58 protein-coding genes, 2 tRNA genes, 3 pseudogenes and 1 riboswitch (2 of these 64 running past the window's edge) are annotated in these 57671 nt (G+C 39.7%); of the genes and pseudogenes, 15 read left to right on the top strand and 48 right to left on the bottom strand.

From position 1 onward, the window contains the following. The 18 genes from L4F93_RS09815 to L4F93_RS09730 form a co-directional block, all read right to left on the bottom strand. Nucleotides 1-486, bottom strand: partial view of a TIGR03747 family integrating conjugative element membrane protein gene (locus L4F93_RS09815; RefSeq protein ID WP_250349911.1) — the 5' portion only. The gene continues 204 nt to the left of window position 1, outside the view; 486 of the gene's 690 nt are visible here — the first part of the coding sequence; it begins with the start codon at nt 484-486; the stop codon falls past the left edge of the window. Continuing rightward, nucleotides 483-821: a hemophilus-specific protein gene (locus L4F93_RS09810; protein ID WP_250349910.1), complete on the bottom strand. Its 339-nt coding sequence runs from the start codon at nt 819-821 to the stop codon at nt 483-485. The genes L4F93_RS09815 and L4F93_RS09810 overlap by 4 nt, the downstream gene beginning before the upstream one ends. Beyond that, complete coding sequence (gene traD, locus L4F93_RS09805; RefSeq protein WP_250349909.1) at nt 818-3049, bottom strand: type IV conjugative transfer system coupling protein TraD; 2232 nt, start codon at nt 3047-3049, stop codon at nt 818-820. The genes L4F93_RS09810 and traD overlap by 4 nt, the downstream gene beginning before the upstream one ends. Beyond that, a complete protein-coding gene (locus L4F93_RS09800) occupies nt 3049-3561 on the bottom strand; it encodes an integrating conjugative element protein (protein ID WP_250349908.1) in 513 nt (170 codons plus the stop codon). Before L4F93_RS09800 ends, traD begins: the two co-directional genes overlap by 1 nt. Beyond that, complete coding sequence (locus L4F93_RS09795) at nt 3562-3825, bottom strand: hypothetical protein (RefSeq protein WP_250349907.1); 264 nt, start codon at nt 3823-3825, stop codon at nt 3562-3564. Between the two features lie 30 nt (nt 3826-3855). Continuing rightward, nucleotides 3856-4566 (bottom strand): lytic transglycosylase domain-containing protein, encoded by a 711-nt coding sequence (locus L4F93_RS09790; RefSeq protein ID WP_250349906.1) that lies wholly within the window; start codon nt 4564-4566, stop codon nt 3856-3858. Then, on the bottom strand, nt 4545-5300 hold the full coding sequence (locus L4F93_RS09785; RefSeq protein WP_250349905.1) for a TIGR03759 family integrating conjugative element protein: 756 nt from the start codon (nt 5298-5300) through the stop codon (nt 4545-4547). The genes L4F93_RS09790 and L4F93_RS09785 overlap by 22 nt, the downstream gene beginning before the upstream one ends. Next, on the bottom strand, nt 5293-5934 hold the full coding sequence (pilL2, locus tag L4F93_RS09780; RefSeq protein WP_250349904.1) for a PFGI-1 class ICE element type IV pilus protein PilL2: 642 nt from the start codon (nt 5932-5934) through the stop codon (nt 5293-5295). The genes L4F93_RS09785 and pilL2 overlap by 8 nt, the downstream gene beginning before the upstream one ends. 200 nt (nt 5935-6134) lie before the next feature. After that, entirely contained in the window at nt 6135-6371 is a 237-nt protein-coding gene (locus L4F93_RS09775; RefSeq protein ID WP_250349903.1) for a hypothetical protein, read from the bottom strand. 101 nt (nt 6372-6472) lie between these two features. After that, nucleotides 6473-6829: a hypothetical protein gene (locus L4F93_RS09770; protein WP_250349902.1), complete on the bottom strand. Its 357-nt coding sequence runs from the start codon at nt 6827-6829 to the stop codon at nt 6473-6475. A gap of 83 nt (nt 6830-6912) precedes the next feature. Continuing rightward, nucleotides 6913-7587, bottom strand: coding sequence for a hypothetical protein (locus L4F93_RS09765; protein WP_250349901.1), 675 nt, complete (start codon nt 7585-7587; stop codon nt 6913-6915). 122 nt (nt 7588-7709) lie between these two features. Next, on the bottom strand, nt 7710-8357 hold the full coding sequence (locus tag L4F93_RS09760; RefSeq protein WP_250349900.1) for a DUF3560 domain-containing protein: 648 nt from the start codon (nt 8355-8357) through the stop codon (nt 7710-7712). Between the two features lie 112 nt (nt 8358-8469). Beyond that, entirely contained in the window at nt 8470-8607 is a 138-nt protein-coding gene (locus L4F93_RS09755) for a hypothetical protein (protein WP_250349899.1), read from the bottom strand. Nucleotides 8608-8617: 10 nt separating this feature from the next. Next, nucleotides 8618-8878: a hypothetical protein gene (locus tag L4F93_RS09750; RefSeq protein WP_250349898.1), complete on the bottom strand. Its 261-nt coding sequence runs from the start codon at nt 8876-8878 to the stop codon at nt 8618-8620. 98 nt (nt 8879-8976) lie between these two features. Next, nucleotides 8977-9375 carry a heme utilization protein gene (locus L4F93_RS09745; protein ID WP_250349897.1) on the bottom strand — a complete coding sequence of 133 codons (399 nt, stop codon included), beginning with the start codon at nt 9373-9375 and terminating at the stop codon, nt 8977-8979. 79 nt (nt 9376-9454) lie between these two features. Then, entirely contained in the window at nt 9455-9919 is a 465-nt protein-coding gene (locus tag L4F93_RS09740; RefSeq protein ID WP_250349896.1) for an STY4534 family ICE replication protein, read from the bottom strand. A gap of 753 nt (nt 9920-10672) precedes the next feature. Beyond that, complete coding sequence (locus L4F93_RS09735) at nt 10673-12703, bottom strand: DNA topoisomerase III (RefSeq protein ID WP_250349895.1); 2031 nt, start codon at nt 12701-12703, stop codon at nt 10673-10675. Nucleotide 12704: 1 nt separating this feature from the next. Continuing rightward, a complete protein-coding gene (locus L4F93_RS09730; RefSeq protein WP_250349894.1) occupies nt 12705-12992 on the bottom strand; it encodes a hypothetical protein in 288 nt (95 codons plus the stop codon). 94 nt (nt 12993-13086) lie between these two features. On the opposite strand from L4F93_RS09730, the gene L4F93_RS09725 reads away from it, so the two are divergent. Next, nucleotides 13087-13812 carry a hypothetical protein gene (locus tag L4F93_RS09725; protein ID WP_250349893.1) on the top strand — a complete coding sequence of 242 codons (726 nt, stop codon included), beginning with the start codon at nt 13087-13089 and terminating at the stop codon, nt 13810-13812. A 61-nt stretch (nt 13813-13873) separates the two neighbouring features. Here the strand turns inward: L4F93_RS09725 and L4F93_RS09720 are convergent, their stop codons facing one another. The 12 genes from L4F93_RS09720 to dld form a co-directional block, all read right to left on the bottom strand. After that, nucleotides 13874-14353: a hypothetical protein gene (locus L4F93_RS09720; protein ID WP_250349892.1), complete on the bottom strand. Its 480-nt coding sequence runs from the start codon at nt 14351-14353 to the stop codon at nt 13874-13876. 27 nt (nt 14354-14380) lie between these two features. Further along, nucleotides 14381-14890 carry a single-stranded DNA-binding protein gene (ssb, locus tag L4F93_RS09715; protein ID WP_250349891.1) on the bottom strand — a complete coding sequence of 170 codons (510 nt, stop codon included), beginning with the start codon at nt 14888-14890 and terminating at the stop codon, nt 14381-14383. 200 nt (nt 14891-15090) lie between these two features. Beyond that, on the bottom strand, nt 15091-15432 hold the full coding sequence (locus tag L4F93_RS09710; RefSeq protein ID WP_035689393.1) for a hypothetical protein: 342 nt from the start codon (nt 15430-15432) through the stop codon (nt 15091-15093). 178 nt (nt 15433-15610) lie between these two features. Beyond that, nucleotides 15611-16132, bottom strand: coding sequence for a DUF3158 family protein (locus L4F93_RS09705; protein WP_250349890.1), 522 nt, complete (start codon nt 16130-16132; stop codon nt 15611-15613). A 34-nt stretch (nt 16133-16166) separates the two neighbouring features. Beyond that, entirely contained in the window at nt 16167-16919 is a 753-nt protein-coding gene (locus tag L4F93_RS09700; RefSeq protein WP_250350091.1) for a PFL_4669 family integrating conjugative element protein, read from the bottom strand. Between the two features lie 323 nt (nt 16920-17242). Continuing rightward, nucleotides 17243-18469, bottom strand: a complete 1227-nt coding sequence (locus tag L4F93_RS09695; protein WP_250350090.1) for an STY4528 family pathogenicity island replication protein — start codon at nt 18467-18469, stop codon at nt 17243-17245. 163 nt (nt 18470-18632) lie between these two features. Further along, a complete protein-coding gene (locus L4F93_RS09690; RefSeq protein ID WP_065189233.1) occupies nt 18633-19184 on the bottom strand; it encodes a DUF2857 domain-containing protein in 552 nt (183 codons plus the stop codon). Between the two features lie 10 nt (nt 19185-19194). Beyond that, on the bottom strand, nt 19195-20901 hold the full coding sequence (locus L4F93_RS09685; protein WP_250350089.1) for a ParB family protein: 1707 nt from the start codon (nt 20899-20901) through the stop codon (nt 19195-19197). Continuing rightward, the gene (dnaB, locus tag L4F93_RS09680) at nt 20891-22267 is read right to left on the bottom strand and encodes a replicative DNA helicase (RefSeq protein ID WP_250349885.1); all 1377 of its coding nucleotides are present in this window, start codon (nt 22265-22267) and stop codon (nt 20891-20893) included. Before dnaB ends, L4F93_RS09685 begins: the two co-directional genes overlap by 11 nt. Next, complete coding sequence (locus L4F93_RS09675; protein WP_250350088.1) at nt 22260-23099, bottom strand: ParA family protein; 840 nt, start codon at nt 23097-23099, stop codon at nt 22260-22262. The genes dnaB and L4F93_RS09675 overlap by 8 nt, the downstream gene beginning before the upstream one ends. 85 nt (nt 23100-23184) lie before the next feature. After that, nucleotides 23185-23260: transfer RNA gene (locus L4F93_RS09670), tRNA-Asn, on the bottom strand. Continuing rightward, nucleotides 23251-24969, bottom strand: a complete 1719-nt coding sequence (dld, locus tag L4F93_RS09665) for a D-lactate dehydrogenase (protein WP_250350087.1) — start codon at nt 24967-24969, stop codon at nt 23251-23253. Before dld ends, L4F93_RS09670 begins: the two co-directional genes overlap by 10 nt. 409 nt (nt 24970-25378) lie before the next feature. Here dld and L4F93_RS09660 point away from each other — a divergent pair, with 409 nt between their 5' ends. The 8 genes from L4F93_RS09660 (at nt 25379) to L4F93_RS09625 (ending at nt 33861) form a co-directional block, all read left to right on the top strand. Then, nucleotides 25379-26137, top strand: a complete 759-nt coding sequence (locus L4F93_RS09660; protein ID WP_250350086.1) for a hypothetical protein — start codon at nt 25379-25381, stop codon at nt 26135-26137. Beyond that, nucleotides 26137-26685: a septation protein A gene (locus L4F93_RS09655; protein ID WP_250350085.1), complete on the top strand. Its 549-nt coding sequence runs from the start codon at nt 26137-26139 to the stop codon at nt 26683-26685. Before L4F93_RS09660 ends, L4F93_RS09655 begins: the two co-directional genes overlap by 1 nt. An 8-nt stretch (nt 26686-26693) precedes the next feature. Beyond that, nucleotides 26694-27152, top strand: coding sequence for an acyl-CoA thioester hydrolase YciA (gene yciA / locus L4F93_RS09650; RefSeq protein ID WP_250350084.1), 459 nt, complete (start codon nt 26694-26696; stop codon nt 27150-27152). Between the two features lie 17 nt (nt 27153-27169). Beyond that, entirely contained in the window at nt 27170-27466 is a 297-nt protein-coding gene (locus L4F93_RS09645) for a YciI family protein (RefSeq protein ID WP_250350083.1), read from the top strand. A 103-nt stretch (nt 27467-27569) separates the two neighbouring features. Next, on the top strand, nt 27570-30176 hold the full coding sequence (acnB, locus tag L4F93_RS09640) for a bifunctional aconitate hydratase 2/2-methylisocitrate dehydratase (RefSeq protein ID WP_250350082.1): 2607 nt from the start codon (nt 27570-27572) through the stop codon (nt 30174-30176). A gap of 214 nt (nt 30177-30390) precedes the next feature. After that, a riboswitch (TPP riboswitch) is annotated at nt 30391-30480 on the top strand. Nucleotides 30481-30582: 102 nt separating this feature from the next. Then, the gene (locus L4F93_RS09635) at nt 30583-31635 is read left to right on the top strand and encodes an ABC transporter substrate-binding protein (protein WP_250350081.1); all 1053 of its coding nucleotides are present in this window, start codon (nt 30583-30585) and stop codon (nt 31633-31635) included. Nucleotides 31636-31713: 78 nt separating this feature from the next. Then, nucleotides 31714-32802 carry a metallophosphoesterase gene (locus L4F93_RS09630; protein ID WP_250350080.1) on the top strand — a complete coding sequence of 363 codons (1089 nt, stop codon included), beginning with the start codon at nt 31714-31716 and terminating at the stop codon, nt 32800-32802. A 9-nt stretch (nt 32803-32811) separates the two neighbouring features. Beyond that, entirely contained in the window at nt 32812-33861 is a 1050-nt protein-coding gene (locus tag L4F93_RS09625; protein WP_250350079.1) for an ABC transporter substrate-binding protein, read from the top strand. A gap of 46 nt (nt 33862-33907) precedes the next feature. Here the strand turns inward: L4F93_RS09625 and metC are convergent, their stop codons facing one another. Then, nucleotides 33908-35101, bottom strand: coding sequence for a cystathionine beta-lyase (gene metC, locus L4F93_RS09620; protein ID WP_250350078.1), 1194 nt, complete (start codon nt 35099-35101; stop codon nt 33908-33910). 157 nt (nt 35102-35258) lie between these two features. Here metC and L4F93_RS09615 point away from each other — a divergent pair, with 157 nt between their 5' ends. The 4 genes from L4F93_RS09615 to L4F93_RS09600 all read left to right on the top strand — a co-directional run bounded on the left by L4F93_RS09615 (nt 35259) and on the right by L4F93_RS09600 (nt 40568). Continuing rightward, a complete protein-coding gene (locus tag L4F93_RS09615) occupies nt 35259-35861 on the top strand; it encodes a peroxiredoxin C (RefSeq protein WP_250350077.1) in 603 nt (200 codons plus the stop codon). Between the two features lie 405 nt (nt 35862-36266). Beyond that, nucleotides 36267-37268 (top strand): HTH-type transcriptional repressor PurR, encoded by a 1002-nt coding sequence (purR, locus tag L4F93_RS09610; RefSeq protein ID WP_250350076.1) that lies wholly within the window; start codon nt 36267-36269, stop codon nt 37266-37268. 219 nt (nt 37269-37487) lie between these two features. Continuing rightward, nucleotides 37488-40127: a phosphoenolpyruvate carboxylase gene (gene ppc, locus L4F93_RS09605; RefSeq protein ID WP_250350075.1), complete on the top strand. Its 2640-nt coding sequence runs from the start codon at nt 37488-37490 to the stop codon at nt 40125-40127. Nucleotides 40128-40244: 117 nt separating this feature from the next. Beyond that, complete coding sequence (locus L4F93_RS09600; protein ID WP_250350074.1) at nt 40245-40568, top strand: HI1450 family dsDNA-mimic protein; 324 nt, start codon at nt 40245-40247, stop codon at nt 40566-40568. Between the two features lie 105 nt (nt 40569-40673). On the opposite strand, the gene L4F93_RS09595 is transcribed toward L4F93_RS09600, so the two are convergent. Continuing rightward, on the bottom strand, nt 40674-42062 hold the full coding sequence (locus L4F93_RS09595; protein ID WP_250350073.1) for a glucose/sorbosone family PQQ-dependent dehydrogenase: 1389 nt from the start codon (nt 42060-42062) through the stop codon (nt 40674-40676). Here L4F93_RS09595 and L4F93_RS09590 point away from each other — a divergent pair. Continuing rightward, nucleotides 42047-42247 (top strand): hypothetical protein, encoded by a 201-nt coding sequence (locus L4F93_RS09590; RefSeq protein ID WP_250350072.1) that lies wholly within the window; start codon nt 42047-42049, stop codon nt 42245-42247. The two genes, L4F93_RS09595 and L4F93_RS09590, sit on opposite strands and share 16 nt — an antisense overlap. A 48-nt stretch (nt 42248-42295) precedes the next feature. Here the strand turns inward: L4F93_RS09590 and L4F93_RS09585 are convergent, their stop codons facing one another. The 8 genes and pseudogenes from L4F93_RS09585 to L4F93_RS09550 form a co-directional block, all read right to left on the bottom strand. Further along, nucleotides 42296-43597 (bottom strand): L-cysteine desulfidase family protein, encoded by a 1302-nt coding sequence (locus L4F93_RS09585; protein WP_250351679.1) that lies wholly within the window; start codon nt 43595-43597, stop codon nt 42296-42298. A 9-nt stretch (nt 43598-43606) separates the two neighbouring features. Further along, nucleotides 43607-44878, bottom strand: coding sequence for an amino acid permease (locus L4F93_RS09580; protein WP_250350071.1), 1272 nt, complete (start codon nt 44876-44878; stop codon nt 43607-43609). 28 nt (nt 44879-44906) lie between these two features. Beyond that, nucleotides 44907-45563, bottom strand: coding sequence for a helix-turn-helix transcriptional regulator (locus tag L4F93_RS09575; protein WP_250350070.1), 657 nt, complete (start codon nt 45561-45563; stop codon nt 44907-44909). 192 nt (nt 45564-45755) lie between these two features. After that, a complete protein-coding gene (gene pgi, locus L4F93_RS09570; protein WP_250350069.1) occupies nt 45756-47402 on the bottom strand; it encodes a glucose-6-phosphate isomerase in 1647 nt (548 codons plus the stop codon). A 33-nt stretch (nt 47403-47435) separates the two neighbouring features. Beyond that, complete coding sequence (gene alr, locus L4F93_RS09565) at nt 47436-48521, bottom strand: alanine racemase (RefSeq protein WP_250350068.1); 1086 nt, start codon at nt 48519-48521, stop codon at nt 47436-47438. 5 nt (nt 48522-48526) lie between these two features. Continuing rightward, nucleotides 48527-49930: a replicative DNA helicase gene (locus L4F93_RS09560; RefSeq protein WP_250350067.1), complete on the bottom strand. Its 1404-nt coding sequence runs from the start codon at nt 49928-49930 to the stop codon at nt 48527-48529. 184 nt (nt 49931-50114) lie between these two features. Further along, entirely contained in the window at nt 50115-50576 is a 462-nt protein-coding gene (locus L4F93_RS09555) for a glycine zipper 2TM domain-containing protein (RefSeq protein ID WP_250350066.1), read from the bottom strand. A gap of 42 nt (nt 50577-50618) precedes the next feature. After that, nucleotides 50619-51194: pseudogene (locus L4F93_RS09550) on the bottom strand (VOC family protein). Nucleotides 51195-51283: 89 nt separating this feature from the next. On the opposite strand from L4F93_RS09550, the gene argS reads away from it, so the two are divergent. Continuing rightward, a complete protein-coding gene (gene argS, locus L4F93_RS09545; RefSeq protein ID WP_250350065.1) occupies nt 51284-53017 on the top strand; it encodes an arginine--tRNA ligase in 1734 nt (577 codons plus the stop codon). A 192-nt stretch (nt 53018-53209) separates the two neighbouring features. Here argS and L4F93_RS12405 read toward each other — a convergent pair. From L4F93_RS12405 to lptF, 8 genes and pseudogenes are all read right to left on the bottom strand, one after another. Then, nucleotides 53210-53572: pseudogene (locus L4F93_RS12405) on the bottom strand (DnaB-like helicase C-terminal domain-containing protein). A gap of 187 nt (nt 53573-53759) precedes the next feature. Continuing rightward, nucleotides 53760-54011: a DnaB helicase C-terminal domain-containing protein gene (locus L4F93_RS12400; RefSeq protein ID WP_254714685.1), complete on the bottom strand. Its 252-nt coding sequence runs from the start codon at nt 54009-54011 to the stop codon at nt 53760-53762. A gap of 54 nt (nt 54012-54065) precedes the next feature. Then, entirely contained in the window at nt 54066-54470 is a 405-nt protein-coding gene (locus L4F93_RS09535) for a DnaB-like helicase N-terminal domain-containing protein (protein WP_250350064.1), read from the bottom strand. 61 nt (nt 54471-54531) lie between these two features. Further along, a pseudogene (locus tag L4F93_RS09530) lies at nt 54532-55206 on the bottom strand (ParA family protein). A 67-nt stretch (nt 55207-55273) separates the two neighbouring features. Further along, nucleotides 55274-55360 (bottom strand) — tRNA-Leu (locus L4F93_RS09525). 242 nt (nt 55361-55602) lie between these two features. After that, the gene (locus tag L4F93_RS09520) at nt 55603-56520 is read right to left on the bottom strand and encodes a mechanosensitive ion channel family protein (RefSeq protein WP_250350063.1); all 918 of its coding nucleotides are present in this window, start codon (nt 56518-56520) and stop codon (nt 55603-55605) included. Between the two features lie 69 nt (nt 56521-56589). Continuing rightward, nucleotides 56590-57657: an LPS export ABC transporter permease LptG gene (gene lptG, locus L4F93_RS09515; RefSeq protein WP_250350062.1), complete on the bottom strand. Its 1068-nt coding sequence runs from the start codon at nt 57655-57657 to the stop codon at nt 56590-56592. A gap of 12 nt (nt 57658-57669) precedes the next feature. Next, nucleotides 57670-57671, bottom strand: partial view of an LPS export ABC transporter permease LptF gene (gene lptF, locus L4F93_RS09510; RefSeq protein WP_250350061.1) — a 2-nt sliver only. 1096 nt of this gene lie beyond the right edge of the window; a 2-nt sliver of its 1098-nt coding sequence is all that appears in the window; the start codon falls outside the window, past its right edge — the gene reads right to left on this strand; only part of the stop codon is in view: it crosses the right edge, with 2 bases visible at nt 57670-57671.

Raw genomic sequence — 57671 nt, 5'->3', positions numbered from 1 at the left:
ATCACGCATCATTAATCCCTCCGTAAAACCTGCAAAGGCGGCTAATAGAAACAACGGACTGGTAAAAATAATCACAATCAACCGCACAACAAAGGTAATCGACACATAAATAATGGACTCTAAATAGGCTCGCGTATAATGGTAAATCAAGTATTCCCAATCACTGTGTTTGTTGGGTGACTGTAACCAAGGCTGAAACCCAGTTTTCACAAATAGCCAATCATGCAAAGTGAGGGTAATAGTATTGGCAAGCTCACTCGGCGAATAACCAAAGAGGCTGCGTGTTGCACTTTCTGAAATCCAGCCTAATTCTTGAATCATCATCGCTTGGCTATGCAGATGACCTTGTTCAGGCCAAATAAACGCAATACCTAACCATTCAAAGAGAATGCTTAATAACAGGGAGATTAACAATGCAGCCAATAAGGCTGAAACTGTATGACAAGGTCCTTTTTTCTTGCTTGAACTTGAGGTTTGTTCACTCACTGAAGTGCGTCCTTATGCGATAACTGACAGTGAATAAGGGCGTAGCCTTGCTCATTTTTTGTTGACACCAAATAAAAGCAGGTTCGTTGTGTTGCTATATCTTCTTCGCGTAAAGGAACATCACTGGCTGTCCACAGTGAGATGCCCTCATCAGCATACTTTGTGGCAAATTGATGCACGGAATCTTGACTTTCAACCCACTTATTCAAATAAGGCTCAAGATAAACAAGCAACGCTTCTGAATTAGGTAACCCACAAGAGACTGCAAAATCAGCGTCAAAATTAATGGTACAATTTGGTAAATCTAATACATTAGTTTCTTTTTCAAACGTCATTCTTCTTCTCCTAAGTCTTCTTCAGTCTCTACTTGACTGACAGGTTCGCCGTCATCCTCTTCTGGCATATCAATATCGCTCCCCCAATCCACCTCTACCTTGGCAATACGTTCTTCTGCAATCATCTCTTCAAATGAACTCGCAATATCTTTTGAGGGGGTATATTCCTTAAAAGCAGGCTCCCACCAATTTGCTGCCACATGGTAATGCTTTTGCATTTTCTCCAAAAGTTCTTGCATCGAAGCGGGGATCACATCGTCTTTATCAATGGCAGGCAGTGGCATTCGCACTTTATATAACGTACTCCCGTTCATCAAAATAAATGCCTGTCCCTTAGGGAGGTTGGTGACATTCGCCACATCTAATAACGGCACTTCTTTTTGTGAAATCCGCTCTCCTGTATTGGAAGTGAAGGCTTTGTCATCATCAGGATTGCTTGAGTCGGTCACACTTGAGGTAACCATACTCTGTAAAATCGTCACCCGATGCAGTTGATCGGTAAGCAATTTTGCGGTTTCAGGCGATTTAACCCGAAACATAATCAAAGTATTAAAGTTCCCAATAGTTTGCTCGGCTTTGGCACGATTGCCCAAACGGGCTTCAATATCGGCAATGGTTTGGGTATAGGCGGTCACTTGCATACCTGCCCCACGTCCTTTATTGATAAGGGGGATAAATTCATCGCCCATCAGCTCATTAAACTCATCGCAATGTAAATTGATTTTTACGGGTTTATTTGAACCGCCAAATGCCTCAGGTAATCCTTCATTCACACCGTGCTTATAAATATGTCCAGCCATTGAAACGAGATCGGCAAACATACTATTACCTACCGCTGCTGCAACCGTGGCATCAGAAAGTGCATCAAGCCCAACATACACAATGCCTCGTTTACGGATCACTTCTTCCCAATCAAAAATCGGTCGTTCATCATTCACATCCGTATAGTCTGGCGATAATAACTCTTCGATTTTCCCCGTGGTCAATTTTTCCAAGAGCGGTAATAATGACGCCACAATTTTATCAAAATAGGTTTTATCATAACGTACAGCCGTCGCCAATCCCTCCAGAACAGGATCGAAGATTTTATTTTCCAAAATATATTGATTGATCACCCAAATCAGTGGGCGGTCTTTCATACCAAAGGATAAATTTTTTACATCAACGCCTGCGGCAATGCTTAATAGCTGTGGCCAAAGTGCAGGATCACGGGCATCAAAATAGGTTTTAGCATAATTAAGAAACAGGGAATCAATATTTTGTACAAAACGAGAGATTTGCGAATAATTTGGACGCTCCCCCATTTCAACTAAAGCTCTTGCAACAATATTAACAAAACGCCAAGCAAATTCTTTAAAGGCGGCAGAATTACCCGCCCCACTTAACTGCCCTGAAATCCTCCCTGCAACCTCTGAAACACGCCCAAAGCGTCCAATAGGATTATAGCGTGCTGAACGTTCAGGATAGCCCAAATGGAACATATAAAATTCCTTATCACGTCCAGCCCGTTTCGCTTCGGCATACATCCGTTTTAACATATCGGGATCACCTTTGGGATCAAAAAAGATGACCACTTCGCGCTCTGCTTGCGTTTTCCCTCGATGAATATCTTGCGTAACAAGGACCTCAGCAAAACGGGTTTTCCCTACCCCCGTCGTGCCAAAAACAGCCGTATGTCCACCGCGTGAATTTAACGGCTGCATCACATCAACTTCATTGAGTTCTATGCCATGAATTGCAGGAATCCCTTCAACAGGCGGCAGGGGTCTCACGGGATTAAAGCGAGAGTCAGAAGTTGTGAGTTTAGTAATAAAATTATCGTGATGTTTTTCATATTCTCTTGCTCGATTAAAAAATTTAGAAGAGCGGAGGTATTTTTTTCCCTCTGCCGAAAAGCAATCATACAATCGCTGAGTATGTTCAGGTTGCCATTCAAATCCGCGACCAAGAAATAAAAATTTCTGGCTAACAGGAATTTGACGACTGGTTAACGCATAATAAGGTAGACGCTTTAAATTCCGATGATAACGCACAATACGCCACCCTTGTCGAAAGCGAAAATAACTGATCCCGCCAAAGCCCGCAGCAAGTCCATAGCCAATCATAGGATTTAAGGCAAGAGACCAAGGCGCTACTGCACAAATATAGGCACAAGCAGCATGAGCCGCAGCGGGATAAAATTCCACAGGGGGACGCAGTAGCCCTTCTAATAAATACTTCGATGCCATTATTGTGATACCCCTGTTTCAGTGATTAGTGCAGGATAATGACTCAGCTTCAAACGACGACTTAAATCGTCCGCACTGGTTGGTAATAATGGCACATTTGGGGCAAGCTCACGTAGCGCGGTCAATTCCTCAAGGGTTGCTACATTCACCACTAACCCCACCGCTTGATTGGCTAATAATACGTTATAATGTTGTTTAAGCCATTGACGAGATAAGTTATCTACTCCCACTAAAAACAGCGGTGACATCCCAGTAAGATCAAGTGCTATCGGGCCGACTTTACCCGGGGTTAAACGATGGGAAACCACAGGGAGCATATCGGCCTCACTAATGGTATCAGGGATGGCATTCGGAAAATTGGAGGTATTTCCGTCCACCTCAGGCTGAATTCCTTCATAAAAACGTACCGCACTTTCACCACCTAAATCGGCAATGACGGGCAGTTCTGCCGAAACGGTATTTGTGTAGAAAACAAACATCGTACCTAAAATAAGCGAACGAAATAGGTTCATTTATTTTCTCCTTAAAAAACACACATAGACGAAATAACCTATCACCGAAAAATTCAAACTAATGAGTAGCGTAACCCAATAAATCTGATTGAATAGGGCTTGATAGGCTAAAGGGTAACCTTGCAATCTAGCTAATTGAGCTATCGTTGTCTCAAAATGGTCAGGTGAGAAAAAATAGAGCCATACACAACCATAAACGACGAGAAAACAAACCCCAACGCTGAAAATAAATTTGATAATGGCAGCAATTTTTTTATTCATCATATTTCAAATCTCGTAAATTTCTCTTATCGTTTATTTTGGCTCAACCCAAACAAGCGGTGTACCTTGTGGTTCAACCCAAAAAATGGCTTGATTTTGCACCGCACTTTTAGGGGATACCCAAGCATAGTTTTGTTCGTTTAAATGGATTCGGTTATTGGCAATGTGTTTATGCAGTCGATAACGCTGGCCTTGATACGCAAGAAATTGCGCAACCGACATCCCTTTACGCATACCATTGCGACGCATATTGCGAATATCTTCGGCATTCGCACGCCCTAACAAGGCTCGATGCAATCCCTCTAAACCAATGTTATGGGCAAGATAGAGATGTTCATCAGTCGGTTTAATGCCACGTAAGGCAAACTGTTCCAAATGCCAACGGGCTAATAACGCAGTGGCATAGGTATTTGTGCGGTGATGACGACGTGGATCGGATTTTGTGCCACGATTGGAGGGCGTAATTAATCGCATTCCAAGCATTTTCCCTCGCGTACTCTGTGCTAACCAATTCCACGTTTTTTGTGTAAACTGCCCAACGCCTAATGCGCCTGTTGGAGAACGTTTTCCATACCAACCATCTTCCATCTTCACCAAACCTCTTAACATCGCCTCACTCACTTGATAATGTCGTGCCGCATTATGGATATCTTGATCGATGTCTTGACCAAAACTAAACGCCTGTGCCGAAACCGTACAGGTACACAACACAAAAATCCCCACTAATAAACGAGTGATTGCCATTGTCCGTCCTGTTGAATTTGAAATGCGGCGGGCATTTTGCCTTTCGCATACTGCAACCAATACCCCGTATCGTGATTTAGGGTAATTAACCGTTTTTTCACCTTAATCGGATCAATCTGATGTTTCTTCGCCCACGCTTGAATCGCTTTATTATTCCCGCCGACGATATAAATATCGACAGGGGTGCTATTGCCTACATGGGAAAGAATACGGCTCACATCCGCCTCACATTTTGCACAGTTGTCTAAACGGGTAAAATAAATCACCCGTCCAGCCGATTGTGAAATATGCGGTTCAACCTCAAACGGCAATTCATTAGGATAAAGTTTGGCAAAGGCTTTATCATAGGCACGCTGAAATGCAAGCTCCCGTTCAACACGTTCATACATCTTACGGGCTAAGAGTTCAGCATATCGGGTACGTTCTTCCTCGGTTTTTGCTTCAATGCCCAAGGTCGTTAAGGGGTCAAGATTCGGCGACCATATTCCCCGCTCCCCTTTTTGTAATTCAAGGTAACGTTGCCATTCTTCAGTGGTCAATCCCCATTCCTGGGCTTTCTGTTGTAATTCGGATTGGGTGAGGGGATGTGTATCTAGCTGCTTTTCAAGGGTTGTCGTGTGGCTTGACGTTGCTGAAAGTAACGATGAAGAATGCGTTAAGGAATCCGCATTTCCCTGAAACGAAATGCCTATCCCCAATATGGACAATGAAACCCACTGAGCCAATTTATTCATTGATCACCTCAGTTTCTGTCGTGGTTGAAATGATTTCGACACGTTTGGTTTCCACATCAATAGGCTTATCACGCGGTGTAAAACACACCGTACGATTAAACGCATTTAACGTCATTGCGTAGGCAGGACCTGCCAACATTTGGAGGGCTTCACGAAGTTTGATTGGTCCAAATTGACGATGAACTTTAGGGAGCGGTAACGAAAAGAGCGACGCTGTTTGATTAAAATGAGAACCTGCACAAAGACGCAATCCTGTGCCTGACAAGGTGCGTGTTAAACCTTGTTCAACGGTTACCACATTAAGGTTTTTTTTCTTTGGCAACATATTTACCGTCACCATCTGTTCCAGTAAATACTTCTGTCCCTCTTCTGGTGAAGTGTTCACAAGCGTATAACGACCCTGACGGATTATTTGTGTTTTAGATTCATCTAAGCTTTGATAAATATCTGGCACAATAACTTGCTCAAATTTCACTGAAGGCGGAGAGGTATTTTGTCCAATAACCACTTCTGGCTCGGGGAAGCCCTGTGTTTCAGTAGCCGTTGATAAACCTTGTTGAGGGTGTTGAACACAACCGAGCATTGTCACACTCACACACCCTATAATTAAAAGTGAAAAATAAGATTTTTTCATTGTTCTTCTCCAAAGCTAAATTGATGAATTATCGCTTTACTATGGAGAAGATAAGATGGAAGTGGAATAATTTTTTATTCTGGCAATAGAAATAAATAAACGCATAGCATTCTTGCTATTAAGTCATACATTTAGAGAATAAATGGCAATAAGAAACCCGTTTATTACACAATAAACGGGTTATGGTTAGTGAGTTAATTTTACTTACATAGAACAGGATTACCTTCAGTATCAACTTTTACCGTTAAAACTTCATTTTTTATCCTTAAGTAAGTAACATCATCAATACAAATTTCTTGTATTGGCGAACGAGAAAAAATAGCCTCTCCAGTCACGTTCTCATATATCAACATAACGATTAGTGAAAGTAAAATAACGGCTGAAATAAAAAATAACCCTATCAATAAATTAGGTAAATATTCCTTTTCATTGTTCATAAGTTCACCTCAATTTTTATTCAAAATTTCAAGGAAAACCTCCCATAGGGAAAGTTTCCCTTATGGGATATAGTACGACGAACATTCGCCATACTTGGACGTTAATGTAATGTGGATTTGATTTCTTCCACTTTTGCCATAAACGCATTAAGCGTGTTAATCGCTTCACCATCAATACAAAAATGGCTGTCGAAACCATTTACAAAGGTGAATACCTTAACTCGCTCATCGCCCTCCTCTAAACTAATCTGTTCAAAAAAGAGACTTTCGAGTCGTCCAATAACGAGGCTTTGGTAAATATTGCCAAGATGAGGAATTTCCTCACAACCTCGAGCCACTTCCCAAACCTCGCTATCTTCAATTGTGGCATTAAAGTGATAAAGAATGCCCTCCCAGTCTGCTAAATTTTGGCTAACAGAATGGAGATAGAGTTCAGGCATAATATTATTGCAGTACATATGTGTTTCTCCTAAATAATCAATCAGAGAGAAACACACCCTAAAGGGAAGTATTTCCCTCTAGGGTTAAGATAGTGTAATAATTAGTTTACCTGCACAGATAAAGCCACTTGTCCTTTTTCTTGTTCAATGAGCATTAAGGCATCATTGAGCAAACGATGAACTTGCTTTTTCCATTGCTGTAACAACTCCCACGGATTTTGTGGTACTTCAGCAAAACCACGTTGTTTCACAAGGTCAATAATACACTGGGCTTTATGCATAATACTTTCAAGCTCAATGACTAAACTGTTAACCAAATAGGTTTTACCTGGCGAAATAAAAGAGAAATTACGCATTTGTGCATTGATTTGTTCCATTGCCTCTAACGCCTGCTCTGAAATTAGTTGAAAATCCCAGTGCGTTGGTTTGAGTTCAAATGGACGCCCAAAGGCTAAAAGTGCGTGACTGCCATTTAACAATTGTTGACATTGTTGAATAAAGGCTGGGTTTTGCATTGTTTTTTGAAAACAAGCATGTTCTGGCTCAAACGCCTGAATACACGCAAAATCCATACTCATTGATTCATCACATTCAATCTCACGTTGACATTGTGATAATTGACGATAAAACCCTTTCACTGAGGACAGATGCGTCAACTCACTGACACGATCGCAGAGTTTATAGGTTAAATAGATGAATCGTTGCTGAATATTTTTTACGGTTTCATCGTAAATTTGAGCCGCTTCCAAAACTTGGTTTACCGTTAATGTTGTCATGGTGTTTCTCCTTAATTGATAAAAAAATGAAAGGGAAACGCCCCATAAGGGAATGTTTCCCCTATGGGTAGATAAAGTGCGGTCAATTTTCACCGCACTTTTAACGTTAAAGATAAATGTGCTTAATCCCAAAGCAATGTCGCTAACTCCACTTTTTTCGCCAATTCATTGACTTTTTTCTTGGCGTAAGTGAGGGAATAACTATGTTCGCGTTTTTCTGGATTGTCTTTCAAATCTTGATGGTTTTCCTTAGCTTTAGCCAATTCAACCTGAAAATACGCAAGACTTTCTGGCATAGATAAATCAATGACTTCTGCACGCTCTCGCCAATAAGGGATTTTATCCTCATAACACTCGGCTTTTTGCATTTCTTCGACCGCTTTATCCATACGTTTGGCATTTCGCTCAATTAAGGCACGATGTCGTCTTTCGCTATGATGTCCCACTTTAATGGGTTCACCGAGGCTTAAAAACTCACGTCCTTCATTTGCAGCGTCACAATACTGTTCGCTACGCGTTTGAGCATTGTCTGCCACCGTTTGATAGTGTGCAGCTTTTTTAAGTGCATAGGTCTGACGGTTTAATCCATCACAACGCACGAAAGAATAAAAATAGAAGTCATCTTGTTGTTTCACAAGGTTGTAGATTTCTACTTTCGTTTCTTTCCCATATTTACTGGTTAGCATGACAATATCCCCTCGTTGATGAGGTTCAGGGCATTTCGCCAAAAAGACATTTGGAACAAATTTTGCATACGTGTTAAGTGACATAAGATATTCTCCTAATAAAACAGGGAATATCTGCCCCACAAGGGAAAATATTCCCCTATGGGTATAAGTCGGAATCGACCTATTCAAAAATAGGTTGATTTAATGTGAAGAGTTAACGGGGTTTGGCTTGTTTATCTGCTTTCACGTTTTTTCCAGAAATCAGATCCCAATTCGCCCAATATACCAAAGCGGTAAAAGTACCTGCTGCCAGGACTAAAACACTTGATACACCTAATAACCACCAGTTCATACAAGCCTCCTTAGCGATGTTGCTTCGTGCGTTTGACTGGTTTATGTGCCTTTTTTGACATTATATCTGCCACATAATTGAGAAGCAAACCTAATAACCAAAAGGTAATACCAACAGTTAAGAGTACAAAAGCCTCTATTTCATCAATATTATCTTTAGCTAAGACAAAACCAATCAATCCAACGCCAGCGATGGTTCCCGCTTTACGAAAATCCTCCGCAATATATTGCAACGTTTTCGCTGGAATTTTGTTAAAAAATTTGTGAATCATATCGTTCACCGCCTTTCATAAAATTAAGGGAACGACACCACAAGGGACATCATCCCCTATGTGGGTTTGAGTGAGTGTTAAAACAGACCAATCAATGATTAATCATCGCGATAAATATCACCTGAAACCGTATTGACCGCTCCCTGTATCCGTTGTGCTTGCACATCACCATTCACGGTTTTAACACTACCAGACACATCGCCGTGTATAGACACATCACCATTGACCGTTTCAATGTGTTCGACATTACCTGTTACCGCAATATCGGTGACATTGCCTGCATCAATATGATTCACATTACCGAAGACTTCAATATGTAAAACGGGTGCTTTTTCAAGCACAATCACCTGACCATCAATGATAAGCTGTGGTGCTTGAATTGACACTTGCCCATTCTCTATTGAGATGGTTTGTGATGAGGCAATCATATTTTTCACATTGCCGTGAGCAATCTGAGTGAAGACAGGTTTCCCGTTAACATAAATACCTTGTTTCATTGTATTCTCCTGCTAAAAAGAAAATGAGGATAAAGAAAAAGACTGACAAATGTGCCAGTCTTTCCGTTGAGTATAATGATTAAGCTTGTGGTGCTGATAATTCTACGTTGGCATTTTCAACATGTTCTGTTTTTGCTTCAGTAGAACTAGAATATTTGAGTTCACCATCAACTTTAACCATTTTTATGTTAATCAAGCGACCTTTCAATGCCACGCCTGTATCACCTTTCTTGTGATTTTTACCGTCTTTTTGATAGGTAAAGGTATCAAACCAAAGGTCTGACATCACAAAGGCGACCAAGACTTTTTTGTTAGCATTTACAGCATCTTGACAACGTTTAACCAGATTTTCCGTATCTTTCCCAACAACATTACAGTTGAAAAAACGGTATTCAGGTTTAGAAGACTCTCCTACTAATGCAGCAATATCGCAAGAGTAGAAAGGCGTTCCTTTTTTCGGCTCAACTAAACGGATATTGTTCAAGTAGCCTAAACCTTGAGTATGAAGGTTAAAGAAATTTTTTTGTGTAGATGAGTTAGACATAATGTTTCTCCTAAAGTAAAAATAAAAAAAGCGGAGAAACATCCTTACCCAACACGGGAAAAATGTTCCCCGCCAGGGTTAAACAGATGAGGCAGCATTCCTGTTTTCACAGCGTCATCTTTCAGAATGCTGATGACATTTCGGCTGGTATTAACACAACTACCACTGCGGGCTAGTCCGTTGCTCTTTCAAGTGTTTGGCAACTTCTAAGGGCTACAACGTAGCGACTTAATACCCACATTAAACCGCAAAATCGTCTCTCTCGTATAGAAAGAATTAAATATTAATAGAAAAGAATTTTGATCCAAAAGTAAATAAGCCATAAATGAACAATTCACTTATGGCTTATTTACTTTTTAAGATAACAATTTGAAAAAATTGTGTGAATGACAGACCAATATAAATGGATGATTGAAATCTTCCCATCTTCGTTACAATGTTTGATTTCCTATCGCATTTACCTGATTACATTGTGGTCTTTAATCAGTATAACGGAGGCATCTCAATCGATACAAAGGGCACCCAATTTTTCACCAGTGGGCTCTGGCTAGGATAAAGAAGCAACGTATTGCTAAGTCGTCATACCACTTAATAAAATGCGATGATGACTTAGCAATCACGCGATTGTCGATAAAAAGATAAAATACACACTCCCAATATCACTGAACCCTCTTTCAGAGTGCTAAGGGTATTTCGGCACAACATTGATGACCGACAATGTTAAAACGGCTTACTTTTGCCTGCCATACTACCTTATTTGACGGACTGACGCAAATTTGCAAATTGTTGAGAAAGGTTAATCGATGTCGCTTTTCTGGCAGAGGATTTTTTCTTGGCGTTTGATTCAATATATTTACATTGTGGATAGCCCGTACAACCCCAGAAGTCCCCATTTTTCCCTTTCATTTTTCGAAGTCCCTTACCGCATTGTGGACATTTTTTAATGTCTATATTGCCCATTTTGATACCTTGATGCCCACAGGTTTGAATAAGATGACGAATAAACTGTTCTTGCTTTTGCATAAATCCTTGCAAGCTCATTTGGTTCTCGGCAATTTGGTTTAAGGCTTGTTCCCACAATGCCGTTAAACCAGGATCTTTTAATACCGTCGGTAAATTATCAATCAACATGGCACCTGCCTCTGTCGCCACAATGGATTTCCCCTTTTTCTTGATATAACCACGATCATAAAGGGTTTTCATAATACTGGCTCGAGTGGCTTCTGTCCCCAGTCCTTCTGTTTCGCGTAACTGTTTCTTTAGCCGTTCATCGGTAACAAAGCGGGCGACATTCACCATTGCCGTGAGCAATGTGCCTTCTGTATAGTGTGCAGGTGGTGTGGTTTTAAGCGATTTTACTTCCGTATTCATCACCTTTAACATTTGCCCACTATTCAGTATTGGCAAACCTTGTTTCTCTCCCTGTGCTTCTTTAGAAGCACGAAACAACGCTTTCCAACCCAAAACCACAATCACTTGACCTTTGGCAATGAATTGATGCTCTCCACAAGATAGCTGAATCTGGGTTTTGTCCACTTCAAAGTGCGGTAGAAATTGAGCGAGATAACGACGTCGAATTAAATCGTACACCTTAAATTCATTTTCATCCATTTTAGTAATATCAACAGGCTGTGTTGTGGGAATAATCCCATGGTGAGCGGTAATTTTTTTATCATTCCAAGCACGGGATTTTTGGCTCAAATTAAGCTGTGTTCGTAAAGGCTGTAACTTAGGATCTGACTGCATTAGGCTACTGATGACCTGAGGCACTTCAAGTAATTGTGCTTCAGGTAGATAACCGCAATCCGTACGCGGATAGGTGGTTGCTTTATGTTTTTCATAAAGGGATTGTGCAATATCAAGCACTTGTTGCGTTCCTAAATCATAGAGACGATTACATTCTGCCTGTAAATCACTTAATGCAAAAAGTAACGGCGGACTTTCTTTTTCCCGCTTTGTTTCTACATTCTTCACTTGCACTTGACCCGCCTGACGAATCTGTTGCTCTGCCTGCTGAACAACCTTTATCTCTAAACAACGCCCCTCTTCATCACAATATTTTTCAGGAACTAAAAGACTCGCCTCGAAAGACTGCGTATTGGCTCCACAGACTTGCACCATCAAGGCATAATGCGAGGTCGGGACAAAATGAGCAATTTCCTTATCTCGATTCACTACGAGAGCCAATGTAGGACTTTGCACTCGCCCCACCGAAAGCGGCGGACCTTGATAACCTTGTTGCTGTGCCAAAAGGGTAAACATTCGACTACAATTCATTCCAATTAACCAATCTGCCCGACTACGAGCAAGCCCCGCATAATAAAGTGGCAAGGTTTCTTCATTAGTTTTAAGGTGGCTGAGGGCTTTACGTACACTAATTTCATCAAGTGCGGTGATCCATAGCCGCTGAATATGTCCACGATAGCCCGCAATGTCCAATAACTCACGGGCAATCGTTTCCCCTTCTCGATCAATATCAGTTGAAATCACCACCGTGCGTGCTTTTTTCAGCAATGCCATCACGGTTTTATATTCTTTTTTTGCATCAGGTTTAGGGGAAACTTGCCATTGGGAAGGGATAATTGGGAGGGTATCTAATCGCCACGCTTTAAGTGCAGGATCGTATTGTTCTGGCGAAAATTGTTCGACTAAATGCCCTCTTGCCCAAGTCACAACGATTGTGCCGTCAGCTGTAGATAAATATCCTTCCCCTTTTTGGGTTGCCCCCAAGACTTTTGCAATATCCCGTCCTTGACTGGGTTTTTCGCATAGAAATAATTTCATTTCACTTACCTTGAAATAATGTTTTTAACTCAGGGCGATTCGTCTCAGCAATTGTTAAAATTGCTGAAACAATTTCTTGACAGAAAGAGCAAGATTGAATGTAATGACAATCATCAGGTTTTTTAATGAAATGAGACTGGAGAATATCCTCCCAATCATCGGGATAAACGCCCCCATGGATACTTATCAGATAATGTTTAATCTCTTCAATTTCAGCTTGAAGTACCCAATTTTCAAGTTCAAGCTGTAATTCGTGCAACACTTGATGACGAGTTCGAGGAAAATCCATTATGCTCTCCGTTATTCAATGATAATTTAGGGAATATTTAATCAATAACGATTTTTGCGCACAATTTCTTATTCTTTAAAATGTGGAAATAAATATGAAATGGAAAAAAGTTAGAATCGATTTTACAGAAACTGTTAAATGCAAATTTTGCAATAGGATAATTAACTCAGGTAAAGGAATCTTGATTCAAAATGAACACGGTGATTTCGCATTTTCTGGACCAACATGTGCTAAGAAAAAATCTAACATCACAAATTATGATGAGAATGTAATTGATATAACGAAAGGATGCATATTACAAGATATACCTCATTCCGAAAAATTAATACCACAACAAAAAATATTTAATGAAAACATTGCCACAGAATACGAAAACCTTACCCCAGAAGAAGATACACAAGTAGATAACTATCTCGATGAAAATGCAATAAGTGCTTATTTAACCTTACGCTTTGAAAAATTATCCCATCTAAAGTCCATTTTCACCTCCAAAAAACTAGATGATATTTATCATTCATATATCACTAATGGTAAAATTTCTAAACAAGATGAGAATTACATAAAACAAGCCATGTATGGAAATCAATATCCTCTTTTGACATATCAAAATTTACAATCCGTCTATGCAGCTGAATATTGGTTATTATCATTTATCAAATATAATTCTGATTCAGATTTAACCTTTATCAATAATGTGTTAGGTCAACTACGTAAAAAATTAACATTATCTAATAAACAAATTATTGCTATTAATAAATGGTTTATCCATTCTGAAGGTAAAACTGTAAAATTAAAGAAAAATAGTTTCATGAATAAATAATCTTTACAAAAAAGCCCAATCATCAAGATTGGGCAACACTGAGGTTTTTGAGCAAATAAACCTATTTAACCGCTTTTAAAATATCTGCTTTGATTTGATTAGCAAAGTCTTGAGAACCTTTCACCCTCCAAGAAATAAGGGTATTTCTGCCCTCTTTTTCTAAGATAACTTCAGCATAATATCGACCTTCTTTGCCAAAGGAATCTGCCATTCGATAATAAACGCCTGGCGTTTTTTCATGGACATAGCCGCCTTCGGCAATTGCGCTTTTCTTCCATGCACAGTTCTTATTTGATTCAGGATCGCATTTTAACATTTCTTCCATTGTTTCAAACCCCACATTACGCTTAATGCGTACGTATAGGGTATCAATATCTCGTTTGGAGGTTAAGGTATCCGAGAATTGTTGTTTATCCGCATTGAGCGTACGATTAATTTCTCCCGCCCAATCCCCTACTTTTTGGTTAATTGCAGAAAGTTCAGCACAACCTGAGATAATGCCCAATATAAAAAGTGCAGTTGTAATTTTTAATGTTTTCATTATATCAGCTCCAAATTATTAGCAAACTCAAAACGGAATATCATCGTCTAAAGGCATGTCATTAATATCTGACTGTGGTGCTTGCGTTGATTGTGGAGTGTTTCTTGGAGCTTGATGCACAGGCTGTGTAGGTTGCGCATATTGATTACGACCTTGTTGTGCCGCTCCAACTTGCGTTGCCTGCCCTGCTTGATAGCGCTCAGGACGGCTATCTAACATTTGAAGTACATCTCCTTGGATTTCTGTGGTGTATCGATCTTGCCCATTTTGGTCTTGCCATTTACGGGTTCTTAATCGCCCCTCGACATAAACTTTCGAGCCTTTGCGTAAATATTCTCCCACAATCTCAGCTTGACGACGATAAAACACAATCCGATGCCACTCGGTTAATTCACGTTTTTCACTTGTATTCTTATCTATCCAACTTTCACTAGTTGCCACACTTATATTGGAAACCGCTTCGCCATTCGGCATTGTTCTTACTTCAGGATCTGCACCAAGGTTACCCACGATAATCACTTTATTAATCCCTGCCATAATGTTGTCCTCACAAATGATTGATAATTGACGTTATCTGTATTAAACGTGATTTTAGTCAGGAATAAAGGGGGTAATTCAATTTCAATTTTAAATAATTATTGAGCTGCTATGGTTTACTTTAATTGTGAATGAAATTTCTATCTTTGACATAACAACCTCCATTATAAATAGCGTGTCAAATTAATTACCTAACTACTCTATTTTTTATCTACCAGATAAAAACCGATATAAGTACCATCTAGTATTTCATCTTTACACTTATCATTGCTTCTATTTAACTTTATTTCAATTGGTAAATTAAATTGCTCAACTAGGGAAAGAAATCTATTCTGGCTTAAATAAAATGCAAAAACCTGTTTTCCATTTGAAAAATCATATATATCTGCACTATCCCCATAGTGGGAACTTAAGTAAGTATAAAGTGCCAAATTACGGCTTTCACCTAACAATAAGTCTTGTTGTATACTTTTTGAATCTTCCCACGATGTAATGCTGTACGTTATATCAATAAAATGATTAAAATCTATTTGATGCTCCATTACTAATACTCCTCTATTAATCAGTGATTGTTATCTATAACCTATCCAAAGGTAATGCCATTTTTCGTTAAGGTAAGGGGCTTGTCCCCTTACCTTTAAAAGGCCTTTTATATCCAGCGAGTACAAACCTTGAAAATCCAATGAGTACAAACTCAAAATCCAACCATTACAAACTTTTTTAATTAGGCGACATTTCACCTTGAGTGATATCTTCAACTTCGGTTAATTTATCAATGGTTGCGGATAATTGTCGCATCATCGAATTTAATACCGACATTTGCATATTTAACACCAAGCGTTCTTTTTCCATCTGAGCAATACGTTTTTTAATGCCATCAGATACCGAACTATCTTCAACAAGTCCTTTCCAAATCAACCCGCCTTTTTCAGCGGATTGATTCGCTTGTCCAATCGTGATACGCCAACGTAAAAAATGCCCACCTGAAGAAGAGGCTTTATCTTGTATTAAACGAAACCCTAAGGCTTTTGTAATCTCATTGCTTCTTAATTTTTTGACAATATCTTGATGTTGGCTGATTAAATGCTCTCTCACTTGATAAAGAGAGAGCTGTAATTGCTCACAATCCTCTACACTATTTACTTCGCTAAAAAATTGTTTCATTACTGAATTCAGTGGAGTTTGTACCGCGAGATCCCGATACATATTTTTAGGAATTAATTCATTTTTCATCTTTATCATTACCTAAACCTTGTGCCATTCTTATGATGTTTTTTTATTCTGAGCCACTCTCAACAAACTCATCTTGTTCTGGTTCAGCTTCAGATGACGAGGCATTTTTTATGACTGGAGCAAAATTTGCACGTTTTTCACCCGATAAAATTTCAGGGGATAATTCATACTTCATCCGTTTTATCGCGGCTTTATAACGTGCATTATTTTCGATTGCATCACGACGGGTAATCCCAGAATGGCGATAATTTTCAACTAAACCAAAACATTGACGTATGAGTTTTGCCCCAGCTTCAATCCAATCTGAGGCCTCGCTACGCGTCATTAAGGCAATATGAGAGGCAGCCATTACCGCACAAGCGAGTTCATCAAATTTTAGAAAAAGGTAAATTAATTGATAGCCAAGTTGAGAATTAAAGGTCAATGCATAACGTGCGGGCTCTACTGATACTGAATTTTCCATATGGAATGCCGCAGGGATTTGTTCACTATAAAGGTAATTTACCTTATCAACCAATTGCTGCATTTCCTGACGATAACCCAGCACCTTGGTTTCAAACCGTAGTAAATAATCATCCGCATAAGGATCATCATTCGTTGCCGCACGTTGAATTTGACTCAATAAGCTCAGGCAATTCGGCATACTGATGATCCCTGCACGGGTAATTTTGCCTTGTTCATTTCGTACAGCTGCACGCCCCACCCATAATTTAGAGGCATGATGAGTATTGATGGTAATTTCAGGTGCACTGCGTAGTGGCCCTGGTCGTTGATTTTGAAGATCGGTGGTTGTCATATAAATACTCCTTATTCTATGGTTAATTTTTGTACTTTGGAGGGAGACCCTCCAGTGATTAATTTTTATACTTTGAAGAACCCTTCTTCACTGATTGTTTTTTGTACTTTGTCCAGCCCCTACACAGTGGCTATTTTTTATACTTTGTGTAGCCCCTACACAGTGGCTATTTTTTATACTTTGTGTAGCCCCTACACAGTGGCTATTTTTTGTACTTTGTCCAGCCCCTGGACAGTGATTATTTTTTGTACTTTGTCCAGCCCCTGGTCAGTGATTATTTTTTATACTTTGAAAAGTCCCTTTTCAGTGGTTGTTTTTTGTACTTAATTCAACAACTGTGCTTTAAATTTCCGTATCATTTCCGCTCTCGCTTGCCGTTGTTCAAGGGATGGCACAGGCGATGATATTTGTCTTTGTTTTGGCACAATCGCTTGTGGTTGTGATTGATTCACCACTGGCGTATGGCATTGGCTTAAGTGTTGTTCAAGCAAATATGGGGTAAATTGCCCCAAATGGGCTTTTCTTACTAAACTGAGTAAATATCCTTGTGGTTTCTTAATGGTTCCCTTTGCAAGGCGTTCGTGTGCTTCAAACAAAATGGCTTGGCATAGCCCCAAGTCTAGCCCTTCCATTGCTTTGGCTACAGCCCGTTTTTCAAAGTCGTTTAAGTTGAGCGTCCAATCAATTTCCTCTGGCGTACCTGTACAGTATTTATTTATAAATACAGTACTGTACTTGTACGTAGTATTTGCTGAGTTCCTTAATGGAACTGAGCCTAAAATCAATGAGTTAGCCTGTTTTTCTTGGCAGAGTTCCCTATTGGAACTTGGGCTATTTTGACTGAGTTCCTTAATGGAACTCGGTAAATTGGTCATTTTTTCACTGAGTTCCTCACTTGCTTGACCAAGTTCCCTATTGGAACTCAGCAAATTCTGCTGCACAGTATCTAAATTTAAATGAGAAAAATCAGCCTCTTTTTCATTTCCAAGACGAGAACAATAATCTTGATAACGAGCTTGCATCCAATCAATATGCGAAACATAATGCCACTGGGTTTTATCTGACAGAATATTATCGACAATATGCGTTGCAACCCCTCTCACTACAACGTCTTTATGTTTTGTGGATGAATGGAGCAAATGCAAGTAATCTTCGTTAAGTTGAATCGCATCTAATATGGGAATAGGCTCATCGTGCAGTAAATAGACATTCCCTTTTACTTGCCCTAATTCATTACGCACGGTTTCACAAAGGGTCAACCACCTTGTCAGGCGTAGCAGTAATAAGGTTTGGCTGACGGTTTTACGCGATAGGCTCGCATTCAAGTAAGGCTTATCTGAAAGCAGTTTTCCCAATACCTCGTAAGACGGAAATAATCCCCCTTGAAACTCTCTCGCTTTATGCTTGATAAGCTGCCAAGCAAATTTGGCTCGCGGGGTTAAATAAGGATCATAAAGTAGCCGTGTTGGCACGGTTTCGTGCTGATTTCCAAAAAAGAGTAATCCCTGCTCTGTTTTGGGCGATGTGGTGATTTGCTCAAAAATTGTCATGTTTAATTCTCCAAAACCTGTAGTGAATTATTCCGATTGTTTTGGGTCTGTATTTCGCTATAATGCTTTTGCTTTCTTAACAAAGCCACTTATAAGGGAATGCTCCATATAGCAATCCCGATCCCCCAAGAAGAGCCTGATACTCACCTTGGGGGACTCTTTTTTATTTTTTATGACGATACCAAGGCTCAACTGCACGCCAAATCGCAGTCAAATTAATTTGCGTTTCTTCCGCAAACAACATTAATAATTCCAGACCTTCCATTGATTCTAAACTCTGGATACTGCCTTTATGTTGACACCATAATTCCCATAACAGCGTCTTTTGCTCATCAGTGGCTGTCGCTTTTCGTCCAGGCTCTTCACGAATCCCCAATAAACTGCGTCTTGCTGAGACTTTCGTCGTACTCAAACCAAAGTAGGCATTCAACATCTGGATAGACGCACCAAGGAGCAAGGCTCTATCAATAATCATTCGTTCCTGCGAATTGACTTGTGCCATTTTGACCATTTTCCAAAAGGCACTGTGATCGATACTAATCGCTGCAATCGGCACTTTAGATTGAGCAATATCGTACATTTCATCAATGCTTAACTGTTGGATTTCACTGAGTTCTGCCGTTGAAAAGCCAAGGTGATGGCAGGTATTCACGTTACCTTCGCGGATATTATTGACAATGTGGTCTAAAATCACTTTATTTAAATTATCAAGCATAACGCCTCCATTAAGCTGAAGCCCGCAAATAGCGAACAAGACGAATGAGTCGAAATAGTTTCACCAAGGTGACATCATCAATTTTAGGTTCTCGATCTGCCGAACCTAACAATAATGCCGTATCAAGAAAACAGGCTTCCGAATAGGCTAGATTCTGTGTTTGCAACATACTGAGCAACTCATAAATGGTACGTTGGGTATCATCTTTTAAGGAATCTTCGACGGCTTTCATCTGAAAGCTGTAATCGACGGGCTCGTTTACAACGTGTTCAACGAGTTCATCAAGCCCAAACTGCTCGGCAATATCTAAAGCAAGCGAATAGGCTTCCGCTTTATGTTGGCGACTTGGGTACACCTGCCAAATATCCGCAACAGGTTGACGACCAACACAAGCAAATTCCAACCCATTTGCAATGGCTTGTTGCTCACGTTGAGCCTGAATGCTCATTCCTGGCGTAATGCCGTAATTTTGGGCAAATTGCTGGGCGAGATCTTGGGTTGGTTCAGAACGAGAAACCTCATCAACTGTTTCAGTATTCACCATGTCATTGACTGCTTCCGTTTCTAAACTATCGTGGCTGACATCTTCTACAAAAGTGCGGTCATTTTTTTCTGCGTTTTCGGTACGTTCATCAAAGATTGGTGTAATGGCACTTGTACTTTCTGATTCGGTCATCTCAACAGGTTGAACAGGTTCAGAAAGGGATTTTTCCAATTGCTGTTGCTGAAATCTCGCTACATCTTCTTCACTATGCTGAATTTGGGCATCAATTTCTTGCTGCTTTTTCGCCAATTTTTGGAATTTACGCTCATCGAGATCCACTTCCATATAGAGCATTTCATAGCTGACTTTACCCTCAAGGGCATCCGTCATCTCATTAATTAAGGCATCTTGAAAGGTTTTCACATTGAATGGGTAATCATCATTACAACGAGACAGGCTATTTTGCCAAATGGCTTCAAACGTGATTTCTGTTTCAAATTGATACTGTTGCCAGACTTCAAGGGCGTTATTGCGAATGGCTAACAACTTATCTATTGGGCTATGACCTAAGCCGTTAAACAATACATCTGGAATAAATGGATATAAATACTTTATACAACGCTCCATCTTAGTTATTAATACTTGAGATATAATATAACCATCATTCTCAAGTGCCGATGATAAATCTCGTGAAGATAGCTGTTTCCCCACTTTTTTCTCGTAGTATTCTTTCGCCTGCTGAATCCCTAGAGCTTTCTCAATAAAGGTTAAATCAGCACGCGTATCATTTTCAATTAAATGACCGATCAGCAAATCCAGCTCGGCTTCCACACTGTCGGCTGTTTCCCCTTTCCAAGGTTTATATAAGCATTCAATCGCCCAAAAACGCTGATCTTGGGTTTCACTGAACAACTCTTTTAAGGCTTGGATACGGGTATTTCCCCCGTCTGCGATGATATAAAACGGCTCACCTGGACGTTGGGTAATATTGGGCTTATGATCGAGTCCACGACGTCGAATGGATTCTTTGATCATTTCAAAATTAGGATTACGGGTTTTGCGTGGATTATGCTCATAAGGGCGTAATTTATCCAAAGTTACCGTAATATACTGAGAGGTTGTCGGGTAATGCGTTGCAGCCGCCCCTACATAAGAAGGCGAGGTATTCACCATTGGTGCAACATTTAAATTCCGTGCCACGGCATCTGATAATTTTTTGTTCTTAGTATTCATCGTAATATCCACCTAAATTCATTTCATTTTCAAATAAACTAAACTCACCATAAAAACGGCATTTCACGCTCCCTAATGGTCCATTACGTTGTTTGCCGATAATGATTTCAGCTAGCCCCCGATCAACACTTTCTGGGTGATAGACTTCATCACGATAGATAAATAGGATCACATCAGCATCTTGCTCTAACGAGCCAGATTCGCGTAAATCCGCATTGACAGGGCGTTTATTGGTGCGTTGTTCTAAACTACGATTGAGTTGTGAAAGGGCATAAACAGGACGCCCTAATTCTTTGGCTAAGGCTTTCAATGCTCCTGAAATTTGCGTGATTTCAAGATGTCGGTTCTCTACTCTGCCTGTGCCTCGCATTAATTGGAGATAATCAATGAACACCGCCGCAGGCAAACCATATTGGCGGCTATATTGACGTACTTTACTGCGTAATCGAGGGATCGTTAATGCTCCCTCATCATCAATAATTAAACGTTTGCTCCAGTCTTTTTGAATACGCCCCACAGCCTCAGAAAGTTTGCCCCAATCTTCTTCCTCAAGCTCAGTTGCTCGACGAATCTTTTGCAAACTTACTCGTGATTTCATTGCCATAAAACGTTGTAATAACTGGTCAGCTGGCATTTCCTGACTGAAATAAAACACGGGCTGATCCGTCAGCTTATCCAGAATACTTGCAGTGGCCGTGAGAGAAAGTGCCGTTTTTCCCATCGCAGGGCGAGCAGCGATGATAATCAGTTCCCCCGCTTGCCCGCCAGTGGTCAATTCATCAATTTGTTGAATACCTAATGGTGTGCCTGTAACAGGATCCGCACTTAAGGTAGATTGCTCCATCTTATCGAACATTTGCGAAAAAATGTCCGCTAATTGCACCGCACTTTTATCTGTTTGATTTAACGAAATTTTCGTATATCGCTGTTCAATCTGCTCGGCAAGTGCTGCCAAATTTTCCGCATTCTTAGGCTCCTTCATTTCACTTAAAATAAACTGCCCCAAGGCTAAAAATTGGCGTTGCCGACTATATTGTTTGACCAGCTCTGCATAAGCTACAATGTTGGCAACGGATGGCGTGTTATTGGCTATTTCAGCTAAATAGGCAATCCCCCCGACATCTTCCAGCCTGCCTTTTTCTTTGCAAGATTCCGATACCGTGAGTATATCAATGGCTTTATTTTGGTTAACCAGTGACGCAATAGTTTCAAAAATATAGCGATGCTCGACAATATAGAAATCTTCAGGGGTGAGAATGATCGCCACATCATCAAAGCAATCCGCATTAATCAATAACCCGCCAATGACGGAATATTCTGCCTCAAGCGAATAAAGCTCAGCGGGGGATTTTTTCGTTTTACGCATTATGTCCTCCTAAACCTTGCTCAAATTGATGGGCAAATTGAGGTAACAAATGCATACACAGTGCCTGAATTACGGCATACTCTGCTTTGCTATGTCGATAGACGGGCAATGAATAGGTTGCCGCCTCACGGTAAGCGACTTTGTCAGGAATATGAAAATCAAGGAGGGTTTTATCAGCACTTAAGTTTTGCTCAAAAAGCTGTTTTAGCTGACTAAGCACAAATTTCACATCATTGGTATGATCGACACAGTTAGGCACCGCTTTGAGCGGCGGGAGCGAAAACCCAAATGCCTCAAAGGTCTGCAATTCTTGGTACATACCTATCGTGCCGCGAAGAAATTCTTTTGCGGATAAAATATGTGGCAAGATAGGACAAAATAATAAATCGGCAGCAAGTACAGACATATCTACCGTAATATCTCGCGTTCCGCGTGTATCCACAACAATCACATCATAGCCTTTGAGTTTTTTCAGCAGAAAGCTAAACCGTATTGCACCATCAGGGGCATTGCGTAGCATCTGGCTAACATTATTTGTGGGATCGTTGGATTGAATTAAATCTAAATTTGGCAGGGTTGTTTTTGAAATAATATGGGCGGGATCGACATCTTGATAGGTCAAAAACTCGTGGATACCACCTGGTGCAACATAATCTAAGGCAAAATACGCACTGAGTGTCGGTTGCGTATCGGTATCAATTAATAAGGTCTTTAACCCGTGATCTGCACAAAATGCACCAATATTCGCCGCATTTGTACTTTTTGCTGAACCGCCTTTGGTCGATGCGATAGTAATGATGAATGGTTTTTTAGATAGATTTGAATTTTCCATTTGATACTCTCTTAACAAAACGATTGTTAATAAAGTATCGACTAGGAGTTAGATAGGATTTTGTAACATTACTAACCAACAAAGTTGGCTCCTCCTGCTGGACTTGAACCAGCGACATATGGATTAACAGTCCACCGTTCTACCGACTGAACTAAGGAGGAGTAGAAATGGTGCCTCGAGGCGGAATCGAACCACCGACACGGGGATTTTCAATCCCCGGGTTGAAGCTGTTGGTTGGATCTAATTTTTGGTAAAAGGCTTTTAATTCAGGTTTCGCTTCATATAAATGTCCGACATTATGTTCCGCTGGATATTGCGCCCCACGCTGATCAAGCAATGCCAACATTTCGTGTTCGATTTGTTCCCAATCATAGCCTTTTTTCACCAAATAATCTTGATGGAATACATAGCACATAAAATGTCCGTAATACAGTTTATGGATTAATTTATTTTCCAACTCTACTGGGAGTTTCTCGAACCAATCTTGATCATTACGACGCAAGGCAATATCCAATGCCACGATTTCTTCCACCTCTTGCTCGTGAATCGCACGATAACGAATTGCCGCTGATGCCACAGCAAAACGATGTAACATCGCTGCTTGTGTTTCTTCTGCACTGCATTCAAAATATGCCCCTTTGGACTTATCAGCAAAGCGTGTCTGCAAATATTCTCTGGCTTCTTGCACGCCATTCCCGCCCATTTTTAGGATTAAATGATGTTCATATTGATCGCGATAATCTCTCAAGCGTTGTGGCAAATGCTGTGGCAACAATTTAGAAACAAATTGCAACATTTTGTCGCTGATATGATTTGGTAAAAAAGTCAATTTTTTCATTAGGCGATCAGCTTTGGCTTTGAGCGCAAATAATTTTGGCAAACGGTGCGTGCCAAAACGTTTAATCACCCAGAACGTATCTTTTCCATACTCTGCCGCAATATCAAAAGCATCACGATGAATATATTCGCCCGATACAGGTAAGGTACTAAATTCTGCCAAAATATGACGGCGAATATCCGTTAAAACTTGCGTGTCATTTGTGCCAATATAAAACACCGCACTTTCTTTATCTTGTGGGAACGTATCCAAACGTACAGCAAACACCCCCAACTTTCCCGCACTACCAGAGGCTTCATAATGACGGTTAGGATCGGCATTAAAACGTGCTGGCGTGTCGGCATCAATTTGGCGAACGTGATTGCAATAATCGTGATCGTGTCCTTTTCCGCAGTCAAGATGAATATCTTTACGCTGATAACGTCCTGCTTGTAAGTTGGTAAGAATTTCTTCTGGCGTCTCGCCTAAATCAATACCAAGATTATTGATCAGATGTAATTCACCATTCTCATCTAACTGTGCATACAACGCCATTTCCGTATAAGCTGGACCACGTTGAACCAATGCACCACCAGAATTATTACAAATTCCACCAATCACCGAAGCACCAATACAAGATGAACCAATAACAGAATGCGGTTCACGTTTATATTCTTTCAGCAACATCTCCAGATCATTTAAACGCGAACCTGCAAAGCACACCACTTGCTCGGCATTATTAATGGGTTGAATGCCTGTCATTCGCATAGTATTTATCAAAACAATATCACGCTCGTAATCATTTCCTGCCGGCGTTGAACCTCCTGTAAGCCCCGTATTTGCTGCTTGTGAAATCACGATCACATCGGCTGCCACACAGGCTTTTAACACCTTCCAATATTCCAATAATGAACCAGGACGAACAACCGCAAGCACCTTGCCTTGCCCAAAGCGATAACCCGTGCTGTACTCTTCAGCTTTTAATGGATCGGTAATCAGATACTTCGGTGTAACAATTTGCGCTAATGTATCAATTAAATGCGTTGCAGACATACAATACCTCTTTAATAGAATGTAACAAGGATTTAACATTTACTATAAAATGAATATACTTGCATTTCAATGTAACTAATAAAATTATTTTGCTTTTCTTTTGATAGCAAAATAAAGGTTTTCTACCATAGAAAATAAATAATTCAAACGGGAAGATTATGGCTTATCACAAATCTCAATTTTGTGATGTAGTTCAAAGTTTTTAAAATTTTGTTAAAAAATTTAAAAATTTTATTTACCGCACTTTTCATTTTGTTTAACAATAGAGAAGATTTGATCTAACCCAAAATCAAATATGACAACACAAAAAATCCTTATTCATAACCAAGGCGAGGTTTCTACTAAAGGAAAAGCAATGGTTAGCAAGTTATTGTATAATGTCGCAATGATTTTTTACTGGAAATAAAGAATGAACATTAATTTTACTCAAATTTTTCAAGATTGTTGGTATTTTATGCGTAATCAAAGGACGATTACCCAGCAATTTATCTTTTTCTTTTTTATTAACGCACTAATTTTCTATTTTCTTTTAACGACAGTCGTACCGATGCCCGAAATCAGTCAGGCAAATGGACAAAGTTTACCCTTACCGAATAATATCAGTGCTGAATTTTTACTGTTAGGCATCGCACAACAATTAGTCAGCCTATTTCTTTCTTCTTGGGGTATTCTCACTTTTCACCGCATTAGTATTCAACAACAAAATCCATTAAATCAAAGTGCGGTGCTAACTTTACAACGTTTTGTTGGCGTAGTGGTCATTAGCTTGATTGGATTTATTCCGCTGATGATTGGCGTGGTAGAAAGCCTGTTCGCCATTTTACAAGGGCAATCGCCTTCAATGCTTTCTTTGGTCGCGATTTTGCTTGGCTTTTTTATTTTTGTGCGCTTAAGCCTTGCTTCTACAGAATATCTCATTAACCCTGTAAGCATTATGCAAGCATTGAAAAATAGCTGGTTAAGCGGCGTAAAACGCACTGCGCCGTTATTGATTTATTGTTTGTTAATTTATGTCGTACTGCCTTTTGTACTGAGACGTATCACGGCATTAAGCGACAATCTTATTTTCGATGTCCTAATGCTCTTTTTAACTGCCGTAGTGAGCGTATTTTCTTTACTTTTCACCTACCGCTTTTACAGCTTATTTATGCGCAAGGATCAACAATAATGAAACAGATTTTAGAATTTATTCCCTTACTCGTCTTTTTTATTGTGTATAAACTAGTGGGGATTCGTGAAGCCGCAATTGCCCTAATTATTGCCACCGTCATTCAGCTTGTGGTGCTAAAAGTCAAATACGGTAAAATTGAAAAACAACAGCTCATTATGGGAAGTGCAGTGGTTTTTTTTGGTGCATTATCCGCCTATTTCAACGAATTAGCATTTTTAAAATGGAAAGTGACGGTGATTTATGCCTTGTTCGCTTTGGCATTAATCATTAGCCAAGTGATGTTTAACAAACCGCTCATTCAGCAATTATTAGGTAAAGAAATTCAGCTACCTGATGCGGTTTGGTATAAATTAAATATGGGCTGGGCGTGCTTCTTTCTGCTTTGTATGGTGATTAATATTATCATTAGTCAATATTTCTCTGACGATATTTGGGTCGATTTCAAAACGTTTGGAATTATTGGGCTTAGCCTTATTGCAACAGTAGCAACGGGCGTTTATATTTATCGTTATCTTCCACAAACGGATAATAAAGAACAACAATAGGAAAAATTATGTCTGTTTTTATTGAAACCAAAACGGGGCGACAATCCCAAGGTAGTTTATTACTTCGTACATTAGCGATGCCTTCTGATACCAACGCCAACGGCGATATTTTCGGCGGTTGGATTATGTCGCAAATGGATATGGGCGGCGCTATTTTAGCGAAAGAAATCGCACACGGGCGTGTCGTTACCGTTGCCGTTGATAGTATGACCTTTATCCGCCCAATCTCCGTTGGCGATGTGGTATGCTGTTATGGGCAATGTGTTAAAGTCGGCCGTTCTTCTATTCAAATAAAAATTGAAGTATGGGCAAAAAAAGTGTCCAGTGAACCCATTGGTGAACGTTATTGTGTGACGGAAGCGATCTTTACCTTCGTTGCAGTAGATAATAAAGGAAAATCTCGTGCCATTCCGCGAGAAAACAACCCAGAACTAGAAAAAGCATTAGCATTAATGGCAAAACCCTAATCAAGGAGAACAACAAAATGTATTATGTTATTTTCGCACAAGATAAACCCAACACACTCGCTCAGCGTCTTGCTGTGCGTGAGCAACACCTCGCTCGTTTAAAACAATTACAAGCAGAAAATCGTCTATTAACCGCGGGACCAAATCCAGCCATTGATGATGAAAACCCCAGCGAGGCAGGCTTTACCGGTTCAACGGTTATTGCTCAATTTGATAGTCTTGAAGCCGCCCAACAATGGGCAAACCAAGATCCTTATGTGGAAGCAGGGGTTTATGGCGAAGTCATCATCAAACCATTTAAGAAAGTTTTCTAAGTAAAAACACTCAAAAAAAGCACCGCACTTTTCTTTTAGTTAACTCAAGTGAGAAAAAAGAAAAGTGCTATCCCTAACGATAAAAACAATAAGAGGAAACACAATGTCAAACTTTCTACACGATTACCAAAAACATATTGATGAACGTGCCGCACAGGGTGTTGTGCCAAAACCATTAGATGCCGAACAAACCGCACAGCTTATTGAATTATTAAAACATCCCCCAGCAGAGCAAACGGAATATCTTCTTGAGCTTTTTAAAACCCGCGTACCGGCTGGGGTGGATGAAGCCGCTTATGTGAAAGCCTCTTTTCTTGCCGCCATTGTCAATGGTAGCGCCCACTCTCCCTTGATTAGTCCTGAAAGTGCGGTACAAATTTTAGGTACAATGCAAGGTGGTTATAATATTGAACCACTGCTCCAAGCCCTTGATAATGACACCCTTGCCCCTTATGCCGTCACCGCCCTTTCTTCCACGTTATTAATGTTCGATAATTTCTACGATGTAGAACAACGAGCCAAACAAGGCAATGCTTACGCACAACAAATTCTTCAATCTTGGGCAAAGGCTGAATGGTTTTTATCACGTCCAAAATTAGACGAAAAACTCACTGTTACCGTATTTAAAGTATCGGGTGAAACCAACACAGATGATCTTTCTCCTGCTCAAGATGCGTGGTCACGTCCAGATATTCCTTTGCACGCTCTAGCAATGCTAAAAAATGAACGAGAAGGCATTCAACCAGATGAAGCCGGCAATATTGGACCAATTCAACAAATTAATGCCTTAAAAGAAAAAGACTATCCACTGGCTTATGTGGGCGACGTTGTAGGCACAGGTTCATCTCGCAAATCTGCGACGAATTCGGTGCTATGGTTTATGGGAGAGGATATTCCTTATATTCCGAATAAACGCGCGGGTGGCGTGGTATTAGGCGGAAAAATTGCCCCTATTTTCTTTAATACGTTAGAAGATGCGGGAGCATTGCCGATTGAGGTCGATGTAAGCAAACTCAATATGGGGGATGTGATTGATATTTACCCTTATCAAGGCAAAATTTGCCAGCATAATAGCGATCAAGTATTAGCCGAATTTCAGTTAAAAACCAATGTATTATTAGATGAAGTACGCGCTGGCGGACGTATTCCATTAATTATCGGACGAGGCTTAACACATAAAGCACGCCAAAGTTTAGGTTTAGCTGAAAATGATATTTTTGCCAAACCACAAGCAATAGCCGATAACCATAAAGGGTTTACCCTCGCACAAAAAATGGTCGGGCGCGCCTGCGGTGTAGAAGGTATTCGTCCGGGACAATATTGCGAACCAAGAATGACCTCTGTCGGCTCACAAGATACCACCGGCCCAATGACCCGTGATGAACTAAAAGATCTCGCCTGTTTAGGGTTTTCCTCAGATCTTGTGATGCAATCTTTCTGCCATACCGCCGCCTACCCTAAACCGGTGGATGTGGTCACCCATCACACGTTGCCTGATTTTATTATGAACCGAGGCGGTATATCGCTTCGTCCCGGAGATGGCGTTATCCACTCTTGGCTAAATCGTATGTTATTGCCTGATACCGTAGGAACAGGCGGAGATTCACACACTCGCTTCCCGATTGGCATTTCTTTCCCTGCTGGTTCAGGCTTGGTGGCGTTTGCTGCTGCCACAGGTGTAATGCCACTGGATATGCCGGAAAGTGTGCTTGTTCGCTTCAAAGGTGAAATGCAGCCGGGCATCACCTTGCGTGATTTAGTCCACGCCATTCCTTATTATGCCATTCAACAAGGCCTGCTCACGGTAGAAAAACAAGGCAAGAAAAATATTTTCTCTGGTCGCATTTTAGAAATTGAAGGATTAGAGCATCTTAAAGTGGAGCAAGCCTTTGAGCTTTCCGATGCCTCAGCAGAACGCTCTGCCGCCGCTTGTACCATAAAATTAGACAAAGCACCAATCATTGAATACCTGAATTCCAACATTGTATTACTCAAATGGATGATTGCAGAAGGTTATGGCGATGCGCGTACGCTAGAACGCCGTATCAACGCAATGGAAAAATGGTTAGAAAATCCTCAATTACTCAGCGCAGATCCTGATGCAGAATATGCTGCCGTGATTGAAATCGATCTCAATGAAATCAAAGAACCGATTTTATGTGCGCCAAATGATCCTGATGACGCTCGCCTTCTTTCTGAGGTGCAAGGGGATAAAATTGACGAAGTATTTATCGGCTCTTGTATGACGAATATTGGCCATTTCCGTGCAGCTGGAAAATTATTAGCCAAGTTTAAAGAGGTCATTCCAACTCGCTTATGGCTCGCCCCACCAACTAAAATGGATGCCAGCCTACTGACAGAAGAAGGCTATTACAGCATTTATGGTAAAAGTGGCGCACGGATTGAAATCCCCGGTTGTTCACTTTGTATGGGCAATCAAGCGCGTGTCGCCAATAATGCCACAGTGGTTTCCACTTCAACCCGCAATTTCCCGAACCGCTTAGGACAAGGGGCAAATGTGTATTTGGCATCAGCAGAACTCGCTGCTGTGGCTGCACTGCTCGGCAAACTGCCAACGCCAGAAGAATATCAAGCCTATGTGGCGGATTTACAGCAAGACAAAGAAGACACCTATCGCTATATGAATTTTGATCAACTTAATCAATATACGCAAAAAGCACAGGAAGTGATCTTCCAAGCCCCTGCTTAGTAAAACCTCAATCACAAAAGTGCGGTGAAAAAATCAGGAAAATTTCACTGCACTTTTCTTTCTATAAAAACCCAAACACCTTTATTTTGTGATTTCTTTGCGGATAAGAAGTGCGGTTATTTTTTGCTTATTTTTATTTCCTTTTTTCATCATTAATTATAGCCATTTAGTCTTTTCTATTTGACAGCAATATCCTGCCCTTTCTATACTAAACGGGAATTAGTCGGGGTGCTTTTTAAGCTGAGATGATACCCGTGAACCTGATTCAGTTAATGCTGACGTAGGAAACTAATTAGATCATATTCTTGCAAATAGCTATGTTGCAGAATATTCTTTTTTACCTTTCTAATTTCTTCCTTGCTCGTCAATATGACTTTTTAATCATTTAATTAATAAGGAAATGACAATGCAATTTAAACCTTTTTTCTCATCATTTTTATCAAAATGTGGCTTAATTTTTATTGTGCTAGGTGGATTCTTTTTATTTAGCCACAATGCTAACGCGGAAGGACGACTCAATATTTATTGTAGCGTGCAACATTCTGTGTGCGAAAAAATGGCTCAAATTTTTGCTAAAAAATATCACGTGGACACCAAATTTGTGCGTAATAGCACAGGGGCAACCTTAGCTAAAATCAAAGCAGAACAAGCCTTGCCACAAGCGGATATTTGGTATGGCGGCACCATTGAACCTCATTTTCAAGCTGCGCAATTAGGATTACTCGAACCTTATCGTTCGCCCCTACAAGCGGAAACAATGCCACAATTTAAAGCATTGCTCGACAAGCACGGTGATGTAACCGCAATTGGCTATATTATTGTGTTAGGCATTGGTGTAAATACGGAAAAGTTCAAACAATTAGGCATTAAGGACTACCCAAAATGTTGGAAAGATTTAACCGATCCCAAATTTAAAGATCAAATTCAAATGCCTGATCCGCGCAATACAGGTACCGGCTACACCTTTATCGCAACACTCGTGCAATTATTCGGTGAGGAAGAAGCCTTTCGTTATCTTAAAGCTTTAGATAAAAACATTTCCCAATATGCAAAAAGTGGCACAGAGAAATCCAATCTCTCGCGTGGGGATGCGGCGGTAACCATCGGTTTTATTAATGGTTATCAAACAGAAAAAGAAAATGGCGCACCAGTGGAAGCAATTTTACCTTGTGAGGGGGATAGCTATTCGCTTGGTGGTATCAGTATTTTGAAAGGGGCGAGAAATTTAGACAATGCGAAATTATTTATGGATTGGGCATTAACCCCAGAAGCACAAGAAATTGCGTGGCGTGAAGAAAAAATGTATCAAATTCCAACCAATATTCACGCTAAAGCCTCGCCAAATTCAACCGATCCAAAAACCTTAAAACTCATTGACTTTGATTTTGATCGCTTTGGCTCAGACGAAGAAGGAAAACGCTTAATAAAACGTTGGCTAGAAGAAGTGAAACTAAAGTAAGTTTACATTGACAAAGGATAAAGTGCGGTTAAAAATAACCGCACTTTATGATTTTTTACGTTAGGAAAGCTGTTCATAATGCGATACCAGGTTATTTTCGCAATTTGTATTATTTTCTTACAATGTTTTATTTATATTTTTAACCGCACCCTTTCTTGGCTTTATTTGCAAAATGCCAGTCCTGTTTGTCGTAAAATTTTCACCCTGAGTACTTATCTCGCTGCAAACAGTATTATTTTGCTCACTGTCTCGCGTATTTACCCGATGTTTCGCACTAGCGCTTTTATTTTGGCATTTTTGCTTTTTGCAAGCTTTGTCAGCTTAGCCTGTGTAGCTATTTACTTTATCTTTAGAAAACAAAAATTTAAGCCCAAATTGCACCGCACCTTAGCTTGGCTTTATCCTGTTGGTTTAATCAGTTTGATTGGATTGAGCGTCTATAATGCTTACACGCCACAAGTCATTCATTATCAAATTACCTTGGATAAACCTTTCAAACCCTTGCGTATTGGAATGGCGAGTGATTTTCACCTTGGACGATTATTTGGTGGCAAACAATTGGATAAGCTGGCTGAAATAATGAACGAGCAAAAAGTCGATATTATTTTACTCCCGGGCGATATTATGGATGATAATATTCGCGCTTATGTCGCAGAAAAAATGCGACCGCATCTTGCTCAATTACACGCCCCGCTTGGCGTTTATGCCACCTTAGGTAACCACGATTTCTTTGGACAACAGCAGGCGATTGCCAACGAAATTCGTCAAGCTGGTATTACGGTTCTGATGGATCAAGCAGTGCAAGTAGATAATCGTTTTGTGCTGATTGGGCGTAATGATGATTTATTTAAAGCGCGTCCAAAAACCAAAGATATAATTAATCGCTTAAATACCCATTTACCTATTTTTCTATTGGATCACCGTCCAACAGAAATTATGGCACATTCAACCTTACCTATTGATATTCAGGTTTCAGGCCACGCACATAAAGGACAAATCTTTCCAGCAAATTTAATCACAAAGGTGTTATATCGTTTAGATTACGGTTATGAGAAAATTGGCAACGGGCATTTTTTCGTTACTTCAGGTTATGGATTTTGGGGAATTCCAATGCGATTGGGATCGCAATCGGAAGTGTTTATTATTGATGTAAAAGGAAAAGAATAGGGCGTGAGAATGAACTTTCTAAATAAAAATTTAAGTAAAATTTACACCGCACTTTGTTTAGGCTCGGCAACGCTGTTTTCCAATGCCGTTCAGGCCGAAGGCAAGCTCACCGTCTATTGTAGTGTGCAAAGTACGACTTGTGAGAAAATCACGCAGGCTTTTAGTAAGAAGTATCATGTGCAAACTCAATTTGTACGTAATAGTACAGGGGCGACCTTATCCAAGTTAAAAGCAGAACAACACAATCCGCAAGCGGATGTTTGGTACGGCGGTACGATTGAATTACATTATCAAGCTGGCGATCTGGGTTTACTCAGCCCTTATCGTTCACCAATGCAAGCTGAAACAATGCCACAATTTAAAGCATTGTTAGATAAAAAAGGCGATCTGACGTCTATTTTATATATGCTCGTACTTGGTTTTGGTGTAAATACTGAAAAATTTGCTGAGCTAGGCATTAAAGACTATCCAAAATGTTGGAAAGATTTGCTTGATCCCCGCTTAAAAGGACGAATTCAAGTACCAGATCCTCAACTTTCCGGCACGACTTATACAGCGATTGTTACGCTGATTGAATTACTCGGTGAAGAAAAAGCCTTTGCCTATCTAAAACAGTTAGATAAAAATGTTTCTCAATATATGAAGAGCAATCAAGTTACCAGTAATTTAGCACGCGGTGAAAGTGCGGTCAGTGTTGGGTTCGTGCATAGTTATGCCACCGAGAAAGAAAATGGCGCACCAGTGGAAGCCATTTTGCCTTGTGAGGGTGATAGTTATTCCCTTGGTGGATTAAGCATTATTAAAGGCGCAAGAAACTTGGATAACGCAAAATTATTTGTAGATTGGGCATTATCTAAAGAGGCACAAGAAATTCCTTGGCGTGAGGCTGGGGTTTATCAAATTCCAACTAATGTGAATGCGCAAGCTTCACCCAAATCAGTTGATCCTAAAACCTTGAAGCTGATCAATATTGATTTTGACCGTTTTGGTTCGGCAGAAGAAGGCAAACGCTTAGTCAATAAATGGGTGCAAGAAATTAAATTGAAAAAAGAAAATTAACTTTTCGCAAAAAAATGACCCCACTTTTAATGTGGGGTCAGGCATTTTAACCTTTCAAACGTTCAAAGCCCGCTTTCAAATCAGCGATTAAATCTTCAACTTCTTCAAAACCAATATGCACACGGATTAATGTGCCAGTCAGTTTTCTATCAATATTAGGGCGAATTTTAGCAATCTCTTCTGGTTGATTATATAAAATTAATGACTCAAATCCTCCCCAAGAATACGCCATTGAAAACAGTTCAAAATGATCCATAAAGCGTTCTAATTGTTCTTGTGTTAATTTCTCTTTTAGTTCAAAAGAAAATAACCCGCTGGCACCCGTGAAATCACGCTTAAAGTTTTCGTGTCCCGGACAGCTTGCTAAAGCTGGGTGATAGACCGCTTTTACTTCAGGCTGTTGAGCTAACCATTGCGCAACTTTTATGCTGTTTTCTTGATGTTGTTTTAGGCGAACCGCTAAGGTACGAATACCCCGTGCGGTAACATAGGCGGTATCTGCATCCACCATTTGCCCCATTAAATAAGAATGTTCACGCAATTTATCCCAACAACGGGCGTTAGATACCGCAGTGCCGATCATTGCATCAGAATGCCCTACTAAATATTTCGTCCCCGCTTGGATAGAAATATCAATATCGTGTTCCAGCGCCTTAAATAACACGCCCGCCGCCCAAGTATTATCAATCATAATCACGACATCAGGATTAACCGCACGCACAGCTTTTACAATCGCAGGAATATCAGGCACTTCCATTGTCAGTGAGCTTGGCGATTCTAAGAACACCACTTTAGTATTTGGCTGCATTAAGTTGGCAATTTCAGCCCCCATCAGCGGATCATAATAGGTGGTACTTACCCCCATTTTTTGCAAAATTACGTTGCAGAACACTTGAGTTGGCTCATAAGCCGCACCTGTCATCAAAATATGATCACCAGTTGCCACAAAAGAAAGAATGGTATTGGTTACCGCAGCAGCCCCACAAGGGTAAAGATAACAGCCTGCCCCACCTTCTAATTCACACATTAAATCTTGCAAGGCAAAATGAGTGAGCGTACCGCGACGTCCATAATATAATGCGCCTTTAGTGAGGTTTTTGCCGGCTTCTTTTTTATCCGCTAAGCAATCAAAAACTAAAGAAGAGGCACGCTGAATCACAGGATTCACACTGCCTTGCGTCATTCTCTTTTTGCGTCCAGCGTGGACAAAGGTGGTGTTCGATGTAGTATTTGCTTTCATACATTTTCCTTACTTTTATTAAATTTAGGTAAAAATAATCAATTTAATAGATAAAAACAGTTATTCAAGTGCGGTGCTTTTCTTTAGAATATTTCCTGATTTACGCTTATTGTTGTTTAAGCATATCTATCATTAATTTTTATAGGAGATTTTTACTATGGTATTAGTAACTCGTCAAGCACCAGATTTTACTGCATCCGCTGTATTAGGCAACGGTGAAATTGTTGATAATTTTAACTTAAAAAAACACATCGAAGGTAAACCAGCAGTTATCTTCTTCTGGCCTTTAGATTTCACTTTTGTATGTCCATCTGAAATCATCGCATTCGATCACCGTTATCAAGAATTCAAAAACCGTGGTGTTGAAGTGGTTGGTGTTTCTATTGACTCTCAATTCACTCACAATGCGTGGCGTAAAACCTCTGTTGATGCAGGCGGTATCGGTGAAGTTCAATTTGCAATGGTTGCTGACGTTAAACACGAGATTGCTCAAGCATACGGTATTGAACACCCTGAAGCAGGCGTTGCACTTCGTGCTTCATTCTTAATTGACAAAGATGGCGTTGTTCGTCACCAAGTTGTAAACGATCTTCCACTTGGTCGTAACATTGACGAAATGATCCGTATGGTTGATGCGTTACAATTCCACGAAGAACACGGTGAAGTTTGCCCAGCACAATGGGAAAAAGGCAAAGAAGGAATGACCGGCAGCCCTGAAGGCGTTGCAAAATACTTAAAACAAAACGCAGATAAACTTTAATCTATTACTTGTTTAGCTTTATTTTCAATTTAATTTAGGAACTGGAAACTCACTAAGGTGAGTTCTCTTTACCTAAGGAACTTTTATAAAAACAATGCGTTATAAAAAAAGCTAAGTTTTCTAAACTTAGCTTTTTCTTTTAAATCAACTCATTAAAAAATTGATGAGGCAAGCGTTAGGATCACGCCTAAAGATAGCACAACCATCATCATTGCATAACCAAATGTACCCATAATTTACTCCTAAAAGTTGATAAAACTTGTCGGGATTATAGCAAAATTGTGAAAAAAAGAAACTTTCTTAAGTAAACAGGAAAAAGCTGTGATGAAGTGCAAATTTTTTCGCAATAACCCTTAACAATTCGATTTCGCCCTTTATAATAGCCAAAATTTTTTCGGAGGAATTATGGCAACAATTAAAGATGTGGCAAAAATGGCGGGCGTGTCCACCACGACGGTATCCCACGTAATTAATAAAACGCGCTTTGTTGCACCTGAAACAGAAAAGCAAGTACGCGAGGCGATTCAAGCACTCAATTATTCACCCAGTGCAGTAGCGAGAAGTTTGAAAGTCAATACCACAAAATCAATTGGTATGATCGTAACCACCAGTGAAGCCCCTTATTTTGCTGAAATTATTCACGCCGTTGAAGAGCATTGCTATCGCCAAGGCTATTCATTATTTTTATGCAATACCCAAAATGAACCAGAAAAAATTAAAAATCACCTTGAAATGCTTGCTAAAAAACGCGTAGATGGGGTGTTAGTGATGTGTGCAGAATACACGCAAGATTCCCTCGATCTGCTGGCAAATTTCACCGATATTCCAATGGTAGTAATGGATTGGGGACCAAATAATCAAAATACAGATATTATTCAAGACAACAGCTTTGAAGGTGGCTATATGGCAACCAAATATCTGATTGATAATGGGCATAAAGCCATTGGTATCATTGCAGGTGAATTAATTAAAACCACGGCTAAAACACGTTATGAAGGTTTTGTTAAAGCAATGACAGAGGCTAATTTGCCAATTAATCCCGATTGGGTAATGGAAGGTTTTTTTGAGCCAGAAGATGGCTATGAATGTATGAATAAAATCTTAAAGCAAGCACACTTACCTAGCGCGGTATTCTGTTGCAATGATGTAATGGCATTAGGTGCAATCTCTGCCATTGGAGAAAAAGGACTGAAAGTGCCTGATGATATTTCTATTATTGGCTATGACAATATTCACGCCTCGCGTTTTTATTCACCGCCACTTACCACAATACACCAGTCTAAATCTCGTTTAGGCGCACAAGCGGTGAATTTATTATTCCAACGCATTAGTGATAAATCAGGTCAGCACCAAATTATCGAAATGCACCCTGAATTAGTCGTTCGCAGTTCAGTTAAACAGTTATAATTCATCTCCTGCCCGTTACTATAACGGGCAATTTTTTAGACTAAATTTTAACAAATTACTAACATTATTAGATTTCATATAAAAAAAGATAAAAAATTCATAAAAAAACCACCACACTTTTGATTTATATTATTTTTTATCTTTTAAATAATTGACCTTTCTCCCTATTTTTGATTATATCTATCACAGAAAACGAATTTATTTTTTTGTGAGGTGCTTATGATCCAACAATACACAACACTGCGTAACAACATCAATATGCTTGGGCATTTCTTGGGCGAAACCATTAGTGATGCACAAGGTAGTGATATTCTTGACTTAATTGAAAATATTCGTGTGTTATCACGCAATTCCCGTGCGGGTGATGAAAAAGCACGCCAGCAGCTACTTGATACCCTCGCGACAATTTCTGACGAAAACATTATTCCTGTCGCGAGAGCCTTCAGCCATTTTTTGAACTTAACCAATATTGCTGAACAATACCAAACAATTTCTCGTCAGCATATTGACCAAGAATCTTCCGATCGCACGTTAGAAGCCTTATTTCAACGTTTAAAAGTACAAAATGTTCCTGTTGAGAAAGTCCTTGATGCGGTACAAAAACTGATTATTGAATTGGTGCTTACCGCTCACCCAACCGAGGTAACACGCCGTTCACTCGGGCATAAGCACGTCGAAATCAACCGCTGCTTAAGCCGTTTAGAACACGATGATTTAACCGAAGCCGAAACCACCAAACTTAAACGCCGTTTAATGCAACTTATTGCCCTCGCTTGGCATACGAATGAAATTCGTACCCAACGCCCAACCCCTGTTGATGAAGCCAAAGCAGGAATGGCAGTGATTGAAAATAGCCTATGGAAAGCGGTGCCAGAATTTTGTCGCCTATTTAATTTTCATTTAGAAAAAAACTTTGCGGTGCAATTGCCAGTGGATCTTGCTCCAGTACGTTTTTCTTCTTGGATGGGTGGAGATCGTGATGGTAACCCATTTGTGACTGCCCAAACGACTCGCCAAGTGTTACTAATGAATCGCTGGAAAGCAGCTGAGTTATTTTTAGAAGATATCAAAGCCTTAGCCGATGAACTTTCTGTAATTCAATGTACGCCTGAATTTCGCGCTAAATATGGCGATCACTTAGAGCCTTATCGCTTTGTCATCAAACAATTGCGTAGCAAATTGATCAAAACGGTGGCCTATTATGGCGATCAACTAGAAGGCAAAATCCCTGCTGTTGCGTCAGAAGAATGTTTAACTGATGATGAACAGCTTTGGGAACCACTTTATGACTGCTATCAATCTCTCCATCAATGTGGTATGCGAATTATTGCAAATGGGGCATTACTTGATTGCTTACGCCGTATTCGTTGCTTTGGCTTATCGCTTTCTCGCCTTGATATTCGCCAAGAAAGCACAAGACATAGCGATGCCATTGCGGAAATCACCCGTTATATTGGTTTAGGTGATTATTCACAATGGACAGAAGATGACAAACAAGCTTTCTTAATTCGTGAACTCAGTTCACGCCGTCCACTCTTACCGCGCGATTGGCAACCTTCTGCAGAAACGCAAGAAGTGCTAGATACCTGTAAAGTGATTGCAGAACAATCCGAAGGCGTGATTTCTTGCTATATTATTTCAATGGCGCGTACCGCTTCCGATGTGCTTGCCGTGCATTTATTGCTAAAAGAAGCTGGCGTACCTTACCACTTACCTGTTGTACCGTTATTTGAAACATTAGATGATTTAGACGCCTCCGAAGAGGTGATGCGTCAATTATTCAATATCGGCTGGTATCGTGGGGTCATCAATAATAAACAAATGGTGATGATTGGCTATTCCGACAGTGCAAAAGATGCGGGAATGATGGCCGCTTCTTGGGCGCAATATCGTGCGCAAGAACAACTCGTGAATTTATGTGAAGAATTAGGCATCGAACTTACCCTATTCCACGGGCGTGGTGGTACTATTGGACGAGGGGGCGCACCTGCACACGCGGCACTTCTTTCTCAACCGCCACGTTCATTAAAAAATGGTTTACGTGTAACCGAACAAGGAGAAATGATCCGCTTTAAACTTGGTCTCTCTGCGGTGGCAGTAGGCAGTTTAGATCTTTACGCAAGTGCTATTTTAGAAGCCAATTTATTACCCCCACCAGAACCTAAAACGGCTTGGCGTGAAGTAATGGATGAGCTTTCTCGCACATCTTGCGATATTTATCGTCGCGTGGTGCGTGGCGATAAAGATTTTGTGCCATATTTCCGCTCTGCGACACCAGAACAAGAACTATCAAAATTACCATTGGGTTCACGCCCGGCGAAACGCAATCCTAATGGAGGCGTGGAAAGTCTGCGTGCGATTCCTTGGATTTTCGCTTGGATGCAAAACCGCTTAATGCTACCTGCTTGGCTTGGTGCAGGGGCTTCAGTGCGGCTTGCTATTGAGCAAGGTAAAGGCAATATTATTGAAGAAATGTGTAAACAATGGCCATTTTTCTCAACTCGGATTGGTATGTTAGAAATGGTGTTCAGTAAAACCGATACTTGGCTTTCTGAACACTATGATCAACATCTTGTGAAACCTGAATTATGGTATTTAGGGCAATCTTTACGCGAACAATTAAACGCTGATATTCAAACAATTCTCTCTTTATCGCACGAAGATCAATTAATGTCCGATCTCCCTTGGATTGCAGAATCTATCGCTTTGCGTAATATTTACACTGATCCACTCAACTTATTACAAGTGGAATTATTACGCCGTTTGCGTGAAAATCCTGAAAACCCAAATCCTGATGTTGAGCAAGCCTTGATGATCACCATTACAGGTATTGCCGCTGGAATGCGTAATACTGGTTAAACGCAAGTATCGCCCAAAAGATAAAAGGCAAAGTGCGGTAAAAAATTACCGCACTTTTTCTTTCCTGATTATTCTTATGCTATGATACGCACTCTTTTCAAACAAATAAAAAAACCAATGACAGAACAAATAAAAAAACTCGATCCTGATACGGCTATTGATATTGCCTATGACATCTTCCTTGAAATGGCCGGAGAGAACCTTGATCCTGCGGATATTGTTCTCTTCAATTTACAATTTGAAGAACGCGGTGCGGTTGAATTTGTCGAAACGGCAGAAGATTGGGAAGAAGAAATCGGCGTATTGATTGATCCTGACGAATATGCTGAAGTTTGGATCGGCTTAGTCAATGCACAAGATGAAATGGACGATATTTTTGCCAAGTTCCTCATTTCCCACCAAGAAGAAGATCGTCAATATCATATTATTTGGAAAAAATAATCCCGATAAAAAGTGTGGTGAAAAATCACCGCACTTTTACTATTTAACCACAGTCTGATCTGTACTCGAAAAACTGGACACCTAATTTGAGGTGCAGATCAGCCATTATTGCCCCATATATTCAAAGACAATAATTGAACCGGGATTTGCCATTTTTGAAGTTGGCGTGTCATCTAATTGACGGCCATTTCCCATATTATCTGTTACCACATAAATTTTTCGGGTATCTGGGCTAACTAAAGCATTGCGATAACGGTTTGCACTGGTGAAATATTTTGCCGTATCCCCTTGCACATTACTCGCATCTTCATTCATTTTGACTTGATAGATTGCCCCACTCTTATAGGTTGCTAATAATAATGAATTACGGAACTCTGGAATAACGCCATCTTTCGGATAATATACCGCATTACCCGGTGCAATTGTTGGCCAGCAAATATAAGCCAGTTTTCCACAAGTGGCGTTAGTGTAATTGTAGTCATTATTCACCGTGAAGAACGTTTTGACAGGATCAATCACAGGTTCTTTGTAATCCGTTTCTTTTTGTGTTGGCACGCCTTCAGGAATCACATTGGGATCATATTTCACGCTCGGGCAATTTACCGCAGCAGAATAATTTGCATAAACATAAGCTAAATCATCTTTAAATCCCGCAACGTGTGGCCAGCCATAATTTCCACCTGCTTCAAGTTTGTTCAATTCATCATCGCTTGAAGGGCCTTGTTCTGTACTATAAAGATGATTTCCTACCCATACTAAACCTTGTGGATTACGGTGTCCGTAGGTATAAACGTGGCTTTTCACCCCTTTAATGATAGGGTTATCATCGGGAATTGAGCCATCTTTGTTAAGACGCAAGGTTTTTCCGTTATAAGCTTGGTAGTCGTGATTTTTCACCTGTTCTGCTGTCGGCAATTTTTGTGAAGTAATTTCATCGCAAACGTGTTTACCTTGGTTATAGCCTAAATCGCCCGTGGTGTAATAAAGTTTGCCATCTGGGCCAAATTTAATGCGTCCAGCATTGTGATCGACACCTGCAATAATATGGTCAATGACAATTTTCTCATCACCTAATTTGTTGACTTTCCCATCATAGGTTAAACGTACAATACGGGCGAATTTTTTCTCGCCATCCACATAAGTATAAGCCGCATAAGCATAAGGTTCACCTGCATCAAAATTTGGATCTAAGGCTAACCCTAACACGCCTTGATGTGGGAATTTTTCATAGGCATTGGCAAAATGATACAACACGGTTTTCTCGCCCGTTTTGGGATCAATGCTCACGATATTTCTGCCTGCACGTTCCGTTAGCCAAAGTTGCTCTTTCGGCCCCCAGATCATCTCCCAACCGCCATCAACCTTATCGGTTAATACTGTTGCTTCAAAATGTGAACCAAAATCCACCTTCCCATCTTTACTCACCACATCAATGGCATTTACGCTAGTTGTCGCAAATACAAATAATGCACCAGCAAATGCTAGTTTTTTCATTCTATTCTCCTATTGTTCTTCTTGATGTTAAAAAGCGAGCGGATTATATAAAACGAGGAAAAATAGCGATACCTATTATTAGAAAAGGTGTTTTTACCATTAAGAAAATTTATAGTATGGGCATAGATTCACAAGTGATTCTCATAAAAAATGAAGATAAAAAACAGCCTATTTCTGGTTTGTAAGAAATAGGCTGTTTATTTTGATAAACCGAGAGGGATATCTAGTAAAGGCTAGCCTTGAGGTTTGTTTGCCATAATCTCAATAATTTGCACATCTGTGTGTTGCATACTCTTACAAGCAATCGCACATAAATTTTCTATACTTTCATCAACACAATGTTCCACAATCCCTTCATTACCGGTTACACCTGTTTGATTCATTGCCATCAACACCGATTTATATGCTGATGTAACACTTGTCGATACTTTCATTGCACAACTATTTGCAGCGCCATCACAAATAATCCCACTAATATCACCGATCATACTACTTATCGCCATTGCTGCCGTATCAAATTTATCTGTTAATAAATAAGAAATCCCAGCACAACTTCCCATTGCCGCAGTAGTTACCGCACAAAGGGCAGAAAGTTTTGGTAGCTTACTATGAATAAAAATTGCCATTAAATGTGATAAAAATAATGCGCGTGTACGTTTTTCTTCATCAACCTTGAGATGATCCGCCACGACAACAACAGGCATTGTCGCAGTGATACCTTGATTACCCGAACCAGAATTACTCATTGCCGGTAAACTAGCGCCGCCCATTCTGGCATCTGATGCCGCTGTTGTATTAATCATAATACGTGAAAGCAAATCATCTGATATAAGCCCATCACCAATATGTTTCTGTAATGTACGGCCTATACGTAATCCATAATCACTACGTAATCCTTCATTAGATAAAGCTTTATTCAATTTTTCAGCTTGATTAATAAATGCAATTTTATCCAAAGGCACTGTCATTGAAAAATCAAAAATATCTTTTGCCTTTAGCTGCTCAAAAATTGCATAAGGATCAAGGTCTTGATGTTGGTTATCTTCTACTTGATAGATAACCTCCCCTTTTTTCTCAATAAGAATAATATTCGTATGCTGTCCTTGAATAACCACCCTTACCCAATCATCGCCAGCATATAGCGTTGATTCTGCATACAAAATTTGATCCGTTTGCTGAATACAAACACTCACTTTGTGTTGCGCTAAAAGCTGTTTAGCCTGCTCTACCTGCTCTGGTGTAATTTTATTTAATACCTCTAATCCGGCTTTTGCATCTCCGCCAATCGCACCTACCGCGGCGGCAATAGGCAATCCAACCATTCCCGTACCAGGAACCGCGACTCCCAAGCCGTTTTTCATTAGATTTGGTGAAACTTTTGCCACAATTTTATCTGGGAATTGCCCTAAATGTGATGCGGCAGTCGCAGAGGCTAGTGCTAGAGAAATCGGTTCGGTACACCCTAATGCAGGCACAACATCCTGCTTTACAATATTTATCAATGCTGGCTCAAAAGCCAATAAATGTGCGTTCATCATAAGCTCCTACATTAATGCTAAAAATGGTGAAATACATAATAAAATGCCAGTAATAATAATGATATAAAGTGCAATGCCTTTATATTTATGTAACATTGGTACTTTATAAACTAAATAAGCTGGAATCAAGCAACCAACTAAACCAAAAATTGGGCTACAAATAGACGTGAAGCTTAATACTGGCGCATTTAATACAATAGCACTCCAAGCAAGCAGAATAGCAGCTAACATAATTCCTTTCGCAACCCATTTCTGATTAATTTTATCTGCCGGCATAAAGCGTTGTAACATATTCAATACAATCCCTTGCGTTGCTTCATGAAAACCTAAATATACACCAAAGAAAGCTGTCATCACCGCAAAAATATTTAAAATCATACCAACATAGGTTGCCCAAGAACCTGGGAAAAATTGTGCAACAATCGCTAAGGCGGAAATATTTTGCTCATAGGCTTTTAAGGCTTCTTCTCTTCCCATTGCTAAGGTAAAAGAGACAGCATAGAAAAAGACGGAAGTAAATAAAACTAAAAACGCAATATTCATTGCTCTTAATGCTTTGCGTCGTGCGATCTCCCTATTTTGTTCACGAGAACGATAAGAAATAACCATTGGACTTAAAGTCTGAATAAATAAAATAGAGGTTAATGTGAAAGGTAAAGTAATAATAGCATTTTTAATCAGCAAACCTGTTTCAGGTAATGCGCCTATATTATATAAATGCCACATTCCAATCATTGAAAATCCTAGTGCAATGACAACAAATAGCTTAGTAAGCACCATAAAACTAGACAACTTAAATAATAGTTGTTCACCACGGGAAGCTATTGCGACTAAAATACAGATAATCACTAATCCATAAAATGGATTTTTTGATAATAATTCATCGGTTAACCCAAAGGTATGTAAATAAGAGGCACTGTCATTTGTAATTGCAGTAGAATAAACAAACATCCAAATAATCAGCATAATAAAATAAAGTAAGCCTAATAAAATCCCCCAATTTTTACCTAAATAGCCAGAAATAACACTGGGGTAGTCTTGGCATTTTGGTGATTCTGCCAATGTATTAATAAATAACCTTTGAAATAAATACATTGCCGGATAACCAATAATAGAGGAAAGTAAAAATACCCACATTCCCATTAAGCCAACCTGTACAGGAAGAAACACGATTCCCGCACCAATTGCCATACCAATACTCATAATGACCCAACCAAAATCCGTAGAGTCAAATTTCATTGCTTGTTTTATTTCTTGTTTAGAGAGTTGAGTTTCCATAACGGACTCCTTTATGTAATAAGTATAATTAACAAGATTTCAACTCGCGCAAATGCTTATATACAGCGTGTTTCGTAATCCCCAATTTTTCAGCGACTAAATTAATCGCCTCTTTTAACTCAAAAATCCCACTATCATTCAATAATGAAATTAATAACTTCGTTTTATTCTTCGCAGTAACATTAGCCTGATTACTAATCTGTAGTGCTGCTTTTTGTAAAGCTAATTCAACTAAATGCCCCACATCAGCACCAAAAGCTTCATTATTTAAATGAGGCTCAGAAGGTATTTGAAAGGTTTGCAAGATAGAATAGAAAGAAGAAGATAAATTTAAGTTAATACAAAATAAACCAATTGGCTGACCTTTTTCACCTAAAATAATATGTGTAGTGGATTTCATCACTTTCCCATTTGCCATGGTAGAAAAATAACTTTTTTCTAGATATGAAAAATTATCTTGGTATTCCTTTAAAATTTTTAAAGCCTTATCCGTGATAGGAGATCCAACTTTTCTCTCCGTATGGAAGCCGTTAACAATTTTTACCACAGAGCAACTCAGTTCACTCAATTCATGAATAACAACTTCAGCAAAGTCCCCAAGTAAGCTCGCTAAAAGATCAGCTAGCGGGAAATAAGAAGATAAAATTTTTTTATCCGCCTCTGATAGCGCTTTTGCTAATTTCATTGATACACTCCCTTTATTGAATAAACATATTGTACGTTACAGAATTATAAAAGTTAAAATAATTTAACTAAATTTGTGATCTTGGTATCATTTTTTTGACTATAAAAATAGTTCAAAACCTTCATGCCATAAATCAATAAAAAAATAAGCGGGTATTCCCCCGCTTATTCATTCACTAGACTCGTTTGTATCTTAACGCCACGCTTTATATTGGTTGATTAAACCATTAGTTGAGCTGTCGTGGCTGGTGATTTCGCTGTTGTTTTCAAGCTCTGGTAAAATACGGTTAGCAAGCTGTTTGCCAAGTTCTACTCCCCATTGGTCAAAGCTGAAAATGTTGAAGATCACACCTTGAGTGAAGATTTTGTGTTCATACATTGCAATTAATGCCCCTAAGCTAAATGGCGTGATTTTTTGCAATAAAATTGAGTTGGTTGGTTTGTTACCAGTGAACACTTTAAATGGTACAATCTCTTTCACTTCATCAAGGGATTTACCCGCTTTCACAAATTCTGCTTCTACTTCTTCTTTTGTCTTACCAAACGCCAATGCTTCCGTTTGTGCAAAGAAATTAGACAATAATTTCAGATGATGATCTGAAAGTGGATTATGAGTTTGTGCAGGGGCAATAAAATCACAAGGAATTAAAATTTTACCTTGGTGAATTAATTGATAAAACGCGTGTTGTCCGTTTGTACCCGGTTCCCCCCAGATAATTGGGCCTGTTTGGTAATCCACCACTTTACCATCACGTCCTACATATTTTCCGTTTGATTCCATATTACCTTGTTGGAAATAGGCGGCAAAGCGGTGTAAATATTGGTCATAAGGCAAAATAGCTTCTGTTTGCGCCCCAAGGAAATTGGTGTTCCATAAGCCCACTAAGGCTAATGTTGCAGGAATATTTTCTGCAAGCGGCGCATTGCGGAAATGTTTATCCATTTCGTGCGCCCCCGATAGCAAGGCTTCAAAGTTTTCAAAGCCGATAGAAAGGGCGATAGATAAGCCAATCGCTGACCATAAGGAATAGCGTCCGCCAACCCAATCCCAAAATTCAAACATATTTGCCGTATCAGTGCCGAACTTTTCTACTTCTTTTGCGTTAGTTGAAAGTGCGGCGAAATGTTTTGCAATATGCGCTTCATCTTTCGCACTGGCTAAGAACCAATCACGTGCAGAATTTGCGTTGGTCATTGTTTCTTGCGTAGTGAAGGTTTTTGATGCGACTAGCACCAGCGTGGTTTCTGGATTCACTTTTTTCAATGTTTCAGCGATATGTGTGCCATCTACATTAGAGACAAAGTGCATTGTCAGGTGATTTTTGTAAGGGCGTAAGGCTTCAGTAACCATATAAGGCCCTAAATCTGAACCGCCGATACCAATATTAATCACATCGGTAATGGCTTTGCCTGTATAGCCTTTCCATTCCCCTGAAATAACACGATCGCAGAACGATTTCATTTTAGCAAGTACCGCATTCACTTCTGGCATCACATCTTTACCATCCACCAAGACAGGGGTATTTGAGCGATTACGCAATGCGGTGTGTAGCACAGCACGGTTTTCAGTGCGGTTAATTTTTTCCCCGCTGAACATCGCTTCCGTTGCGGCTTGCAAGCCACATTCTTCCGCTAATTGACGCAATAGCCCTAAGGTTTCTTGAGTAAGATTATTTTTTGAATAATCCACTAAAATATCCTGATTAAAGGTTAAAGAATAATCTTTAAAACGGTTAGGCTCTTGCGCAAATAATTGTTGAATAGTGGTTTCGCCTAGATTGTTTTTATGTTGTTCTAAGGCTTTCCACGCTTGCGTGCTGGTTGGGTTGATGTTTTTCATTTGAGTTTCCTTTTATTAAGTTTAATTAAAAAATTAATCAATATATTCCGTCAAAACTCGTGGGGTGAGTTTTGTTATTAATTCATAACTTAAAATGCCACTTATTGCTGCGATTTCTTCAATAGGTAATTCCTTACCCCATAAGATTACTTCGTCCCCCACTTGATCCTGGCTGTCTTGACCAAGATCCACAGTGAGCATATCCATTGATACTCTGCCCACAATTGGCACACGACGTCCATTAAGATAAACCGGAGTCCCTTGTGGCATATCTCTTGGATAGCCATCTCCATAGCCAATGGCAACAACACCAATTTTGGTATCTTGTTCGCTCACCCATTTTCCACCATATCCTACGGGTTCGCCTTTTTTATGATTACGCACGGCAATCAGCGATGAAGTGAGTGTCATCACAGGCATTAAGCCGTATTCTTGACTTGGTACGTTATTCGGTGAAATGCCATATAAAATAATGCCGGGACGAATCCAATCCAAATGCGCTTCAGGCCAAAATAAAATGCCCCCAGAGGCGGCAATACTACGCTCCCCTACTCTATTTTTCGTCGCTTGAAGAAATGCGTTAAGTTGCTTTTGGGTGTAATCTGATTCTAATTCATCGGCACGGCTAAAATGACTCACAAAACCAAAGTGCGGTTCAATATTTGGACATTTTTCAAGCGCTTGGCAAAATGTCTCTACTTCCTCTAACGCGACACCAAGGCGGTGCATTCCCGTGTCAATTTTGAGCCAAACGTTAATTGGGTTGGGTAAATTGGCTTGCTGTAAGGCATTTAACTGCTCTTCGTTATGCACGATAGTTTGGATATTATTGACGGCAATAATCGGTAGATCTTTCGCGCGGAAAAAGCCTTCTAATAATAAAATGGGCTTTGTAATCCCATTTGAACGTAATGTGAGTGCTTCTTCTAAGCGCGCAACGCCAAAACAATCGACAAATTCTTCCAACACAGAGGCGACAAACGCCACACCGTGTCCATAGGCATTAGCTTTTACGACGGCAATCACTTTGCTATGTGGTGCTTTTTGTTTGATCACCCCAATATTATGTTTTAATGCCTGTGAGCTAATTTTTGCCGTAGCGGGTTTTACATCAATCATAATGCCTACTCGTAAGAATAATCAGGTTGATCTTTAAGGTTGTCAAAACGAGAAAATTGTCCGTTAAATTTTAACCGCACTTTACCAATCGGGCCATTACGTTGCTTACCGATAATAATTTCTGCAATGCCTTTCTCTTCCGAATTATCGTTATATACTTCATCGCGGTAAATAAACATAATCAAATCCGCATCTTGCTCAATAGATCCTGACTCACGTAAATCTGAGTTTACAGGACGTTTATCCGCACGGTTTTCCAAGGTACGGTTAAGCTGTGAAAGAGCAATCACAGGCACTTCCAACTCTTTTGCTAAGGCTTTCAAAGAACGCGAAATTTCTGCAATTTCCAAGGTACGGTTATCGGAAAACGCGGGCGCACGCATTAACTGCAAATAATCCACCATAATCAGGCTCAGCCCGCTGTGTTCGCGATACACGCGTCTCGCACGCGAACGCAATTCAGTTGGCGTTAGCCCTGAAGAATCATCAATATACAAATTGGGTTTTTTCCTAAATATCCCTAAGGTGCTGGCAATTTTCGCCCAATCCCCTTCATCTAAACCTTGTCCAGTCCGAATTTTCGTTTGATCCACCCGGGAAAGAGAAGCTAAAGAACGCATCATAATTTGCTCTGAAGGCATCTCTAAACTAAAGACCAACACAGGTTTATCACTGGCTAATGCGGCATTTTCACATAAATTCATCGCAAAGGTGGTTTTCCCCATAGAAGGGCGTGCGGCAACAATAATTAAATCCGAAGGCTGTAAGCCTGCGGTTTTGCGGTCTAAATCAATAAAGCCCGTCGTTACCCCTGTTACCCCATTATGGGTTTCGCTCATACTTAGCACTTCAATTTTATCAATGGTTTTATCCAAAATATCAATGATATTTTGCGGCCCTTCACTCGCCGTGGTACGCTTTTCTGCAATGCTGAACACTTCACGTTCGGCATCATCAAGAATTTCTTTTACATCTCGCCCTTTAGTTTGATAGCTCATTTCAGCAATTTTATTACTGGACGCGATAAGTTCACGCAAAATTGCTTTCTCTCGTACAATCTCGGCATAAGTCAGCACGTTCGCGGCACTTGGTGTATTTTTTGACAGTTCTGCTAAATAGGCAAAACCGCCCACTTCTTCGCTCACCCCTGCCGCTTTTAATGTTTCATCTAAGGTAAGAAGATCCACGGGTTTATTATTGCGGATCAAATTCATAATATGTTGAAAAATCAAACGATGCTCAAAGGTATAAAAATCCTCAGCAATAATGCGTTCAGAAACCGCATCCCAATGGGTATCGGTCAGCAACATACTGCCGATCACGGCTTGTTCTGCTTCAATGGAATGAGGGGGGATATTAATCTGCTCAACTTTTTTATCTTTTGAGTTTGAAGGGTATTGTTTCGCCATAAATCCGTTTTTGATTATGATAAAAATTTATGCCTATCATATACCAAATTGAGGTGAGAATTAAGAAAAAGAACGGTGAAATAGCGAAAATACCTCAATTAACATAAAAGGGAGAAATACATACGCTTAGGCGCAATAACAAAAAAGTGCGGTAAAAATTACCGCACTTTTTATGACAATCAAATTAGATGACCGACACATTAAGCTTTGAATCACCTACGATTTGAACTTTTGCTCCCGGAACAAATTTTTCATTGTATTTTTGTACAACCACAATTTGTTTACCATCATTTTTTCTGATCACCAATTCTTGCGCATTCACTTGGCTTGCTTTTTCTTCTACTTTGCTACCAATCACGGCACCCGCAATTGCACCAACTGCCGTTGCAATCGCTTGACCTGTACCGCCACCAATGCCAGAACCCGCAATACCGCCAAGTACACCGCCACCAACAGTACCGATTACTCCTTCATTTTCTGCTTGAATTTTCACCGCTCTTACAGAAACAATCGTACCATAGCTGATTGAGCGCGCTTCTTTTGCTTGTCCACCAGAATACACATCACCGCTGTAAATATCCTGATTTGCACAACCTGCTAAGCCAATGCTCATTAAAATTGCTAATGCTAAACTCATTTTTTTCATAAGAAATACACCTTTATTTAACTTGTTATCTTTATTCCCTTATCAAGACACCACAATCGTCTTAATATGATAAGGATGCACCTTAATGCAAGTGGAATGATCACAACTCACTGCAATTGAAGGGTTGGGGAGCCTTTCACCCTCTACCTTAGGTTCACTCACTTTGACGCTCACATCTGTCATTTTGTTCCATAAAAAATGCGAATTTATACGCTCAACCCACGCATTTGCCGTTTCTTTAGGCAAAAAAGGAATGACCGCTTCAATATGTTCCCACCCTTCTTGTGGATAATGTTTATTTTTCGGGAAAGGTAATTCAATGATCTGTACTTACTGATTGGCAAAGGTTAATGGCGTATCTAATTGAATAAGATAGATTTTTCGCCCATTGACGATATTATCACTTAAAATTTCACCGCACATTAATAACGCACTGAGCCAACGTTGTGCTGATTGCTCGCTGTTCACGCGCACCGCAAGGTGATCAATCACATAATCTTGCAACGGCAATGCCATTTTTTCCGCCAATTGTAAAATCTGCTGCTCAAATTTGGCAAATTCATCGTAGGAAAAGAAAGGGTTGTCAAAAAATGAAAAATTTTGTTCGCGACTTATCATTTTTTCCTGCTTTATCTTTGTCTTAATCCAGAAAGAACGGTATCATAGCGGATTATTTTATTTTCACAATTTAAAATTAAGGATAAACCGTGAATATTCAATCCATTTTATCTGACAAAATTAAGCACGCAATGATCCAAGCTGGGGCAGATGAACAATGCGAAGCCCTTGTACGCCAATCCAACAAACCACAATTTGGCGATTATCAAGCAAACGGCATTATGGCTGCTGCAAAAAAATTGGGGCAAAATCCCCGTGAATTTGCACAAAACGTGCTAGAACATCTTAACCTCGAGCCTATTGCAAACAACATTGAAATTGCAGGCCCCGGCTTTATTAACATTTTTCTCTCCCCAACTTGGCTTGCGGATAATGTGCAAGTTGCCTTGAAAGACGCTCATCTAGGCATTCACACCGATAAGAAAGAAACGATTGTTGCCGACTATTCTTCACCAAATGTAGCAAAAGAAATGCACGTCGGGCATTTGCGTTCGACCATTATTGGCGATTCAGTGGTGCGTACCCTTGAATTTTTAGGGCATAAGGTGATTCGTGCTAATCACGTTGGCGACTGGGGAACGCAGTTCGGTATGCTTATCGCCTATTTAGAAAAAATGGAAAATGAACACGCCAGCGAAATGGAATTGAGCGATTTAGAGGCCTTTTACCGTGCAGCAAAAGAACATTACGACAACGATGAAGCCTTTGCTGAAAAAGCGCGTAATTATGTAGTGAAATTACAAAGTGGCGATGAATACTGCCGCACAATGTGGAAAAAGTTGGTTGATATTACCATGCAACAAAACCAACGCAATTACGATCGCCTAAACGTTACCCTCACAGAAAAAGATGTGATGGGCGAAAGCCTATATAACCCAATGCTACCTGCTATTGTAGAAGATCTGAAAGCACAAGGGCTTGCTGTGGAAGATGACGGCGCATTAGTGGTTTATCTTGATGAATTTAAAAACAAAGATGGCGATCCAATGGGCGTGATCGTGCAGAAAAAAGATGGTGGATTTTTATACACTACCACAGACATTGCCGCCGCCAAATATCGCTATGAAACCTTAAAAGCGGATCGTGCACTTGTATTTTCAGATACACGCCAAAGCCAACATATGCAACAAGCGTGGCTGATTACACGCAAGGCTGGTTATGTACCAGATAGCTTCCAATTAGAACATAAAAATTTCGGTATGATGCTAGGTAAAGATGGCAAGCCATTTAAAACACGTACTGGCGGAACAGTAAAATTAGCTGACCTCCTAGATGAAGCCATTGAGCGTGCCGATAAATTAATTAGCGAAAAAAGCACCGCACTTTCTGCAGAAGAAAAAGCGGCCGTGGTTGAAGCGGTGGGAATTGGTTCAGTGAAATATGCCGATCTGTCCAAAAACCGCACAACAGATTACGTATTTGATTGGGATAATATGCTCAGCTTTGAAGGCAACACCGCCCCTTATATGCAATATGCTTACACGCGTATCCGTTCTATTTTCAATAAAGCAGGCATTAGCAGCGAACAACTTGCCGATGCGCCAATTAACATCATTGATGAAAAAGAACGTACCTTAGCCCTCAAATTACTTCAATTTGAAGAAGCAATCCAACAAGTGGCAAAAGAAGGTTCACCGCATATTCTTTGTGCCTATCTTTATGAATTAGCCGGCGTCTTCTCAAGTTTCTACGAACATTGCCCAATTCTTAATAACGAAGATGAAGGAATAAAACTCAGCCGTTTGAAACTGGCATTACTCACAGAGAAAACCTTAAAGCAAGGATTAGATTTGTTGGGAATTAAAACTGTTGAGAAGATGTGATTTTACACGTCAAAATAATAATCCGCACGTGAAACTTGAGGTTTTGAGGCTACCCTATAAGGGCCTTTACTTCACACATCCCTTAAGGGATGTGTGAAAGACCGAAAACCGTGTTTAGAGATTACTTTGGTTACCCTTTAAAGGGGTCTTGGTGTTGTGTAATTTGTTCAAGGCTATGAACAACATGATTTTCTATCTCATGTTGTTTCGTGACAATTTTTTTGAATTTTCGCTCATCAAGATCAATTTCAAGATAAAGAGATTCATAGGATGTTCAGTTTGTTCGTTATAGAACTCATCTCTGTAAATGAACAGAATGAGATCTGCATCTTGCTCTAAAGAGCCCGATTCTCGTTAATCGGCATTCATTAGACGTTTATTTGCACGCTGCTCCAAGCTTCGGTTAAGTTGTGAGAGAGCGTAAACAGGACAATCCACTTCTTTCGCTAAACTTTTTAACACTTGAGAATGAGAAATTGCGGTAATTTCTAAATGACGATTTTCGTAACGACGAGAACCTTGCATTAATTGCAAGTAATCAATAAAAATTCCCACCAGTTTGCCATATTTGCGAATTTTATAACGAACTTTCGAACGTAATTTTTTTGGGGGCCACCTTCATCGTCAATGAGCAAGCGGTTTTTCCATTCATTTAAAACATGCCCATTGTAAGTGAGATTTTTGCCCATTCATCTTCATCTAACTGCCCTGCTTTGCAGATAGCTTGTAAACTTATTCAAGCTCACATAGCTAGAAAACGTTGCAGAATTTGTTCTGCCGGCATTTCCAGGCTATAGAACTGAATAGGTAAACCTTTGAATTTTTCTAAGGTATGGTAAGCAGTCGTCTGGCAAAATTCAGTTTTTCCCATGGAAGGTCTTGCTCCGATTACAATAAAGTCGCCAGCTTGTCCTCCTATAGTAACTTCATCTAATTCTTGAACTCCTATAGGAGTGCCAGTAACGGGATCAGTATTTTTAGCAGAAGACTCCATTCGAAGTGCTATCTTTTCTAACGTTTCATTTAAATCTGTAATACCATTTGTCTGCTAAGATAGTGTTAAATCAGTAAATTGTTTTTCTATATTTTCAAGTAATTCATCTAATTTTTCGGCTGATTTAGCAACTTGTATTTCAGAAATAATATTCTGACCCAGTCTTAAAAGTTTACGGTGCTTGCTGTATAGCACAACAATATCAATGTAAGCCTTAAAGTTAGCTGTAGTTGGAGTAATCTTCACTAACTGAGCGATATAGGCTAATCCTTCTAGCTGCTCCAAAATACCTTGTTCTTTAAAATATTGTTCAAGCGTTAATATATCGACGGATTTAACATTACTTAATAATGAAAGAATCCCTTTGAAAATAATCTGATGTGCGTGCAGGTAAAAGTCATTTGAAGTGATTACATCAACTATCTCATCTAAAGAGAGTATTATCAATAATAAGTCCACCAAGAACCGAGCTTTCCGCATCTATAGAATAACGTTCTATTGGTTGCTTCGTATTCATACCTTACTCCTTATCCATAAAATGGCTTTGAGCAAATTGAGGCATCAGTAATGAACAGAGTTTTTGGATTGTTTTATATTCCGCTCGGTTTTATTGATAAACAGGGACTGGAGAATGTCGTAGCTTCGCGATAAGCCACTTTATCTGGTACAGTAAAATCCAGTAATATTTTTGAGTCATCAAATTCTGTTGCAAATAAAATATGTGGAAAAATAGAGCCGAAAAGGACATCCACAACTAATACAGACATATCAACAGTAATGTCACGATTACCGCGAGTATCGACAATAACCACATCATAGCCTTTGATTTTACTTAAAAATAAGCTAAAACGAAGCGCACCATCTGGCGAATCTCGTAGCATTGGACTAATTTTATTTAATGGGTCGTTTGACTGAATCAAGTCAAGGTTAGGAATTTGCGTTTTGGGAATAATATGTGATGGTTCTACATCTCTAAAATGTAAAAATTCATAAGTGCCATCGGGAGCCTGATAATCCAAAGCATAATAAGAACTTAATGTCAGTTGGGTATCAGTATCAATGAGAAGAGTTTTTAAGCGATATTCAGCGCAAAATGCACCAATATTTGCTGCATTTATACTTTTTGCCGTCCACCTTTGGTTGAAGCTACAGTAATAACAAAGGGCTTATTTAAAGCGTTTTGTAATAAATTCATAATTTACACACTTAACAAAGAAATTAACGTTAATGCGTATTGGCTTTAAAAGGAGTAGTTTTAAATATGGTGCCAGTGGTCGGACTCGAACCGACACGCTTTTAAGGGCGGCGGATTTTGAATCCGCTACGTCTACCAATTTCGTCACACTGGCTAAAGAGATATTTAGGTAAAAGCATTTGTTATGCTTTAGATGTGATGAATTATACGGAGTTGATTTTTGCTTGCAAGTAAAATTTGTCAATTTAATGATGAGTGAAGTAATTTTAGTCAATTTTAAAGAGCGGTGTAAATTTCACGCATTTTCACCGCACTTTATAGAAAGAAATAAAGTAAATTTTTTACTTGGGATAAAAAAGCCTATCGTTGAAAGATAGGCTCACGTTTGTTTTTTCGTTATTGTGCTTTTGCGGTTGCGCGATTGTCATTGAGTTGAAGAGTTTTATCGAACAAGTTCACACCACCTTTTACGCCAAAATCAAGCGTAGTTACGTTGTAGGCAATGCTGATATTTTCTTGCTCAAAGCGTTTTTTCAACGCCATAATTGCTTGGCTTTTGGATTCTAAATAATCTTCATAGGTTACAAAATTTACCCAGAAACGAATAACGAAATCAAAGGTTGAACTACCAATATCAGTAAAGTAGAAATTGATGTCATTTTTATCGATTACAAAATCCCACTCTTGCATTAATGCTAAGGTAACTTGGCGAACTTTATCCAGATCATCACCATAAGACACGCCCGTAGATAAAATCACGCGGCGTTTTTTCAATTTAGAATAATTAAAAAACTCGCCACTATAAATCATCTGATTTGGAATTAAGGCGGTTTCCCCTTCAATGGTCATTAATTCTACGGTAACTAAACCAATGTTCATTACTTTACCAATTGAATTGTTGATATTTACCCAATCTCCAATATCAAAAGGTTGTTCTGATTTAATTAATAAGCCTGAAAACGCATTAGATGCAATATCTTTAAAGGCAAATCCGGCGATAATGCCCACAATTCCTGCACCAGCCAGTAAGTGAGTTAGAAATGAGGCAAGATGTAATACTTCTAACGCCAGAATAATGCCTAAAAACCAAATCAGTATTTTCACGCCAATGGCAATGCCTTTCGCCGCACGCAAGTTTTTGGCAAATAAACGGCTATAGATGCGCAGTGCGACTTTGCTCAGAATGTTGGCTAAAAAATAGAAAAGTGTAAGTAAAATAATGGCTGAAACAATATTAGGAATAAAACCAATCAGCCAATCTTTCCATTGAGAAAGCGTATGTGTTACCAAGGTGAGTGAATTGTTTTCTGTCATAAAATTTCCTGTTATAAATAATCAAAAAGCGATTATAAAAATGGCTCTTTCTTATACCGCACTTTAGTATTAACGTTTATGTGCTAATAACCACCAAGTAATAAGAATAAATAGCCCGCTAGGCATTAATGCCCCTGCAATTGGCGGCACATTATAAACTAAACTGAGTGGGCCGAAAATCTCATTAACGACATAAAATAAAAAGCCAAAGCAAATTCCAGTGATCATTCTTGCGCCCATTGTAACACTACGCAATGGACCAAAAATGAAAGAAAGCGCAAGTAACATCATTACCCCAACGGAAATTGGTTGGAAGAGTTTACGCCAATAAGTGAGTTCAAAACGTTTTGCGTCTTGCCCAGTTTCTTTCATAAACGCAATATAATCTGCCAGCCCTGAAATAGAAAGTGAGGTTGGACGTAAGGATACAATGCCCAATTTATCAGGCGTTAAGGTGGTTTGCCACGCTTCGTTAAGATAATTTGTTGTTGTAATTTTGTCTGTAGCAATTCGTGATTTATTCACTTGCATTAATTGCCAGTTGCCCTCTTTAAATTCTGCTTGATTCGCGTGGCTGACTTGTTCTAACTGGCGTTTATCATTGAAATGATAAATATAAATATCATTGAGTTTTACGTTGTCGGTAATTCGTCTCACATAGATAAAATCATTGCCATCTTTTGCCCACACGCCATTTTTAACGGAAAGCATTTCTCCGCCAGAAATCGCTTTGGCACGCATATCTCGTGCAAATTGTTCCGTTTGAGGAATCCCCCATTCACCAATGATCATTGTAATGATCACCAAGGGAATGGCGGTTTTCATTACGGCAAAACCAATTTTTAAGCGTGAAAATCCTGACGCTTGCATAACCACTAATTCACTACGACTAGCTAGATTTCCCAAGGCAATTAATGCACCAAGTAGTGCCGCCATTGGAAAGAAGGTTTCAATATCTTTTGGAATTGTTAATACCGTGAAAAGTCCCGCGTGTAATACATCGTAAGTTCCTCGCCCTACGCTACGAAATTGCTCCACAAATTTGATAATTGCTGAGAGTCCAACTAAGGTAAGCAAGGTGGCAAAAATCGCCCCTAAAATGGATTTTCCAATATAACGGTCTAATGTATTCATCATTATTTTTATTCCTT

This window comes from Avibacterium sp. 20-132 (assembly GCF_023611925.1).
In the GTDB taxonomy this organism is placed as follows: domain Bacteria; phylum Pseudomonadota; class Gammaproteobacteria; order Enterobacterales; family Pasteurellaceae; genus Avibacterium.
Note: the sequence above shows the minus strand (reverse complement) of the source record. Positions and strands in the feature narration are given on the sequence as shown.

Excerpts from the sequence above, each read along its gene's own strand:
- L4F93_RS09800 (WP_250349908.1), bottom strand. The coding sequence starts at position 3,561 with ATGAACCTATTTCGTTCGCTTATTTTAGGTACGATGTTTGTTTTCTAC.
- metC (WP_250350078.1), bottom strand. The coding sequence starts at position 35,101 with ATGAAAGCAAATACTACATCGAACACCACCTTTGTCCACGCTGGACGC.
- L4F93_RS09705 (WP_250349890.1), bottom strand. The coding sequence starts at position 16,132 with ATGATAAAGATGAAAAATGAATTAATTCCTAAAAATATGTATCGGGAT.
- L4F93_RS09755 (WP_250349899.1), bottom strand. The coding sequence starts at position 8,607 with ATGAACTGGTGGTTATTAGGTGTATCAAGTGTTTTAGTCCTGGCAGCA.
- L4F93_RS09770 (WP_250349902.1), bottom strand. The coding sequence starts at position 6,829 with ATGTACTGCAATAATATTATGCCTGAACTCTATCTCCATTCTGTTAGC.
- L4F93_RS09810 (WP_250349910.1), bottom strand. The coding sequence starts at position 821 with ATGACGTTTGAAAAAGAAACTAATGTATTAGATTTACCAAATTGTACC.
- L4F93_RS09690 (WP_065189233.1), bottom strand. The coding sequence starts at position 19,184 with ATGCTTGATAATTTAAATAAAGTGATTTTAGACCACATTGTCAATAAT.
- L4F93_RS09580 (WP_250350071.1), bottom strand. The coding sequence starts at position 44,878 with ATGGAAACTCAACTCTCTAAACAAGAAATAAAACAAGCAATGAAATTT.
- L4F93_RS09600 (WP_250350074.1), top strand. The coding sequence starts at position 40,245 with ATGACAGAACAAATAAAAAAACTCGATCCTGATACGGCTATTGATATT.
- L4F93_RS09595 (WP_250350073.1), bottom strand. The coding sequence starts at position 42,062 with ATGAAAAAACTAGCATTTGCTGGTGCATTATTTGTATTTGCGACAACT.
- L4F93_RS09685 (WP_250350089.1), bottom strand. The coding sequence starts at position 20,901 with ATGAATACTAAGAACAAAAAATTATCAGATGCCGTGGCACGGAATTTA.
- L4F93_RS09700 (WP_250350091.1), bottom strand. The coding sequence starts at position 16,919 with ATGACAACCACCGATCTTCAAAATCAACGACCAGGGCCACTACGCAGT.
- pilL2 (WP_250349904.1), bottom strand. The coding sequence starts at position 5,934 with ATGAAAAAATCTTATTTTTCACTTTTAATTATAGGGTGTGTGAGTGTG.
- L4F93_RS09635 (WP_250350081.1), top strand. The coding sequence starts at position 30,583 with ATGCAATTTAAACCTTTTTTCTCATCATTTTTATCAAAATGTGGCTTA.
- L4F93_RS09575 (WP_250350070.1), bottom strand. The coding sequence starts at position 45,563 with ATGAAATTAGCAAAAGCGCTATCAGAGGCGGATAAAAAAATTTTATCT.
- L4F93_RS09760 (WP_250349900.1), bottom strand. The coding sequence starts at position 8,357 with ATGTCACTTAACACGTATGCAAAATTTGTTCCAAATGTCTTTTTGGCG.
- L4F93_RS09615 (WP_250350077.1), top strand. The coding sequence starts at position 35,259 with ATGGTATTAGTAACTCGTCAAGCACCAGATTTTACTGCATCCGCTGTA.
- L4F93_RS09750 (WP_250349898.1), bottom strand. The coding sequence starts at position 8,878 with ATGATTCACAAATTTTTTAACAAAATTCCAGCGAAAACGTTGCAATAT.
- L4F93_RS09660 (WP_250350086.1), top strand. The coding sequence starts at position 25,379 with ATGAACATTAATTTTACTCAAATTTTTCAAGATTGTTGGTATTTTATG.
- L4F93_RS09740 (WP_250349896.1), bottom strand. The coding sequence starts at position 9,919 with ATGTCTAACTCATCTACACAAAAAAATTTCTTTAACCTTCATACTCAA.
- L4F93_RS12400 (WP_254714685.1), bottom strand. The coding sequence starts at position 54,011 with ATGGAGTCTTCTGCTAAAAATACTGATCCCGTTACTGGCACTCCTATA.
- L4F93_RS09735 (WP_250349895.1), bottom strand. The coding sequence starts at position 12,703 with ATGAAATTATTTCTATGCGAAAAACCCAGTCAAGGACGGGATATTGCA.
- L4F93_RS09745 (WP_250349897.1), bottom strand. The coding sequence starts at position 9,375 with ATGAAACAAGGTATTTATGTTAACGGGAAACCTGTCTTCACTCAGATT.
- ssb (WP_250349891.1), bottom strand. The coding sequence starts at position 14,890 with ATGGCAGGGATTAATAAAGTGATTATCGTGGGTAACCTTGGTGCAGAT.
- alr (WP_250350068.1), bottom strand. The coding sequence starts at position 48,521 with ATGATTGATGTAAAACCCGCTACGGCAAAAATTAGCTCACAGGCATTA.
- L4F93_RS09675 (WP_250350088.1), bottom strand. The coding sequence starts at position 23,099 with ATGGAAAATTCAAATCTATCTAAAAAACCATTCATCATTACTATCGCA.
- dnaB (WP_250349885.1), bottom strand. The coding sequence starts at position 22,267 with ATGCGTAAAACGAAAAAATCCCCCGCTGAGCTTTATTCGCTTGAGGCA.
- L4F93_RS09720 (WP_250349892.1), bottom strand. The coding sequence starts at position 14,353 with ATGAAAACATTAAAAATTACAACTGCACTTTTTATATTGGGCATTATC.
- L4F93_RS09625 (WP_250350079.1), top strand. The coding sequence starts at position 32,812 with ATGAACTTTCTAAATAAAAATTTAAGTAAAATTTACACCGCACTTTGT.
- ppc (WP_250350075.1), top strand. The coding sequence starts at position 37,488 with ATGATCCAACAATACACAACACTGCGTAACAACATCAATATGCTTGGG.
- L4F93_RS09785 (WP_250349905.1), bottom strand. The coding sequence starts at position 5,300 with ATGAATAAATTGGCTCAGTGGGTTTCATTGTCCATATTGGGGATAGGC.
- lptG (WP_250350062.1), bottom strand. The coding sequence starts at position 57,657 with ATGATGAATACATTAGACCGTTATATTGGAAAATCCATTTTAGGGGCG.
- yciA (WP_250350084.1), top strand. The coding sequence starts at position 26,694 with ATGTCTGTTTTTATTGAAACCAAAACGGGGCGACAATCCCAAGGTAGT.
- L4F93_RS09725 (WP_250349893.1), top strand. The coding sequence starts at position 13,087 with ATGAAATGGAAAAAAGTTAGAATCGATTTTACAGAAACTGTTAAATGC.
- traD (WP_250349909.1), bottom strand. The coding sequence starts at position 3,049 with ATGGCATCGAAGTATTTATTAGAAGGGCTACTGCGTCCCCCTGTGGAA.
- L4F93_RS09560 (WP_250350067.1), bottom strand. The coding sequence starts at position 49,930 with ATGGCGAAACAATACCCTTCAAACTCAAAAGATAAAAAAGTTGAGCAG.
- L4F93_RS09775 (WP_250349903.1), bottom strand. The coding sequence starts at position 6,371 with ATGAACAATGAAAAGGAATATTTACCTAATTTATTGATAGGGTTATTT.
- L4F93_RS09585 (WP_250351679.1), bottom strand. The coding sequence starts at position 43,597 with ATGAACGCACATTTATTGGCTTTTGAGCCAGCATTGATAAATATTGTA.
- L4F93_RS09645 (WP_250350083.1), top strand. The coding sequence starts at position 27,170 with ATGTATTATGTTATTTTCGCACAAGATAAACCCAACACACTCGCTCAG.
- acnB (WP_250350082.1), top strand. The coding sequence starts at position 27,570 with ATGTCAAACTTTCTACACGATTACCAAAAACATATTGATGAACGTGCC.
- L4F93_RS09790 (WP_250349906.1), bottom strand. The coding sequence starts at position 4,566 with ATGGCAATCACTCGTTTATTAGTGGGGATTTTTGTGTTGTGTACCTGT.
- L4F93_RS09695 (WP_250350090.1), bottom strand. The coding sequence starts at position 18,469 with ATGACAATTTTTGAGCAAATCACCACATCGCCCAAAACAGAGCAGGGA.
- L4F93_RS09795 (WP_250349907.1), bottom strand. The coding sequence starts at position 3,825 with ATGATGAATAAAAAAATTGCTGCCATTATCAAATTTATTTTCAGCGTT.
- L4F93_RS09555 (WP_250350066.1), bottom strand. The coding sequence starts at position 50,576 with ATGAAAAAAATGAGTTTAGCATTAGCAATTTTAATGAGCATTGGCTTA.
- dld (WP_250350087.1), bottom strand. The coding sequence starts at position 24,969 with ATGTCTGCAACGCATTTAATTGATACATTAGCGCAAATTGTTACACCG.
- L4F93_RS09520 (WP_250350063.1), bottom strand. The coding sequence starts at position 56,520 with ATGACAGAAAACAATTCACTCACCTTGGTAACACATACGCTTTCTCAA.
- L4F93_RS09630 (WP_250350080.1), top strand. The coding sequence starts at position 31,714 with ATGCGATACCAGGTTATTTTCGCAATTTGTATTATTTTCTTACAATGT.
- L4F93_RS09710 (WP_035689393.1), bottom strand. The coding sequence starts at position 15,432 with ATGGAGCATCAAATAGATTTTAATCATTTTATTGATATAACGTACAGC.
- pgi (WP_250350069.1), bottom strand. The coding sequence starts at position 47,402 with ATGAAAAACATCAACCCAACCAGCACGCAAGCGTGGAAAGCCTTAGAA.
- purR (WP_250350076.1), top strand. The coding sequence starts at position 36,267 with ATGGCAACAATTAAAGATGTGGCAAAAATGGCGGGCGTGTCCACCACG.
- L4F93_RS09765 (WP_250349901.1), bottom strand. The coding sequence starts at position 7,587 with ATGACAACATTAACGGTAAACCAAGTTTTGGAAGCGGCTCAAATTTAC.
- L4F93_RS09730 (WP_250349894.1), bottom strand. The coding sequence starts at position 12,992 with ATGGATTTTCCTCGAACTCGTCATCAAGTGTTGCACGAATTACAGCTT.
- L4F93_RS09590 (WP_250350072.1), top strand. The coding sequence starts at position 42,047 with ATGCTAGTTTTTTCATTCTATTCTCCTATTGTTCTTCTTGATGTTAAA.
- L4F93_RS09655 (WP_250350085.1), top strand. The coding sequence starts at position 26,137 with ATGAAACAGATTTTAGAATTTATTCCCTTACTCGTCTTTTTTATTGTG.